Annotated in this window: 34 protein-coding genes and 1 tRNA gene (1 of these 35 running past the window's edge); 24 read left to right on the top strand and 11 right to left on the bottom strand. The window is 67.8% G+C overall.

Translation table 11 applies throughout. The features are described from left to right. Positions 1–720, top strand: partial view of a hypothetical protein gene (locus tag NV2_RS13320; protein ID WP_218018979.1) — the 3' portion only. 30 nt of this gene lie to the left of the window's left edge; 720 of the gene's 750 nt are visible here — the last part of the coding sequence; its start codon lies off the left edge, out of view; the stop codon is at positions 718–720. Between the two features lie 146 nt (positions 721–866). On the opposite strand, the gene NV2_RS13315 is transcribed toward NV2_RS13320, so the two are convergent. Beyond that, positions 867–942: transfer RNA gene (locus NV2_RS13315), tRNA-Arg, on the bottom strand. Here NV2_RS13315 and NV2_RS31420 point away from each other — a divergent pair. Beyond that, on the top strand, positions 916–1,056 hold the full coding sequence (locus NV2_RS31420) for a hypothetical protein (protein WP_157102886.1): 141 nt from the start codon (positions 916–918) through the stop codon (positions 1,054–1,056). The two genes, NV2_RS13315 and NV2_RS31420, sit on opposite strands and share 27 nt — an antisense overlap. Positions 1,057–1,349: 293 nt before the next feature. Further along, positions 1,350–2,159, top strand: coding sequence for an aquaporin (locus NV2_RS13310; protein WP_084474560.1), 810 nt, complete (start codon positions 1,350–1,352; stop codon positions 2,157–2,159). Positions 2,160–2,224: 65 nt separating this feature from the next. Here NV2_RS13310 and NV2_RS13305 read toward each other — a convergent pair whose 3' ends face one another. Further along, the gene (locus NV2_RS13305; RefSeq protein WP_067873061.1) at positions 2,225–3,196 is read right to left on the bottom strand and encodes an Acg family FMN-binding oxidoreductase; all 972 of its coding nucleotides are present in this window, start codon (positions 3,194–3,196) and stop codon (positions 2,225–2,227) included. Between the two features lie 139 nt (positions 3,197–3,335). Between NV2_RS13305 and NV2_RS13300 the strand changes: the two genes are divergently transcribed. Together NV2_RS13300 and NV2_RS13295 are read left to right on the top strand one after the other, a co-directional pair. Beyond that, positions 3,336–4,199 carry a universal stress protein gene (locus tag NV2_RS13300; RefSeq protein WP_067872785.1) on the top strand — a complete coding sequence of 288 codons (864 nt, stop codon included), beginning with the start codon at positions 3,336–3,338 and terminating at the stop codon, positions 4,197–4,199. A gap of 63 nt (positions 4,200–4,262) precedes the next feature. Next, positions 4,263–6,485, top strand: coding sequence for a M28 family peptidase (locus tag NV2_RS13295; RefSeq protein ID WP_084474557.1), 2,223 nt, complete (start codon positions 4,263–4,265; stop codon positions 6,483–6,485). A gap of 10 nt (positions 6,486–6,495) precedes the next feature. On the opposite strand, the gene NV2_RS13290 is transcribed toward NV2_RS13295, so the two are convergent. Next, complete coding sequence (locus NV2_RS13290; RefSeq protein WP_067872777.1) at positions 6,496–7,965, bottom strand: flavin-containing monooxygenase; 1,470 nt, start codon at positions 7,963–7,965, stop codon at positions 6,496–6,498. Positions 7,966–8,344: 379 nt separating this feature from the next. On the opposite strand from NV2_RS13290, the gene NV2_RS13285 reads away from it, so the two are divergent. The 3 genes from NV2_RS13285 to NV2_RS13275 all read left to right on the top strand — a co-directional run bounded on the left by NV2_RS13285 (position 8,345) and on the right by NV2_RS13275 (position 12,313). Next, positions 8,345–9,979, top strand: a complete 1,635-nt coding sequence (locus NV2_RS13285) for a long-chain fatty acid--CoA ligase (protein WP_067872774.1) — start codon at positions 8,345–8,347, stop codon at positions 9,977–9,979. 140 nt (positions 9,980–10,119) lie between these two features. Then, a complete protein-coding gene (locus NV2_RS13280) occupies positions 10,120–10,605 on the top strand; it encodes a YiiD C-terminal domain-containing protein (protein WP_067872770.1) in 486 nt (161 codons plus the stop codon). Between the two features lie 40 nt (positions 10,606–10,645). Then, entirely contained in the window at positions 10,646–12,313 is a 1,668-nt protein-coding gene (locus tag NV2_RS13275) for an AMP-binding protein (RefSeq protein ID WP_067872767.1), read from the top strand. Between the two features lie 54 nt (positions 12,314–12,367). Here the strand turns inward: NV2_RS13275 and NV2_RS13270 are convergent, their stop codons facing one another. Together NV2_RS13270 and NV2_RS13265 are read right to left on the bottom strand one after the other, a co-directional pair. Then, positions 12,368–12,760 (bottom strand): SCO5389 family protein, encoded by a 393-nt coding sequence (locus tag NV2_RS13270; RefSeq protein ID WP_067872764.1) that lies wholly within the window; start codon positions 12,758–12,760, stop codon positions 12,368–12,370. 58 nt (positions 12,761–12,818) lie between these two features. Beyond that, positions 12,819–13,862, bottom strand: a complete 1,044-nt coding sequence (locus tag NV2_RS13265; RefSeq protein WP_218018978.1) for a nitronate monooxygenase — start codon at positions 13,860–13,862, stop codon at positions 12,819–12,821. Between the two features lie 230 nt (positions 13,863–14,092). Here NV2_RS13265 and NV2_RS13260 point away from each other — a divergent pair, with 230 nt between their 5' ends. From NV2_RS13260 to NV2_RS13235, 6 genes are all read left to right on the top strand, one after another. Beyond that, positions 14,093–14,920, top strand: coding sequence for a M23 family metallopeptidase (locus NV2_RS13260; protein ID WP_245662581.1), 828 nt, complete (start codon positions 14,093–14,095; stop codon positions 14,918–14,920). Between the two features lie 53 nt (positions 14,921–14,973). Next, complete coding sequence (locus NV2_RS13255) at positions 14,974–15,951, top strand: helix-turn-helix transcriptional regulator (RefSeq protein ID WP_067873056.1); 978 nt, start codon at positions 14,974–14,976, stop codon at positions 15,949–15,951. Positions 15,952–16,157: 206 nt separating this feature from the next. Continuing rightward, positions 16,158–23,534 carry a non-ribosomal peptide synthetase gene (locus NV2_RS13250; RefSeq protein ID WP_067872758.1) on the top strand — a complete coding sequence of 2,459 codons (7,377 nt, stop codon included), beginning with the start codon at positions 16,158–16,160 and terminating at the stop codon, positions 23,532–23,534. A gap of 234 nt (positions 23,535–23,768) precedes the next feature. Continuing rightward, positions 23,769–40,547, top strand: coding sequence for a non-ribosomal peptide synthetase (locus NV2_RS13245; protein ID WP_444980692.1), 16,779 nt, complete (start codon positions 23,769–23,771; stop codon positions 40,545–40,547). Between the two features lie 230 nt (positions 40,548–40,777). Continuing rightward, entirely contained in the window at positions 40,778–41,773 is a 996-nt protein-coding gene (locus NV2_RS13240) for an alpha/beta hydrolase (protein WP_174550588.1), read from the top strand. A 112-nt stretch (positions 41,774–41,885) separates the two neighbouring features. After that, on the top strand, positions 41,886–43,130 hold the full coding sequence (locus NV2_RS13235; RefSeq protein ID WP_067872748.1) for an Nramp family divalent metal transporter: 1,245 nt from the start codon (positions 41,886–41,888) through the stop codon (positions 43,128–43,130). A gap of 19 nt (positions 43,131–43,149) precedes the next feature. Here the strand turns inward: NV2_RS13235 and NV2_RS13230 are convergent, their stop codons facing one another. The 3 genes from NV2_RS13230 to NV2_RS13220 are packed head-to-tail and all read right to left on the bottom strand — an operon-like array spanning position 43,150 to position 45,856. Beyond that, entirely contained in the window at positions 43,150–44,007 is an 858-nt protein-coding gene (locus NV2_RS13230; RefSeq protein WP_245662580.1) for an ABC transporter permease, read from the bottom strand. After that, positions 44,004–44,771: an ABC transporter permease gene (locus NV2_RS13225; RefSeq protein WP_067873052.1), complete on the bottom strand. Its 768-nt coding sequence runs from the start codon at positions 44,769–44,771 to the stop codon at positions 44,004–44,006. The genes NV2_RS13230 and NV2_RS13225 overlap by 4 nt, the downstream gene beginning before the upstream one ends. Positions 44,772–44,806: 35 nt before the next feature. Further along, positions 44,807–45,856 (bottom strand): ATP-binding cassette domain-containing protein, encoded by a 1,050-nt coding sequence (locus NV2_RS13220; RefSeq protein WP_084474554.1) that lies wholly within the window; start codon positions 45,854–45,856, stop codon positions 44,807–44,809. Between the two features lie 478 nt (positions 45,857–46,334). On the opposite strand from NV2_RS13220, the gene NV2_RS13215 reads away from it, so the two are divergent. After that, positions 46,335–47,798, top strand: a complete 1,464-nt coding sequence (locus tag NV2_RS13215) for an aldehyde dehydrogenase family protein (RefSeq protein ID WP_084474590.1) — start codon at positions 46,335–46,337, stop codon at positions 47,796–47,798. A gap of 35 nt (positions 47,799–47,833) precedes the next feature. On the opposite strand, the gene NV2_RS13210 is transcribed toward NV2_RS13215, so the two are convergent. After that, a complete protein-coding gene (locus NV2_RS13210) occupies positions 47,834–49,072 on the bottom strand; it encodes a TetR/AcrR family transcriptional regulator (RefSeq protein WP_067872741.1) in 1,239 nt (412 codons plus the stop codon). A 143-nt stretch (positions 49,073–49,215) separates the two neighbouring features. Here NV2_RS13210 and NV2_RS13205 point away from each other — a divergent pair, with 143 nt between their 5' ends. Beyond that, positions 49,216–50,004 carry an enoyl-CoA hydratase-related protein gene (locus NV2_RS13205; protein WP_067872738.1) on the top strand — a complete coding sequence of 263 codons (789 nt, stop codon included), beginning with the start codon at positions 49,216–49,218 and terminating at the stop codon, positions 50,002–50,004. A 93-nt stretch (positions 50,005–50,097) separates the two neighbouring features. Here the strand turns inward: NV2_RS13205 and NV2_RS13200 are convergent, their stop codons facing one another. Beyond that, positions 50,098–51,318, bottom strand: coding sequence for a lycopene cyclase family protein (locus NV2_RS13200; protein WP_067872735.1), 1,221 nt, complete (start codon positions 51,316–51,318; stop codon positions 50,098–50,100). Between the two features lie 241 nt (positions 51,319–51,559). On the opposite strand from NV2_RS13200, the gene NV2_RS13195 reads away from it, so the two are divergent. Together NV2_RS13195 and NV2_RS13190 are read left to right on the top strand one after the other, a co-directional pair. Next, a complete protein-coding gene (locus tag NV2_RS13195; protein WP_157102884.1) occupies positions 51,560–52,552 on the top strand; it encodes an alpha/beta hydrolase in 993 nt (330 codons plus the stop codon). Between the two features lie 152 nt (positions 52,553–52,704). Next, positions 52,705–53,637, top strand: coding sequence for an esterase/lipase family protein (locus tag NV2_RS13190; protein ID WP_067872732.1), 933 nt, complete (start codon positions 52,705–52,707; stop codon positions 53,635–53,637). Positions 53,638–53,660: 23 nt separating this feature from the next. Here NV2_RS13190 and NV2_RS13185 read toward each other — a convergent pair whose 3' ends face one another. Further along, entirely contained in the window at positions 53,661–54,137 is a 477-nt protein-coding gene (locus tag NV2_RS13185) for a hotdog fold domain-containing protein (RefSeq protein ID WP_067872729.1), read from the bottom strand. Between the two features lie 452 nt (positions 54,138–54,589). Between NV2_RS13185 and rpsJ the strand changes: the two genes are divergently transcribed. The 6 genes from rpsJ to rpsS all read left to right on the top strand — a co-directional run. Further along, positions 54,590–54,895, top strand: a complete 306-nt coding sequence (gene rpsJ / locus NV2_RS13180; RefSeq protein ID WP_003938093.1) for a 30S ribosomal protein S10 — start codon at positions 54,590–54,592, stop codon at positions 54,893–54,895. A gap of 14 nt (positions 54,896–54,909) precedes the next feature. Then, positions 54,910–55,575, top strand: coding sequence for a 50S ribosomal protein L3 (gene rplC / locus NV2_RS13175; RefSeq protein ID WP_067872726.1), 666 nt, complete (start codon positions 54,910–54,912; stop codon positions 55,573–55,575). After that, positions 55,572–56,243 carry a 50S ribosomal protein L4 gene (gene rplD / locus NV2_RS13170; protein WP_067872724.1) on the top strand — a complete coding sequence of 224 codons (672 nt, stop codon included), beginning with the start codon at positions 55,572–55,574 and terminating at the stop codon, positions 56,241–56,243. Before rplC ends, rplD begins: the two co-directional genes overlap by 4 nt. Further along, positions 56,240–56,545: a 50S ribosomal protein L23 gene (gene rplW / locus NV2_RS13165; RefSeq protein ID WP_030513360.1), complete on the top strand. Its 306-nt coding sequence runs from the start codon at positions 56,240–56,242 to the stop codon at positions 56,543–56,545. The genes rplD and rplW overlap by 4 nt, the downstream gene beginning before the upstream one ends. Before the next feature lie 32 nt (positions 56,546–56,577). Beyond that, positions 56,578–57,408, top strand: coding sequence for a 50S ribosomal protein L2 (gene rplB, locus NV2_RS13160; protein ID WP_067872721.1), 831 nt, complete (start codon positions 56,578–56,580; stop codon positions 57,406–57,408). A gap of 14 nt (positions 57,409–57,422) precedes the next feature. Beyond that, a partial coding sequence (gene rpsS, locus NV2_RS13155) for a 30S ribosomal protein S19 (RefSeq protein ID WP_067872718.1) occupies positions 57,423–57,671 on the top strand: 249 nt, incomplete at its 3' end.

The following is a 57,671-nucleotide window of genomic DNA, read 5'->3' as shown; positions in this document are numbered from 1 at the left end:
TCGGAATGGATCAAGGCTCGATCACTGCCATCGTTGAACGGCATTCTGGCGCTGTTGTTCGCGGTGACGGTCGGACTCTCACTGCTCGGCAGCGCCACGCTCGCGCACGAAGCGAAGGGCACAGCGGATTTCGATCCGGTGCTGCTGTCGTTCTTCGGCATCAATTTCGGGCAGGTCATCGCCATCGCCTTCGGTGCGGCCTGCGCTGCGGGACCCTACCGCGACAACGGCATGCGAGTATGGCTGGCGGCCGTTCCACGACGGGGCCTGCTGTACTCGGCCAATCTGACCGTGATCGGTGCACTGACTTTCGGTATCGGGCTCGTCACCGGTGCGATCTGCTTCCTGGTCGGCCGGCCACTCATCGGCGACGGCGCGATCGGGCTGGACGATCCGTTCGGCTGGCGCGCCATGCTCGGCTGCGCGGTGCACCTGACGCTGATGGCGCTGATGGCTGCAGGGGTCGCCACCCTGCTGCGCAGTTCGGCCGCCACCATGGGCGTGCTGATCCCACTCGTCCTGATGCTTTCGTTCGTGCTCGGCGATGTCACCCGAGGTGGGAGCGTCGCGGAGTTCCTTCCGGACCGTGCGGGCCGCCAGGCCCTGGTATCCGGCCCGACCGGCGTGCTCGGCCCCTGGACAGGTCTCGCGGTCACCGCCTGCTGGGCAGCGGCGGCCATCGGAGTGGGCTGGATGGCGCTGCGCCGCCGCGACTTCTAGCTGGAACCGCTCGCTGGGCAGCAGTCCCGCCGTGGTGATGCTGAGCCGGGCGTCTCCGGTGACCTCGATGGCGAGGTCCTGGTGCAGAAGCCCTGGGCGGACACAATCGTCCAAACTGTCCTGAACTGCGCAAATGATGCGCAGGTTGGTGCCCTCGGCAGGATTCGAACCTGCGACACCCGCTTTAGGAGAGCGGTGCTCTATCCCCTGAGCTACGAGGGCGCCGGACTGGGGCAGTTCGTGGAACGCCTGGTGGAGAACGGTATTCGTACGCGCTGTCCGGTTGTCCTGCGGGGTGGTGCGGCGATCTGGGTCGCCGACCTCGCGCAAGTGTAACGGTTCGGTGGGGGTGGGCGGGTAGGTACCTCGAGGGTTGGCTTCCGCGGGGACTGGATCTGGGCATATTGCTGCGGGTGAGTCCAGGCGGGAGTGGGGGTGGCGCCGGATTGTTCCGGTCGTTCGCCGGGCGGTGTTGCACCGGCAATACCATTCTGGACAACTTCTGGATACCGGTAATTTACCGGCAAAATGGGGATGCTCCGGTAACATCCCCGCTGCTCGCTACTTTTCAGCACTCTCGAATATTCGTGCGAGTCCGACCGGGCGTTGCGCGTGATCAGGAGGAGTCGATGAATGTTCGTGCACTATTCGCCGAATTTCTAGGCACGGCGATTCTGGTCTTCATCGGCGCCGGTGTGGCGCTGTTGTCGTTCGGTTACGGGATGGCCGCGGCCAGCCCTTCGGCGGGCGTCGTCGCCACGGCATTGGCCTTCGGCTTCGTGATGCTGATCCTCGCCTACGCCCTCGGCTCGATTTCCGGCGCGCATATCAATCCGGCGGTCACCATCGGATTTCTGGCGTCGGGCCGGATAACGATCACCGAAGCGGTCGGATACTGGGTCGCGCAGGTGGTCGGTGGTATTGCCGGTGCTGCGGTGTTGCGTGGCATTTTCAGTGGTGCGCAGGGGTATTCGACCTCGAAGCAGGGGCTCGGCGCCGATGGGTTCGGCGATGCCTCGATGGTTTATCTCGGCACCGGCGGCGCCTTCGCGGTCGAGGTGGTGCTGACCTTCATCTTCGTCTCGGTGGTGCTCGCGGTGACTTCGAAGATCGGCACCACCGTCGTTTCGGCGGCCTCGATCGGTTTCGCGCTGGGAACGGTGCATCTGATCGGTATTCCGCTCACCGGCACCTCGGTCAATCCGGCCCGCAGCATCGGTCCTGCCCTGTTCGTCGGTGGCGATGCGCTGAGCCAGTTGTGGTTGTTCATCATCGCCCCGCTCATCGGTGGTGTCCTTGCCGCGGTGGTCATGCTCTATCTGTATCCGCGGAAGGAAGAGATCTCCTCCACCGAACCGACCTCGACCATCCGCGAGGAGGTGGAAGCGGCGCAGCGTCCGGCCGGCACCGCCGAAGGGGAGAACCGCCACTACCGTTGAGCGAGTCCCGGAATCTTCGGGCGGTGTGCCGTGACAGGCGCACCGCCCGAATCTTTTTCGGTTCCTCAGCCGGCGAAGCTCACGAAATCTTCCACTGCCCGCCGCGGTGTCGGCGGGACGAAAGTGTCGTGGGGTGCGATTCCGACCCGCATCAGGACCTGCGGGATCCGTCCTTCGGGGAGTAGAGCACTGATAGCGCGCACGGCTGCCGCGACCTCGGTGATGTGGGTGAGCGGGCAGGTGGCCAGGTCGGCGGCGGTGGCCGACAGCAGGGCGGTGGACAGGGACTCGCCGGTGGCCAGCCAGTCGTGGTCGGCGTTCACGGTGGTGCTGAGCACCAGCAGGGTCGCGCGGTCGGGTTCTTCCGCACGACGTGGGGGCCCGGGAGGAATGGGGAAGTTGCGGCCTACGTCGACCAGCACCGCCTCGCGCGCGGTGGCCAGGGAGCTCGCCGGAATTCCTTCGGGGAGATCGAAATTACCGGTCCACCAGCGCAGTTCGCTCTGATACGGGGTGTCGAACTGTTGCAGCGCGGCGGTGTGACGCGAGGCGGCGGCCAGGCGGGGCCGCACCGAATCGTCCACCACGTCGAACTGCACGCCGGGCAGTGTCGAAACTTCACGCAGCTGATCCACCAGTTCGGGACGCTCGAGAGCCGACATCGGCAGCCGATCGGTGCGCCGCCGCCGGATGGCCGCGGCCAGGGCGCGCTCCCGGTGGGAGGGCTCGCGCCGCGGTGCGAATTCGGCGACGGCGAGCAGCTCGTGTGGTGCCTGCTCGGGGGAGTAGGACACGGTCAGCGGGTGGCCCTGGGCTGCGAAGGCGATCCGGGCGTGGTGCAGGTGGGCGCCGCAGCTGATCACTTCCTGTCGTCCGCTCGGATCGGCCACCTTCAGTTGCCGTTCGGAATCGCTGAACAGCCGTAACCGGGTGCCGTCGAAGTCCCAGCGCCAGGGCTGGGTGTTGTGCACCGAGGGAGCGCGGGCGGCGAGCTGCAGTGCCGCGCCTACGGTGGCGCGATCGGGAATGTCGTGCATGATGCCTCCCAGAGCGATGGATCGTCGGGTGCACGTGCGTCTATCCAGGTCGTTACCAGTATCGCGGTTGCCAATCAGCATAGGATCGACGAAACGTCGGCGAAGTCCTGTTCGTGAACCGCGATCGAGGAAGGTGATCATGGCCGCACATGCGCCGAAAGCGCCCGTGGTGGTGGGGGTCGACAGTTCCGAGGATGCGATGCGGGCGGTGCGGTGGGCCGCTCACGATGCTGTCCTGTACAAGGCGCCGCTCGAGGTGGTGTCGGCGGTGCCGCCGGTTCCGGAGGAGCATGCCGGCGATCCTGGCGTGCGCGAGCATCACGACCGTTTGCGCGAGCAGGCCCGGCAGGCGGTCGACGCCGCGGTCGTGGTGGCGGCCGAGGTCGCGCCGGGGATCGGCACGTCTGCCGCCGTGATCGACGGGCCCATCATTCCCGCGCTGCTGGAGCGGGCCGGCGGTGCGCGGCTGGTGGTGGTCGGAGCCCGGGGGCTCGGTGCGTATCAGCGCAGTCTGCTCGGCTCGGTGAGTACCGCGCTCGTGCGGCATGCGCAGGGCCCGATCGCCGTGGTGCCCGCGGGACCACCACCGGGGGCCGAACGGCCGGTGGTGGTCGGCTACGACGATTCCCCGTGCAGTGCGGAGGCGCTGACGATCGCGATGGGCGAAGCCCGCCGGCGTGGTACCGGTCTGGTGGTGGTGCACACCTGGCAACGATTCGGTGATTATCCCTCGCCGGCCGCGTTGGACGAGGAGGGGAATCGGCTGCTCGACACCGCGCTCGCCGCGCACGAGGATCCGGACGAGCCGGTCGAGGTGCGGCGGGTCGTGGTCGAGGACCGGCCGGTGCGGCGTCTGCTCGACGAGTCCACCGCGGCCCAGCTGGTGGTGGTCGGCAGCCACGGCAAGGGTGGATTTCCCGGGATGACGCTCGGCTCGACCAGTCAGGCGCTGGTGCACAGCGTGGAGTGCCCGATTATCGTCGCCCGCCCGCGCGCGGCCTGACGCCCGCCTGCCCCCGTTTTTGGTGGCCCGATATGTCGGGTGTTGTCGGGATACCATCGCCGGATGGGGCGTCGAGTGGCCGGTGTGTCGGCTTTCGTACTGCTGGTCTTCGTGGCGATCGCCAGTGCCTGGGAGCAACAACCGCACGGTCATCGCGACGGGTCCGCACCGGCTACCGAATTCAGCGCCGACCGCGCGATGAGCACCGTGCGTGAGATCGCGTCGACACCGCATCCGGTCGGCACCGCCGAACACGACCGGGTCCGTGACCATCTCGTCGGTCGGTTGCGAGACCTGGGACTGGACACCGAGATTCGGCACGGTGTCGGAAGGATTCCGCTGGATCGATCGGTGCCGACCCTGGGGGCGGTCGACAATATCGTCGCGCACCGGCCCGGTACCGACTCGACCGGAACGCTGTACCTGGTAGCGCATTACGACTCGACGCCCTCCGGGCCCGGCGCGAACGACGACGCCGTGGGGGTGGCGACCGTACTGGAGTCGGTGCGGGCGTTGGGCGCGACACCGCTACGCAACGATCTGGTGGTGCTGCTCACCGACGGTGAGGAGGCGGGGCTGCTGGGCGCGGAGGCGTTCGCGGCTTCCGGCGCGGTCGATCCGCGGGGCGCGGTGGCGATCAATCACGAGGCGCGCGGTGCCGGTGGACCGCCGATCCTGTGGCGGATCAGCCATCCCGACGGTGAGCTGATCCGTTCGGTCGCCACGGTTCCGCGTCCGAACACCGATTCGCTGTCGACGGCCCTGGCGGGCGACCAGACCAGCAGCCACACCGATTTCTCCGCGCTCGACCCGGCCGGGATGAAGGTGCTCGATTGGGCCTTCGCCGGTCGAAATGCTTACTACCACAATCCTTTCGATGATCCTGACCATGTCGACCCGGCGACGGTGCAGCAGTTCGGCGACAATACCCTCGCCCAGACCCGTGATTTCGGTGCTCGTGATCTCGGCGCGCTCGACGACGGCGACCGGGCCTACACCCTGCTCCCGTTCGGGGTGCTGCTGGTACTGCCGCCCTGGGTGATCGTGGTGCTCGCGGCCGCCACCGTGCTGTTGGTGGCCACAGTGACGTGGCGGATGCGCCGCAGCGGTGAGCTGACCATCGGTCGCAGTGTCGGTGCCCTGGTCACCGCCGTGCTCGCGGTCCCGCTCGCGATGGGCGCGGTCTACGGTCTGTGGCAGGGAATCCAGGCGATCCGCCCGGAGTATCGGGCGCTGTTCGTGGATCCGTATCGGCCGCAGTTCTACCAGGCCGCCGTGATCATGGCATGTGTCGCCGTGCTCGCGCTGTGGTATGCGCTGTCGCGGCGATGGTTCGGTTCGGGTGCGACCGCAGCCGGTGCACTCGGCGCGGTCGCGGTGATCGGCGCGGCGCTGACGGCGGCACTGCCCCCATCCGGGGCGATCGTGGTCGTTCCCGCATTCGTCGCCGCGGCCGGTGCGGCGGTGGCGCTCGCGCTACCGCAACGGTGGCGGCTGCCGGTGCTGACTCTCGGCGTGGTGCCGGCGGCAGTACTGCTGGGCGGTACCGCGTTCTCGGCGTTGCAGTCGGGTCTTTCCGGGGCCGCCTATCTCACCGCTCCGGTGGTGACGGTGCTCGGGGTGCTGTTCGTACTCACCCTCACCCACGCGTGGCCCGAGCGCCGGGGGGCCCTCGTGCCGGCCGTCGCGGTGCTGCTCACGGTGGTGCTGGCCGTTGCCGGCGCGGTGGTCGATCGTTTCGACGACCGGCACCCGCTGATGTCGCAACTGGTGTATGCGCTCGATGCCGAACACCATGAGGCGCAGTGGCTTTCCGAACAGCGGCCGGACCGGTGGACCGAGAAGTTCGTCGGGACCGGGCTGCCCCCGGAACAATTCGCGCAACTGTGGGACGAGACCACCGCTTCCGGGGCGGCCCCGGACCGGCAGCTGCCCGCTCCACGGATCGAGAAGCTTTCCGACACCACCGAATCCGGTCGCCGCCAGGTGCGGCTGCGCGTGTGGTCCGCGCGGGCGGCACCGTCGGTGGCCTTGCGCTACCGGGAACCGGTCGAGTCGTTGCGGGTCGCCGGGCGAGAGATCACGCCCGTCCCCTCCCAGGGATTCGAATTCGTGGCGGTGCCGCCCGAAGGGGTCGAGGTCGAACTCACTGTGGCGGCCGGTCCACTGAACCTGCGGGTGATCGACTACAGCTGGCTGCCGGACTCCGGATTCGCCGACGCACCGGCCGACATCTTCTATCGCCAGGACAGCGAGGTGGCGGTGTTCACCCGGGTGCGGTGGTGAAACCGGTAGGTCAGGCTGCGGACGCGGTGCCTTCGGCGTAGTCGGCCGGGTCGAAACGTCGTGTCTTCCAGCGGAACAGCAGTGTCGCACCGGGCCAGTTGTTGGTGATCCGCCCCGAGGCGTTGCGGTACCAGCTGGAGCAGAAATTCCACGGCGTGTTCACCAGGCGCTTCTGCAGCCAGTCGTCCCAGGCCTGTTCGGCCGCCGGCTGCGCGGACAGGAAACGGCCCGAGGTCCCGGACAGGTATTCCACCACTTGCCGGATGTAGCGGGCCTGCGATTCGAGCATGTAGATGATGGAGCCCGAACCCACGTTGGTGTTGGGTCCGTACATCATGAACAGGTTCGGGAAATCCGGCACCGACATTCCGAGGAAGGCGCGGGCCCCCTCGGGGGACCACTCGTCGGACAGTTTGCGCCCGCTCAGGCCGTAGATATTCATCGGTGCCAGAAATTCGGTGCCCTTGAATCCGGTGCCGTAGATGATGACATCGACCTCGTGTTCGACGCCGTCGGCGGTGCGTATTCCGGTTTCGGTGACCGCCTCGATCGCGGTGGTTTCCACGCTCACATTCGGCCGGGCCAGGGCGGGGAAATAATCATTGGAGAACAGACCCCGTTTACAGCCGGCCATGTAATCGGGTGTCAGTTTGGCGAGGAGCTCCGGATCGGAGATCGCCTTGGCGCGATGCCGGTCGGCGATGCCGATCACCGGGCCCTTGATCCACGGAACATCGGTCAGGGCCAGCGCCATCACCTCGAAGAAGGTCCAGATGGCGAAGCGTTCGGCCCAGCGGGTGGGCGGCAGATACTTGAACAGCGCATGATGCACGGCGTTGTATTCGGTATCGAATTTCGGCAGCACCCAGGCGGCGGAGCGCTGGAACAGGGTCAGGTGGCCGACGGTCGGCGCGATGGCCGGAATGTACTGGATGGCACTGGCGCCGGTGCCGATGCACGCCACCCGCTTACCGGTCAGATCGACGCTGTGGTCCCATTCGGCGGAATGGAATGCGGCGCCGGTGAAGGTGTCTATGCCGGGCAGATTCGGCAGGGCGGGCCGGGAGAGTTGCCCCACGGCGGGAATCAGCACATCGGCGGTGAGGGTCTGCCCGTCGGTGGTGCGCATTTCCCACCGGCCGTGGCCGGTGTCGAATTCCGCATCGGTGATCTCGGTGCCGAACCTGATCTTGCGTGGCAGATCGTGCTTTTCGGCGATCGAACGCATATAGGCGTGGATATCGCGCTGCTGGGAAAAGCGGCGGGGCCAATCCGTGCGCGGCTCGAACGACCACGAGTACAGCGGGGAGGGAACATCGCATGCCGCGCCGGGGTAGGTGTTCTCCCGCCAGACGCCACCGAGGTCCTCGGCCTTCTCGACGATGGTGAAGTTGTCGATGCCGGCGCGGTGCAATTCCAGCGCCATGCCGAGGCCGGCGAATCCGGCGCCGATGATCACGATGGATGGCGTGGCAGTCATATATGAAGCGTAGAACCGGTCGGAAGCGTTTTCGAGAGATCAGCGGCCAAACAATCAATATTTCCGGTCACCTGTTCGGGTTTTGCCGGTGTGACGTGCGCGTTCGACTGGACAGGGTGTGCGTATCGAAACTAGTATCGACGTGGTCTTTTGCTTTTCAAAAAGACTGCCCCGGTGACTATTTGGTGTTTTCGACGGCGCTGCAGGGGGTGTCGTCGCAACCGGCCGATCCGGCGGGGCGAACGCAACGGATGCGCGCGGTGATTCAATCACCGCGCGTATCCGTTTTCTCCCGATTCCGGGCTGTTCGTGCGACACGTGTGCCGCCGGTCTATCCTCGCGGCAGGTGTGACGCCATTCACTGGTGAAGGAGTCTTAGATGTTCAGCACGATGCAGGACGAACAGCTGTCCCTGGCGACACTGCTGCGGTACGCGTCGACGTTCCACGGCGACGCCACGGTGTCGACCTGGACCGGTGACGGAGTGCGCACCATGACCTACCGGGAGTTCGGTGCGGAGTCGGCACGGCTGGCCAACGCGCTGCGTGGTCTCGGTATCGGTGCGGGCGACCGGGTGGCCACGTTCATGTGGAACAACAACGAGCATATGGTCGCCTATGCGGCCATTCCCGCGATGGGTGCGGTGCTGCATGCGCTGAACCTGCGGCTGTTCCCGGATCAGATCACCTACGTGGCCAACCACGCCGAGGATCAGGTCGTGATCGTCGACGGTTCGCTGCTGCCGATGTTCTCGAAGTATCTGCCGACGCTGCGCACGGTCCGGCACGTCATCGTCGCCAACGGCGATGCCGCAGAACTGCAGGCGCCGGCCGGTGTGCAGGTGCACTCGTATACGGAACTGCTTGCGGCGCAACCCGATACCTACGACTTCCCGGTGATCGACGAACGGTCCGCCGCCGGTATGTGCTACACCTCCGGCACCACCGGCGATCCCAAGGGGGTGGTCTACTCGCACCGCTCCAACTGGCTGCACGCCATGCAGATCCTCACCAACGCGAGTATGGGCTTCACCGGTTCGGACACCGTGCTGGCCATCGTGCCGCTGTTCCACGCCAACGCCTGGGGGATGCCGTACGCGGCGATGATGGCGGGCGCCAGCGTGCTGATGCCGGACCGGTTCCTGCAGCCGCGTCCGCTGCTGGACATGATGGCCGAGGTGAAGCCGACCTTCGCCGCCGCCGTCCCCACCATCTGGGGTGGAGTACTGGCCGAACTCGACGCGAACCCGCAGGACATCCGGCATCTGCGTGAAGTCGTGGTGGGCGGTTCCGCGCTGCCGCCGTCGATGATGCACGCCTTCCAGGAGAAGCACGGTGTGCGACTGCTGCACGCCTGGGGCATGACCGAGACCTCGCCGCTGGGCAGCGTCGCGCACCCGCCCAAGGGGGCCGAGGGGGAGCAGGAGTGGGAATACCGCTATACCCAGGGGCGCTTCCCGGCCGCGGTGCAGGCACGCCTGGTGGCCGACGACGGCTCGATACTGCCCAACGACGGTGCGGCCGTCGGGGAACTCGAGGTGCGCGGGCCGTGGATCACCGGCTCGTACTACTCGCCCGACGGGGCGCAGATCGACGCGGACAAATTCGACGACGGCTGGCTGAAGACCGGTGACGTCGGCAAGATCACCTCGAACGGGTATCTGACGCTGGTCGACCGGTCCAAGGATGTGATCAAGTCCGGCGGTGAGTGGATTTCGTCGGTCGATCTGGAGAACGCGATCATGGGGCATCCCGCCGTGGCGGAGGCCTCGGTGATCGGCGTGCCGGACGAGAAGTGGGACGAACGTCCGCTGGTCGCGATCGTGCTCAAGGAGGGGACGACCGCCGAACCGGCCGAACTCCGCGACTTCCTGGCCGGCAAGTTCGCCAAATGGCAGCTGCCCGAGCACTGGACCTTCATCGACGAGGTGCCCAAGACCAGTGTCGGCAAATTCGACAAGAAGCGGCTGCGGGCCCGCTACGCCGACGGCGAGTTGACGGTGACCACGCTGTAGGACGAGCCCGTTTCGGATGGTGCCGCCGTGGTGGCCGGGATGACCGGCGCGAAGGCTGTTGACAGCCTGTCAACAACGTGTCGTAGGCTGAGGCCCGGGTACCTCGTCGGTGCCCGATGACGTGCAGGAAAGGGCTGGCGATGACCGAAACGAACGGCGCCGAGACGAATGCCGACGCTCCCGCATTCACCGATATGGTGAACGGCGCGCTGGAGTTCACGATCCCGATCGCCCACAAGATGGGCGTGCAGGCACTGGAGGTCCGGCCCGGGTTCGCTGCCACCACCGTCCCGATCGAGGGCAACGGCAATCACTTCGGTGTCATGTACGCCGGGGTGCTGTTCACCGTCGCCGAAATCCTGGGCGGAGCGATCCCGATCGCGACCTTCGACAACGCCAAGTACTACCCGCTGGTCAAGGATCTGCAGATCTTCTTCCGCAAGCCGGCCAAAACGGATGTGCGCGCGCAGGCGTCCCTGTCGGATTCGGAGATCACGCGGATCGTGGCCGATGCCGACGCCAACGGCAAGGCGGATTTCACCCTCGAAGCCACCGTGACCGATGCCGACGGCGTGGTCGTGGCCGAGACCCGCGGTCTCTACCAGCTGCGCGCACACGGCAAGTAAGGTTGCCTCGGAAAGACCCGTTTCAGCAGGGGGATCGACTATGGCGGTGAATGTGCTATGTATACACACCGCGAGCGAGTGGGTACGAGCGGAGCTGGAGTACCTGCGGCTGTGTGCCCGCAGTGGTCTGGTGGGGGTGGAATCACCGCTCAACCTGCTGTCGGCCGGTGAGTCGCTGGTGCGGTACGGGGTACTGCCCGCACTGGTCCGGCTGGCTGCCGCGCGCTACGGCGACCGCACGGCACTGGTCGACGAGCTGGGCACCCTGAGCTACCGCGATCTGGAAGATCGGTCCACCCGGCTGGCCAACGAATGGCGCAAACGCGGGCTGAAACCGGGGGAGGGTGTCGCGATCCTGGCGCGTAACCATCGCGGGCTGCTCGACGCGGTGTTCGCCGGTGCCAAGTGTGGCGCCCGGATCATCCTGCTCAACACCGATTTCGCGGGCCCGCAACTGCGTGATGTGGCCGAACGTGAGGGCGTCGACCTGCTCGTCTACGACGAGGAGTACGAACCGATCCTGGGTGATCTGAGCCCGCGTCGCGGGGCCTACCGGGCCTGGTCGGATACCCGGCACACCAGCAGCCTGGAATCGCTGATCCACGCGGGTTCGTCCGCAGCGCCGCCGATAACGTGCGCACGTGCTCGGATCGTGCTGCTCACCAGCGGAACCACCGGGGTGCCGAAGGGGGCGACACGTTCGGATCCGTGGTCGCTGGAACCGGTGGGCGCGATTCTGAGCAAGGTGCCCTTCCGTACGCGTGAGGTCACCGAATGTGCGGCGCCGATGTTTCATACCCTCGGATTCGCGATGTCGTTGCTGGCCATCGGGTTCGGCTCCACGCTGGTGATCCGGCGCCGGTTCGATCCGCAGCAGGTGCTCGACAGTATGGCCGAACATCGGGCGACGACATTGGTCGCGGTGCCGGTGATGCTGGCACGGCTGGTCGAGCCGGGACCGGTGGCGATTTCCGAGCGCGACCTGTCGGCGCTGCGCATCGTCTTCGTCGCCGGAGCGCAATTGGGCGCCGGGTTGTGCCGCCGGGTCACCGACGCGTTCGGGCCGGTCGTCTACAACTGCTACGGCTCCACCGAGGTCGCCTACGCGACCATCGCGACCCCGAGTGACCTGGCCGAGGAACCGGGATGTGTGGGCGCACCGGTGGTGGGTGCGGTGGTGCGGGTGCTGGACGCACGAGGCGCCGAGGTGCCGGCGGGGACGACGGGACGCATCTTCGTCCGCAATGCGATCCCCTTCGACGGGTATACCGGTGGCGGGGGTAAGGAACGGATCGACGGCTTGATCTCGACCGGGGATCTCGGTCATTTCGACACTGCCGGAAGGCTGTTCATCGACGGCCGCGACGACGACATGATCGTCTCCGGCGGTGAGAACGTATTTCCGGGTGAAGTGGAGGAGTTGCTCGCCGCGCACCCGGGCGTGCGCGAGGTTGCGGTACTCGGGATGCCCGACGACGAGTTCGGTGCGCGGCTGGTCGCCTTCGTGGTGCGCGCCGACGAATTGGGTGCCGAGGCGCCCGCCGGCGAGGCGGCGGAGCTCGAAGGTGCGTTGGCGGACGAGCTGGGGGCCTACGTGAAGGCGAATCTCGCCCGCTACAAGGTGCCGCGCGACATCGTCTTCCTCGACGAACTACCGCGGAATCCGACGGGCAAGGTGCTGCGGCGTCGGCTGCGTGAGTTGTGGTAGCCCCGCACGAAACGGTTCCGGCGCCGAAATGCTCGGCACCGGAACCGTGTTCGCTCAGCAGTTACGCAATTCCGGGCTCTGGTTGAGCAGCTGGGCCCGGGTCGAGATGAAGGTGGAGTAGGTGTCACCACCGACGGATGCCAGCGGGAAGGCCGCTACCCGGTGGCAGTTCTGGAAGGCGAGCTTGATCCCGAAATGCCGTTCCAGGCTGCCGCGGATCGAATCGGATGCCATGGCGCGCAACAGCTGACCGCGGGCCGTCTCGTCCGGTGGGGCGACATCGTTGTCTGCGAATTCTGCTGTGCCCGTGCGCAGATCGGAAGCAACCCGACTGACCACGTCATAGGCGTAGGGGAGAGAGGTACGGACGCATTCGACGAATTCCTCGTCGCTGACCGGACCGCTTTCGGCGCGTTCGAGCAGGGCGGCTGGGACATCCAATGACATGACGCTCTCCTGGAGGGTATGGCGGACGATGCCCCTCGAGTCTAAACGAAAAACGTTGTCAACAAGGCCGGTTTAGGCGCGAAAGTGCCGATTCCGATGCGGTTTTCGCATCCTCGTGCAGCTTGCGTACCAGGTCGGCGGCCGGAATCTCCTCGGTCAGCGGATGTGCCTGGCCGGCCCAGAGATTCACCGCGTCCGCGTTGTCGTCAGCGCGGGCCTGCGCTCGTAACGGTCCGGTGGCGTAATGGATTTCGGGGTAGGCCGCCGGGGCATCGGTGTTGTCCAGAATGAACTGATTGCGCAGCCCGCGGGCTCGGCGGCCGCTGAACGCGCGGGTGAGCATTGTGGGGGTGTCGATCTCGAGGGCGTCGCGATGTAGCGCGGAGGTGCCCGTTTCCGGGCATCGCAGAAAGGCAGTGCCCAGCTGTGTGGCCGCGGCACCCGCCGCCAGCGCCGCCGCGATGCCCGCACCCGTCGCGATACCGCCGGCGGCCACGACCGGCGCATCGACCGTGGCACGCAGCAGTTGAATCAGGACCAGGGTGCCGAGCGGGTCGATCCCGTCGTCGTCCGGATGGTCGGTGAATCCACCCCGGTGCCCGCCCGCCTCCGCACCCTGGGCGACGAGGACGTCGGCGCCGGCGGCCACGGCGATCCGAGCCTCGGCTACCGAGGTGACGGTGACCCATACTTCGGACCCGGCGCGGTGCAGGCGCTCGATGCGTTCCTGGGACGGGCAGCCGAACGTGCACGAGACCACCGGCACCGGGTCCGTGGTGAGCAGCTCGAGCTTCTCGTCCCAGCCGTCGGCGTCGAAACGTGCCGCACCGAGTGGGTAGTGGCGGCCGAGGCGATCGAGATACCCCGCGAAATGCTCGGCCGGGGTCGGTGCGCCCGGGACGAAGAGGTTGACGCCGAACGCGGCACCGGTCAGCTCGCGTAGCGCAGCGATCCGTGCGGCGGTGTCGGCGGCGGTGAGGTAACCGGCCGCGAGGAAGCCGAGCCCGCCCGCGGTGCAGACCGCGCCGGCCAGTTCCGGTGTGGACGGCCCGCCGGCCATCGGTGCCAGCACGATCGGTGTAGGCAGCTCGTCGAGGATCACCCTTCCAGTCTGAACCGCGCGAGACGGCTGGGTTACGGGCGGTATCGGCGGCGAATTCGCCCCGGGCCAGCACCTTTCCCGGAAGGTTGCGAAAAGATCACGACGGAGTACAGTTTCCGTCACAACAGATGCCGAATCGTTACCCAAGGTGAGGTTTCGACCAGGCGTCGCCGCCGAGTTGATCGACGCTAGGAACGAATTTGTCGCAGCACCGTGAGACATCCAGCTCAGTGTCCGTGCAGGACCTACTCGGTAATACCGGCGCTGCCGGCCGCACCAGCCATCGCGCGCAGCCGCGTACTGCCGACCGGGTGAAACTCGCCGCGAGCGCGGCCGTCGCCACCGGCGCCCTGATCGGCACCGCCACTCAGATGGCGCACGCCGCGCCGCTGCTGCCCGGCGGGCATGCCGACGACCCCGATACGGTCACCCTGAAGGCCGCCTCCGTGCCGGAACCGCAGGCCGAACAGGCCGCGCCCGCACCGGAGCCCGTCGCCGCCGAAACCCCCGCCGCCCCGCAGGCCCAGCCGATCGCGGCACCGGCGCCCGCGCCGTTCGGTCTGCAGAATCTGCCGCCGGAGGTCTCCGGCCCCCTCTCACAGGCCGAGGACGTACTCAAGAACATTCAGCAGCAGCTGGCCCCCGCTCAGGCGGTGCGCCCGGTGGCCGGTGTGGTCAGCTCCGGTTTCGGGTCACGCTGGGGCGCGATGCACAACGGTGTCGACTTCGCCGACTCGATCGGTGCCCCGATCCATTCGGTGGAGAACGGCACGGTCATCGATGCCGGCCCGGCGTCGGGCTTCGGACAGTGGGTCCGGGTCAAGAACGACGACGGCACCACCGCGGTGTACGGACACGTCAACGAGATCCTGAGCAGTGTCGGCCAGCGAGTGAACGCCGGTGACGTGATCGCCACCGTCGGTAACCGGGGCAACTCCACCGGTCCGCACCTGCATCTGGAGATCTGGGACCCCAACGACGTCAAGATCGACCCGGCGCCGTATCTGGCGAGTAAGGGCGTCGTCCTGTCCCAGCAGGGCTGGGGAGCGGGCGAATAGGGCCCGCGGGACCGGCCGCCGCCTTGCTCGAGCGGCTCCGGGGGAATGACGAATTGACTGGTTTCTACGAGCTGTTCGACGACGGATCGCAGCACGGCCGCATCTATACGGCCCTGGTGCAGCATCCGCGGTCCACTGCGTCCGAACTGGCTCAGCAGCTGCACTGTGCCCAGGCCGAAGTGCTGGCCGCGCTGGAGGAACTCGGCGATCTACAGGCCGTGGTCCGCATCGACACCGATGGCGACGTGCGGTGGGACGCGCACGCGCCCGAGGCGCTGTCGGAGGCCGAGTCCCGGCGCCGGCAGGCCGAAACGGCACGTATGCACACCGTGGCGGCCCAACTGGGCGAGACCTTCCGCTCGGTACGCCGCACCTCCCGCGGTGACGGCAGCGTCGTACCGATGTACGAAGCGCGTGAGGTCCTCGCGGAGTTCGAGGATCTGCAGCGCGCCGCCCGCAGTAGGGTCCGCATGATCGATCGCGGGCCGTATCTGTGTGAGGGCGAGCGCGCCGAGTCGCTGTTCGAGCTGCGCTCGGCTCGGATGTCGGCCGGCGTGCGGTATCAGACGCTGTATCACGACACGGTGTATCAGGATCCGGATCGGCTGCACTTCGCGCTGACGGCCAACGCCGCCGGTGCGCAGGCCCGCACGCTCCCGGATCCGCCGTTGAAGGTGATCATCGCCGACGACGATCGCGCAGCGCTGATGCTCCATCACGACGAACGCCGCGGCGACCCGATGGGCCTGCGGATCGCGGCATGCCCGACGCTGGACACCATCGTGCACGTCTTCGACGTGCTGTGGGCGCTGGCCGCGCCGATCTCGGTCAACCCGGCCCAGCCTCTGGACGAGCGCGACCGCGCGATCCTCACGCTGATGGGGCTGGGCGCCACCGACGACACCATCGCGCGGCGGCTGGGAATGTCACGGCGAACCGTGGTGCGCCGCACCGCGAGCCTGCTGGAACGACTCGGTGCCAGCACCCGTTTCCAGGCCGGAGTGCAGGCGATCCGCCGCGGCTGGTTGTGACATCCTGTGACGAGAACCACGGAACCCGGTTCGACGCGCAACACTCACCCACCTCGGCGGCGATGAATATCAGGAGTACCGACGGGTCACCCCGGATCAGTCCGGCCCGGCACGTCGTGCTCGCCATCCTTATATGATTGCTCGGACCGCGTGAGGGGGTGCATGACCGCGCGGACCAGCTGGACGTGAGAGGTGAAGACGCTCGAATGGATACTGCCCGCCGTTCCGCTCGTGGAGGCCGACGCCGCCGGTCGGGCAGCCCGCTCTTCGGTCAGCTGCTGACCGCTGCGGTGGAGTCCGCCGCCGATACGGTGGCCATCCGGTTCGATCCGACCGGTGTGCCCGCCGATGCGCGCCAGCTCACCTACCGTGAGCTGGACGAGGCTTCCTCACGGTTGGCTCGTGAGCTCATCGCGCGCGGTATCGGTGCCGGCGATGTGGTGGCCGTCGGGATCGCCCGCTCGATCGAATCGGTGCTCTCGGTGTGGGCGATCGCCAAGACCGGCGCCGCCTACGTTCCGGTCGACCCGTCGTATCCGCCCGAACGCATCGCGCACATCGTCTCCGACTCCGGTGCGGTCCTCGGCCTGACCACGCGTGCGCATCGCGACGCGCTGGGCGAGGGGGTGGACTGGTTGCCGATCGATGATCCGGCCGTCTCCGATCGGCTGGCCGCGCTGCCCGCGCACCCGATCTCCTATACCGATCGGGTCCGCACCCTCACCGAGGAGCATCCGGCCTACGTCATCTACACCTCCGGTTCGACCGGACGTCCCAAGGGCGTGGTGGTCACCCACGGCGGCCTGGGGAGTCTGGTCGCGGCCGAGCGTGAGCATTACGACGTCGGCGAGGATTCTCGTGTCCTGCACGTGTGTTCGCCGAATTTCGATGTCTCGGTGCTGGAGTTGCTGCTCGCCTTCTCCTCCGGCGCCACGCTGGTGGTAGCACCGCCGGAGGTCTTCGGCGGTTTCGAATTGGCCGATCTGCTGCGCCGCGAGCAGGTCACCCACATGCTCATCACCCCGGGCGCCCTGGAATCGGTGGACCCGGCCGGACTGCCCGACCTCGAGGTGGTCGTGGTGGCCGGCGATAAGTTCGGCCCGGAACTGGTGGGGCGCTGGGCGCGCGACGGGCGGCGTTTCCACAACGGGTACGGTCCCACCGAGGCGACGATTCTCGCGACGTCGAGTGCGGAAATGGTGCCGGGACAACCGATCACGATCGGCACCCCGATCGCCGGGGTCGGCGCGTTCGTGCTGGACTCCCGGTTGCGGCCGGTTCCGGCCGGCGTGGTCGGCGAGCTGTATCTGTCGGGTCCGGCGCTGGCTCGGGGGTATCTGGGCCGGCCGGGGCTCACCGCGGAACGGTTCGTCGCCAGCCCGTTCGGCGCCGAGACCGGGCGTCCGGGCGCACGGTTGTACCGGACCGGTGACCTGGTGCGGCGCGGCGAATCCGACGGTGCCATCGAATATCTCGGCCGCTCGGACTTCCAGGTCAAGATCCGCGGATTCCGCATCGAACTGGGGGAGATCGACAACGCGCTGACGGCCCATCCCGATATCGATTTCGCCGCCACCCTGGGCCGCACCCTGCCCTCGGGTGCCACGGCGCTGGTGTCGTATGTGCTGCCCCGGCCCGAGGCCACCCTCGACACCGCCTCGCTCGACGACTTCCTGGCGGAATCGCTACCCGGATACATGATTCCGGCGTCGATCATGACTCTCGACGAGATCCCGCTGACTCCGGTCGGCAAGCTGGATCGTGCCCGGCTGCCCGAACCTACCTTCGCCGCACGCGAGTTCCGTGCCCCCTCCACCCCGGTCGAGGAGATCGTCGCTGAGGTATTCGCGGCACTGCTGGTGCCCGGCGACGACGACAACCCGGGCCGGGTCGGTGCCGACGACGACTTCTTCGAACTCGGTGGCAACTCGCTGTTGGCCGCGCAGGCCGCCGCCCGCATCGGCTCGGCGCTCGACGCGCGAGTGCCGGTGCAGTTGCTGTTCGAGGCGTCCACCGTCGCGGCGCTGGCCGAGCAGGTCGAACGGCACGCCGGAACCGGCACCGCGGAGCGACTGCGGCCGATGCCGCGGCCCGAGCGGATTCCACTGTCCTACGCCCAGCAGCGGATGTGGTTCCTCAACCGCTTCGATCCCGCCGCGGCCGTGAACAACATTCCGGTCGCGGTACGCCTGACCGGCCGCCTGGACGTCGAAGCCTTGCGCATCGCCGTCCGGGATCTCGTGGAGCGGCACGAGGTACTGCGCACCGTCTATCCCGAACTCGACGGTGAGGGGTATCAGCGAGTACTGCCGCTGTCGGATCCGCGTGCGGTGCCGGAGATTCCGCTGGTCGAGGCCGCCGCTGACGAGGTGCCCGGGCTGGTCGCCGACACGGTGTCCGGAGGGTTCGACGTCACGTCCGCGCCGCCGGTGCGCCTGCGTGTGCTGCGCCTGAGCCCCGACGAGCATGTGCTGGTGTGCGTGATCCACCACATCGCCGGTGACGGCTTCTCGATGGGGCCGCTCACCCGCGACCTGATGACCGCGTATCTGGACCGGGTGCACGGTGACCATCCCGAGTGGCCCCCGCTGGCGGTGCAGTACGCGGACTACGCACTCTGGCAGCGGGAAACGCTCGGCAACGAGGACGATCCGGATTCCGTGCTCGCCGCGCAGATCGACTACTGGCGCCGTGAACTGGCGGCGCTGCCCGAACAGCTGGAGTTGCCGGCCGACCGGCCCCGCCCGGCCACGGCGTCCTATCACGGCGCGAACCTGGATTTCGAGATCGCGCCGGACGTGCACGCCGCGTTGAATCGGCTTGCGCACGATAATCATTCGACGCTGTTCATGGTCGTACACGCCGCGCTCGCGGTGCTGCTGTCCCGGCTGTCGGGTAGTCGTGACATCGCGATCGGGACCCCGGTGGCCGGTCGTGGCGAGGCCGCGCTCGACGAGCTGATCGGCATGTTCGTCAACACCCTGGTGCTACGTTCCGACATCGATTCCGCGCACAGCTTCGAGCAGGTTCTCGAACAGGTTCGCGGCACCGATGTCGCGGCATTCGGGCACGCCGACGTGCCGTTCGAACGGCTGGTGGAGATTCTGGATCCGGCGCGGTCGGCGGGGCGGCACCCGCTGTTCCAGGTCATGCTGACCTTCCAGAACTTGGCCCACACCGAGCTGGAGCTGCCGGGGCTGGCGGTCTCGGGGGTGGATCTCGACATCGAGCTGGCGAAATTCGATCTGCAGCTGGCTGTCGCGGAGAAGGTCGACGAACGCGGTGTGCCGCAGGGGATCTCGGCGTCGTTCAGCTATGCGACCGATCTGTTCGACGCGGCGACGGTGCAGGATTTCACCGACCGATTCATTCGCATCCTCGCCGCGGTGGCGGCCGATGCCGGCGCGGTGGTCGGCGATATCGACGTGCTCGCCCCCGGAGAGCGTGAACTCGTTCTGCACGAATGGAATTCAGCCGGAGCGCCGGTGCCGCCGGTGACTCTGGTGGATCTGATCTCGACCCAGGCGCGCCGCCGCCCGAACGCGACGGCCATCCGCTACGGCGACCACACCCTGACCTTCGGTGCGCTGCAGCAGCGTGCCGACCAGGTGGCCCGGGCGCTGATCGCGCAGGGCGTGGGCCCGGAATCGCTGGTGGCAGTGGCGGTGCCGCGCACCGAGGAGCTGCCGGTAGCGCTGCTGGGTGTACTGATCGCCGGAGGCGCCTACCTCCCGATCGATACCGGATATCCGGCGCAGCGGCTGGAGTTCATGCTCACCGACGCCGCACCGGCCTGTGTGCTCACCACCGCCGAGCTGCGCGACGAGCTGCCCGGCACCGAACCGGCGATCGTGCTGCTGGAGGAGGCCGGGGCCTTCCCCGACACCCCCGTCACCGACGCCGAGCGAATCGCGCCGCTGCGCCCGGCGGATCTGGCCTACGTCATCTACACCTCCGGTTCCACCGGTGTGCCCAAGGGTGTCGGCGTCACGCACCGCAACGTGCTGGAACTGTTCGCCAACACCCAGTTGCTGTTCGACTTCGACGAGACCGACGTGTGGACGCTGTTCCACTCGTTCGCCTTCGATTTCTCGGTGTGGGAACTGTGGTGTTCGCTGGCCACCGGTGGCGCGGTCGTGGTGGTCGACCACCTCACCTCGCGGTCGCCGGAACTGTTCCGCGAGTTGTTGATTCGCGAGCAGGTCACGGTGCTCAACCAGACGCCGTCGGCCTTCTATCAGCTCGCCGAGGCCGACCGTGCCGCACACAGCGGCGGCGGTACCGACGCCGGCAAGTTCGCACTGCGTTACATCGTCTTCGGCGGTGAGGCACTGGATCTGCGCCAGCTCGCCCGCTGGTACGAGCGACACGCCTCGACCGCTCCGCAGCTGGTGAACATGTACGGCATCACCGAGACGACCGTGCACGTGTCGTTCCTGGCGGTCGACGAGGGACTGGCCGACCATCCGGCCAGTGTCATCGGCCGCGCCCTGCCCGGACTCGAGGCCTACGTACTCGGTGACCGACTGCATCCGGCGCCGGTCGGCGTGGCCGGTGAGATGTACATCGCCGGACGTCAGCTCTCGCGTGGATATCTCGGGCGGCCCGGACTGACCGCCACCCGCTTCGTCGCCAACCCGTACGGTGCGCCCGGCACCCGGATGTATCGCACCGGCGACGTCGGCCGGTGGGCCGGATTCGACGGCGAGGCCGCCCTCGAATACGCCGGCCGCAGCGACCAGCAGGTGCAGCTGCGCGGCTTCCGCATCGAACTCGGCGAGATCGAGGCCGCGCTGCTGCGCTGCACCGGGGTGGCCCAGGCAGTGGCACTGGTCCGCACCGGCGCGCACGGCGGTGAGCAGCTGGTGGGTTATCTGGTGCCCGAAGCCGGTTCGTCCGTGGATCCGATGCAGGTGCGCACCCAGGTGGGCGAATTCCTCACCGGGTACATGGTTCCCGACGCGATGGTGGTGCTGGACGCGCTGCCGCTCACGCCGAACGGCAAGCTCGACCGTCGTGCCCTGCCGGAACCCGCGATCCTGAGTACCACGGCCTTCCGCGCACCGCGTACCCCGATCGAGCAGACGGTTGCCGACGTCTTCGCCGAGCTGCTCGCGGTCACCGCGTCCGATACCGGCGTGGGCCTGGACGACGACTTCTTCGCACTCGGCGGCAACTCGCTGCTCGCCACCCGCGCGGTGGCCCGGATCAACGATGCGCTGGACGCGAATCTCGTGGTCCGGGAACTGTTCGAGGCCTCGACCGTCGGCGCGCTGGCAGCCCGGATCGTGCCCGGTGCCGAGACCGGTACGGCGCGCCCGCGGCCGGTCCCGGTCGACCGCGGTGAGCGGATTCCGCTGTCGCTCGCCCAGCAGCGGATGTGGGTGATCAATCAGCTCGACCCGGAGTCGCCGTCCTACAACATCCCGCTGGCGATCCGGCTCACCGGTGCGCTGGATGTGCCGGCGCTACGCCGAGCGGTCGCCGATGTGGTCGAACGGCACGAGGTACTGCGCACCCGCTATCCGGCCGGCGGCCAGGGTGGAATGCCGTATCAGGAGATCCTGTCGGTGCGTGAGGTGCTGCCGGAGGGATTGCCGGTCGAGGACACCGGCGACCCGGTCGGACGCATCGCGGCCCTGATGTCGACCGGATTCGATGTCACTGCGGAGGTCCCGGTCCGCGCGCTGCTGTTGCGCAACGGGGACGATCAGGTACTCGCGCTGGTGATCCATCACATCGCGGGGGACGGGTCGTCGATGGCCCCGCTGGCCCGCGACCTGATGACGGCCTACCTGGCGCGTACCGGCGGAGACGAACCCGGGTGGGCACCGCTGGAGGTGCAGTACGCCGATTTCGCCGTCTGGCAGCGACAGGTGATCGGTACCGACGACGATCCGGAATCGGTGGCGGCCAAGCAGCTGGACTACTGGCGCGGCCGGTTGTCCGGGGTCTCCTCGGCCCCGGCGCTGGTGCCGGACCACCCGCGCCCGGCCACCCCGTCCATGCGCGGCGAATCGATCGGATTCGCGGTCCCGCCGGAGGTGCACGAGGGGCTGGCTCGCATCGCCCGTGAACACAATTCGTCGCTGTTCATGGTGGTGCACGCCGCCCTGGCGGTACTGCTGGCCCGCCAGACCGGTACCGCCGACGTCGTCGTGGGCACCCCGATCGCCGGTCGCGGTGAGCGCGTGCTCGACGACCTGGTCGGCATGTTCGTCAATACCCTGACGCTGCGCACCGGAGTCGATACCACCGATACGTTCGACGCCCTGGTCGAGACCGCGCGCGATACCGATCTGGCGGCCTTCGCCCACTCCGATATTCCGTTCGAGCGGGTGGCCGAGGTCGTCGCACCGGGTCGCAACGGTGCTCAGAGCCTGTTCACGGTGGTGTTGTCGTTCCAGAACACCCAGCAGCCCGCCCTCGAACTCCCCGGCCTGACGGTGGCGGCCCTCGACACCGATGCGGTGGCGGCGAAGTTCGATCTGCAGGTGACTGTGGAGCCGCGCCACAACTCCGACGGTGGGCCGGCCGAGTTGATCACGGTCTTCACCTACGCCCAGGAGCTGTTCGAGCCGGATACCGTGCGCGCCCTCGGCGATCGCTTCGAACGCATCCTGGCCGCAGTGGCCGCCGATCCGCAGGTCGTGCTGGGCGGTATCGACCTGCACGATGCGGCCGAACCGGTCGAGGCGGTAGCGACAACCCAGCCGGTCGCGGCCACACCGGTCGTTCCCGCTCCCGTCAACACCGCTGCCGCGGTCGGCACCGCACTGGCGCAGGTGCTGGCGGGTGCGGTCGAGGACGACCCGGAGGGGCCGGCGCTGACATGGGGTGAGGAGGTCGTGACCTACCAGGACCTCGACGCGCGCTCTTCACGACTCGCCCGTGCGCTCATCGCGCGCGGGTGCGGCCCGGAGACGGGTGTCGCGGTGCGGCTCGATCGCGGTGTCGACTGGGCGGTCTCCGCATGGGCGGTGCTCAAGGCCGGTGCCGCACTGGTCCCCGTCGTCGACGGCGGTGCGCTGCCGAGCGGGCCGGAAATCAAGATCGGGATCACCGTGCTGGCGTCCCGTCCGGCCGCCGGACCCACCGGTATCGACTGGCTGGTGCTCGACGAGGTCGCGACCGGCGCCGAGATTGCCGGCGAATCGGCCCGGCCGGTGACCTACGCGAACCGCACCCGGGCGCTGCGCGGTGCCGACCCGGCCTTCGTCGGCGCCGCAGCTGTCTACAGCTATGACGCACTGGCCGGTGCCGTCGACCGGCTGCGGGCCCGCACCGAGCTCACCTTCGAGTCGCGGACTTTCCATCAGGGCAGTCCCGACGGTCCGGCGGCGCTGCTCGAGGTGGTCGGAGCGGGCACGACGGGCGCCTCGATGGTGTTGCCGGCCGAGGTGAGCACCGACGGACTCGCCGACGAGTGGGTGACCCACCTGTTCACCGACCGTGCCGGTCTGGACCGGCTGGATCCGGAGCCACTGGAGGATCTGCAGGCGGTAGTGCTCGAGGCCGGCCCCGCACCCGCCGGTTTCGGATCTGCCGAGGTGGTCGTGCTGCCCGATGATGTGCTTCGCTGAACACCAGGTGGCACGATCGCGGGACAGTAACACCCGCCGCGATCGAAATCGATGGACAAGGGTGGCGCGCGTGCATACGCATGCGGCGACGACAGGCAGGACGAGATAGGTGGTACGGGTGGTCAGCGGACAGTATGTGCTGGGAGTGACGGCATGACGCGGCCCGCTCGGGTCCGGCCCACCCGTACTCGGCGTGCCCGTGTCGCCACCTTGCCGCAACTGATGGCCACCGCGGTGGAAGTCGATCCCACCGCTACCGCGCTGGTCTTCGCCGGCGCGGACTCGACGCTGGCCGAACTCGGTTATGCCGAACTGGACGAGCGGTCCACCCGGCTGGCCCGGCTGCTGATCGCCCGCGGGATCGGACCGGAGGACCTGGTCGCGGTCGGCATTCCGCGCTCGGTGGAATCGGTGGTCGCGGTCTGGGCCGTCGCCAAGACCGGTGCCGGATTCGTGCCCGTCGATCCGAACTACCCCGCCGACCGGGTCGCGCACATGGTGTCGGACTCGGGCGCCGTGCTCGGCCTCACCGTGTCCTCGGTGCGTGCGGACCTGCCGGACACGGTGCAGTGGCTCGGTGTGGACAGTCCCGAGTTCACCGACGGGCTCGAGGAGTTCTCCGGCGACCCGGTGACCTACGCCGATCGGCTGCGGCCGCTGCGGGCCGAACATCCCGCCTACGTGATCTACACCTCCGGTTCCACCGGGAAGCCCAAGGGAGTGGTGGTCACCCAGGCCGGGCTGGCCAGCTTCTGTGAGGAGCAGCGGGACCGCTATCGAGTCGGAAACGATTCGCGCACACTGCACTTCGCCTCACCGTCCTTCGATGCCTCGGTACTGGAACTGTTGCTGGCGATCGGAGGCGCCGCCACCATGGTGGTGGCCTCGCCGGCCGTGCTCGGCGGCGACGAACTGGCGAATCTGCTGCTCCGGGAACGGGTCACCCACGCCTTCATCACCCCCGCGGCACTGGCCTCGGTGGATCCGGCCGGGCTGGACGAGCTGCGCGTCGTGGTCGCCGGAGGTGAGGCGTGCCCACCGGAACTGGTGCGGCGCTGGGCCATCGAAATCGCCGAGGGCACCCGCGAGTTCTACAACGGCTACGGCCCGACCGAGACCACGATCATGACCAATATCAGCGCGCCGCTGGTACCGGGGGAGACGGTCACGATCGGGGCGCCGGTGCGCGGCATCACCGAGTACGTGCTCGACGAGCAGCTCGCACAGGTGCCCCGGGGCGCGGTCGGTGAGCTGTACATCAGCGGAGCGCAGGTGGCGCGGGGCTATCACCGTCGCCCGGGTCTCACCGCCGCCCGCTTCGTCCCCAACCTGGTCGACGGTAACGGCTCCCGGCTGTACCGCACCGGCGATCTGGTGCGCTGGACCGCCGGTGGTGAGCTGGAGTATCTGGGCCGCAACGATTTCCAGGTGAAGATCCGCGGTTTCCGGATCGAACTCGGTGAGATCGACGCGGTGCTGGCCGCCCACGACACGGTCGACTTCGCTGTCACGGTGGGCCACAAGCTGCCCGGCGGCGCGACCATCCTGGTGTCCTACGTGCACGCCGCCGACGGTGCCGCCGTCGACACCGATGTGCTCGGTTCCCATGCGGGACAAAGCCTTCCCGCACATATGGTGCCGACGACGATCATGGTGCTCGACGCCATTCCGTTGACCCCGGTGGGCAAGTTGGACCGGGCGGCGCTGCCCGAACCGACGCTGGCCGCGCGCGCCTTCCGGTCGCCCTCGGGTGCGCTCGAGGAGTTGGTCGCGGGCGTGTTCACCGAGTTGCTGGATCCGCCGGCCGCAGTGGGCGCCGACGACGACTTCTTCGAGTTGGGCGGCAACTCGCTGATCGCCACCCAGGTCGCGGCGCGCCTGGGCGCGCAGATCTCGGCGCGGGTGCCGGCCCGGTTGCTGTTCGAGGCGGCAACCGTGGCGGAGCTGGCCGAACGGCTCGAACCGATCAAGGGAGAGGGCGATCGGCTGCCGCTGGCACCGATGGAACGCCCGCAGCGCATCCCGCTGTCGCTGGCACAGCAGCGCATGTGGTTCCTCAATCAATTCGATCCGGAATCGGCGGCCAACAACATTCCGTTCGCGATCCGGCTCACCGGTGCGCTGAACGTGACCGCGCTGCAGGCGGCCATCGGTGATGTCATCGAGCGCCACGAAACCCTGCGCACCATGTACCCGTCCGCCGACGGCACCGGCCACCAGGTGATTCTGCCCGCGGAACAGTCGGTTCCGGAACTGACCACCGAGCCGGTGTCGCAGGACGAGCTACCACAGTGGCTGGCCGGTCGCCTGCTGGCCGGATTCGATGTCGCGGCGCAGGTACCGCTGCGGATCGCGGTGGCCGAACTGGCACCCGACGATCACGTCGTCGCGGTCGTGGTGCACCACATCGCCGCCGACGGCGCCTCGGTTGCCCCCTTCACCCGAGACCTGTTGGCGGCCTTCCTCGCCCGGCGTAACCGGTCCCGGCCCAGCTGGCCCCCGTTGCCGGTACAGTACGCCGATTACGCGCTGTGGCAGCGGGCGTTGCTCGGCGACGAGAACGATCCGGATTCGCTCGCGGCCCGGCAGATCGAGTACTGGCGCACGACGCTCGACGGCATTCCCGACCGGCTGGATCTGCCGGCCGATCGGCCCCGTCCGCAGGTGGCCTCGGGGCGTGGCGCGGAATACAGCTTCGAGATCGCGCCGGAGTTGCACCAGCGGCTCGAGGACCTGGCGCAGCGCACCGGCGCCTCGCTGTTCATGGTCGTGCACGCGGCATTCGCGATCGTGCTTGCCCGCTCCAGCGGCACCGACGACATCACGATCGGCACTCCGGTGGCCGGTCGCGGCGAGGCCGAACTCGACGCGCTGGTCGGCATGTTCGTCAACACCCTGGTGCTGCGCACGCGGGTGGACGGCGCGGCGACGGTGGAGGCGCTGCTGGGGGCGGTGAAGGACACCGATCTGGGGGCTTTCTCCCACGCCGAGCTGCCGTTCGAGCGCCTGGTGGAGGTGCTCGATCCGGTGCGGTCGCAGGCACACCACCCGCTGTTCCAGGCGGCACTGTTCTTCCAGAACATGGCCAGACCGCAGTTGCGGCTGCCCGGCTTGGCGGCCGAGGCCGTCGAATTCGACGGCGCGGTAGCGAAATTCGACCTGCAGCTGACGACGGTGCCGCGCACGGAATCGGGTGCGCCCGCCGGAATGTCGTCGATGTTCACCTATGCGCTGGATCTGTTCGACGAGCGCACTGTCGCCGGATATGCCGCCCGCCTGATTCGGGTGCTGGACGGTATCGCCGCGAATCCCTCGCGCCCGGTCGGCGATCTCGAACTGCTCGACCCGGCCGAGCGGACCCGGATCCTGCGGGAGTGGAACGACACCGGCCATCCGGTCGCACCGGAACTGCTGCTGGACGGTTACCGACGTACCGCGGCACGTAATCCCGGTGCGGTGGCCGTCGTCCACGAGGGGGAGCGCCTCACCTACGCCGAATTCGACGCCGAGGTCAATCAGCTTGCCCGCCTGCTGATTTCGCGGGGTGTCCGACCCGAGTCGATGGTCGGCCTGGCGGTGCGCCGGTCGCTGGATCTGGTCGTCGGCATGTACGCCATCGTCGCCGCGGGCGGCGCCTACGTGCCGCTGGACCCCGACCATCCGGCCGACCGGATCGCGCACATCCTCGACACCGCCAAACCCGTCTGCGTCGTGACCACGGTCGCCGATTCGATCGATGTGCCCTCCCGGATACCGGTGCTTCGCCTGGACACCATGGATCTGAGCAGATTCGATCCGAGCCCGATCCGGCCCGCGGAACTGTTGTCGCCGCTGCGTCCCGACCATCCGGCGTACGTGATCTTCACCTCCGGTTCGACCGGCCGCCCCAAGGGCGTCGCGATCTCGCACGCCGCGATCCACAATCAGATCGAATGGATGCTGGCGGCCTACCCGCTGGGCAGCGGCGATGTGTATCTGCAGAAGACCGCGACCACCTTCGATGTGTCGCTGTGGGGCTACTTCATGCCGCTGCGGGCCGGTGCGGAACTGGTCGTCGCGACCCACGACGGCCATCGGGACCCGATCTACGTCGCGGAAACTATTGCGGCGCATAGAGTTACGGTAACAGACTTCGTGCCGTCGATGCTCACCGTGTTCGCCGCGCACGTCACGGCCGGTAGTTGCCCGACGCTGCAGGACATCTTCGTGATCGGCGAGGCGCTGCCGCCGGAAACCGCCGACGCCGTGCATGCGGTCTCCGATGCCCGCATCCACAACCTGTACGGACCCACCGAGGCCGCGGTGTCGGTCACCTACTGGCCGGTCGCCGACACCGATCGTCCGAGCGTTCCGATCGGCTTGCCACAGTGGAACACTCGGGTCTATGTGCTCGATTCGCGGCTGCGCCCGGTACCTGCCGGCGTGCCCGGCGAGCTCTATCTTGCCGGTGACCAACTGGCCCGCGGATATGTGCGTCGCCCCGATCTGACCTCGGACCGCTTCGTGGCCAGTCCCTTCGGGAACGGGGAACGGATGTACCGCACCGGCGATCTGGTGCTGTGGCGTCCCGCCGACGACACCAGACCGGCACGCCTGGACTACATCGGCCGCACCGATTTCCAGGTGAAGTTCCGCGGCCAGCGCATCGAGCTCGGCGAGATCGAGACGGCGTTGCTGGCGCTGCCGGGCGTGAGCCAGGCGGTGGCGCTGGTGATGGGTTCGACACTGGGGGATCAGCTGGTCGCCTATGTGGTGGCCCAGCCGAACACCGCCCTCGATCCGGAACGGCTGCGCCGCGGCGTCACGGATTCGCTTCCGGCCTACATGATTCCGTCGGTGGTGACGGTACTCGACGCGTTCCCGCTCAACGCCAGCGGCAAACTCGACCGCAAGGCCCTGCCGGAACCCACGTTCAGCAGCAGTACATTCCGGGCGCCCCGCACACCGGTCGAGGAGATCGTCGCCGAGGTGTTCGGGTCCGTGCTCGGGCTGGAGCGCGTCGGTGCCGACGACGACTTCTTCGCTCTGGGCGGCAACTCACTGGTCGCCACGCAGGTGGTGGCTCGCCTCGGTGCCGCGGTCGGCGGCCGGGTACCGGTGCGGGCACTGTTCGAAACCCCCACGGTCACCGCGCTGGCCGCCACACTGGAATCGCAGACCCACACCCGGCGCGGTGTCGAACTCGGTTCGATCCAACGCCCGGACGTGCTGCCGCTGTCGCTGGCACAGCAACGCATGTGGTTCCTCAACCGATTCGACCAATACGAGGATGCCGACGCCGCCGCGTCCGAGGAGCAGACCGGTGCGGCCGCCTACAACCTGCCGTTCGCGCTGCGGCTGACCGGCAGCCTGGATGTGGCAGCGCTGGCCGCAGCGCTCGACGACGTACTCGCCCGGCACGAGGTGCTGCGCACCGTCTACCCGGAGACCCCGCAGGGACCGGTGCAGGTGATCCTGCCCGCCGACACCCGGCTGGGCCTGGATCCGGAGCGCAGTGCCGCAGCCGATGTGGCACAGGCCGTGTACGACCTGGCCGCAACGCCTTTCGATGTCACCGCGGAAGTCCCGCTGCGGGTGCGCCTGCTCGAGGTGACCGATCCGGCACCGGGCTCACGCCGCGAATACGTCCTCGCCGTGGTGGTGCACCACATCGCCGCCGACGCGTCCTCGATGGGACCGCTGGTCCGCGACGTCATGACCGCCTACGCCGCCCGCACCGTCGGCGCGGCACCGGAATGGACACCGCTACGGGTGCAGTACGCCGACTACGCGCTCTGGCAGCGCGCCGTGCTCGGCTCCGAGTCCGAACCGGGCTCCATTGCGGCCCAGCAGATCTCCTACTGGCAGCGCGAGCTCGCCGGTTTGCCCGATGTGCTGGAACTACCGACCGACCGGCCGCGGCCGCCGGTAGCGACCCTGGCCGGGGCCCGGGTCGATGTGCGCATCGCGCCCGAGGTGCACGCCGGCCTGCTGGAGCTGGCGCATGCGCACGGGGCGACCCTGTTCATGGTGGTGCATTCGGCATTCGCGGTGCTGCTCTCACGCCTGTCCGGCGGTGACGATATCGCCGTCGGTAGTCCGGTGGCCGGTCGCGGCGAGGCCGAACTGGACGATCTGATCGGCATGTTCGTCAACACCGTGGTGTTCCGCACCCGCGTCGACCGCGGCGAGTCGTTCACCGATCTGCTGGCCCGCCAGCGCGAAACCGACCTGCAGGCGTTCGCGCATGCCGATATTCCGTTCGAGCGGCTGGTCGAGGTACTGAACCCGCCCCGATCGACCGCACACCATCCGCTGTTCCAGGTCGGGCTGTCGTTCCAGAACGTGGCGCAGACGGCGTTGGAGCTGCCCGGCCTGAGTGTGGCCGGAGTCGACGCCGACCTCGACGTCTCGCAATTCGACCTGCACCTGATCGTCGCCGACTCCTACACCGAGGACGGGGACCCGGCCGGTATCGGCGGGTTCCTCACCTACGCCACGGATCTGTTCGATGCGGCGAATGCCGCCGCGATCGCCGAGCGGCTGTCGCTGTTGCTGGCGGGTGTGGTGGCCGACGCCACCGCACCGGTCGGCGACCTCGACATCCTCACCGGCTCCGAACGCGCGGACCTGGAGCGGGCCGCGGTGGGGACGGTGCGCCCGGTGGCCGCGGCCACCCTGCCGGATCTGCTGGCGACGACAGTGGCCGCGCACCCGGGATCGGTGGCGCTGGTCGCCGACGCCGGCGGACGCGTCCAACTGTCCTACAGCGAGCTCGGCAAACGAGTCAATCGCCTGGCCCGTCATCTGATCTCGCTCGGGGTCGGCCCGGAGTCCCGGGTCGCGCTGGCGCTCCCGCGTGGCATCGATCTGGTCGTCGCGATGTACGCGGTATCGGCGGCCGGTGGCGCCTATGTGCCGGTCGATCCGGATCAACCCGCCGAACGCACCGGGTACATCCTCGATTCCGCGGCACCGGTGTGTGTGCTGTCCACCTCCGCCGTTCCGCCGCTACCGGGCCGGGCGCTGGCGACGGAATCGACCGCGGTGGCCCGCGATTGGCGCGGGCGCTCGCAGTCCATGCCGGACCTGGCCGATGCCGGTCGCGACAGCGCTCGCGACGATGTGGTGCTGCTGGACGAACTCGATCTCGGCGGGCTGTCCGGACGGCCGGTGACCGACGCCGATCGCCTCGCGCCGCTCCTGCCACAGCACACCGCCTACATCATCTTCACCTCCGGCTCGACCGGGCGCCCCAAGGGAGTCGCGGTCGCGCACGCCGCGATCGTGAATCAGCTGGTCTGGAAGACCGCCGAATTCGGCCTCGGCGCAGGCGATGTGGTGCTGCTGAAGACTGCGGCCACCTTCGACCTGTCGGTATGGGAGTTCTGGTCCGCGGCGGTGTCGGGAGCTCGCCTGGTGGTAGCCACCGCCGACGGGCATCGCGATCCGGCCTATCTCAACGAACTGATCCGGCGCGAGGGCGTCACCACACTGCACGTGGTGCCGTCGATGCTGGACGCGTTGCTGGTGGAATCGCGTTCGGGCGTACGGACACCCACCCCGCTGCGACGGGTACTCGCCATCGGTGAGGCGCTGCCGGCCGCGCTCGCGCAGCGCTTCCGCAAGGACCGCCCCGAGGTGCGGCTGTACAACCTGTACGGGCCCACCGAGGCCGCCGTCTCGATCACCGCCCACCGGGTCGTCGCGGCGGACCAGCTGTCGGTGCCGATCGGGGTGCCCGAGTGGAACAGCCGTGTGCACGTCCTGGATTCGCGGCTGCGGCCGGTGCCGCCGGGTGTCCCGGGTGAGCTGTATCTGGCCGGCGCCCAGCTGGCACGCGGCTACTTCGGTCGCGCCGATCTGACCGCCGACCGCTTCGTGGCCGACCCGTCCGGTGCCGGCACCCGGATGTACCGCACCGGCGATCTGGTGGCCTGGACCCGAACCGGCGAACTGGAATACCGCGGCCGCACCGACTTCCAGGTGAAGGTGCGCGGTTTCCGGATCGAGCTCGGTGAGATCGAGGCCGCACTGCTGCGCATGCCGCAATTGGCGCAGGCCGCGGTGGTGGCGAAGTCCGATCCGCGTACCGGTGACCGGCTGGTGGCCTATCTGGTGTCCGCCGATCGCGAACTCGATGTGGCACAGGTGAAGTCGGCGGTCGGTGCCACACTGCCGAACTACATGGTGCCGGCCGCGTTCGTGGTGCTCGACGCCCTGCCGCTGTCGGTGAACGGCAAACTCGACCGCAAGGCACTGCCGGACCCGGAGTTCGAGAGCACCGCCTACCGCGCGCCCGCGACTCCGGCCGAGGAGATCGTGGCGGCAACCTTCGCGGAGGTGCTCGGTGCCGGCCGGGTCGGACTCGACGACGACTTCTTCGCGCTGGGCGGCAACTCGCTGCTCGCCACTCAGGTCGCCGCCCGGATCGGCGCCGCGCTGGACCTTCGGGTTCCGGTGCGGGCACTGTTCGAGGCATCGACCGTGGGCGCACTCGCGGCCCGGGTGGAACGGGGCGGGTCCGAACGGTCGCGCACTCCGCTGAGCGCGGGACCGCGTCCCGAGTCGGTTCCACTGTCCTATGCGCAGCAGCGAATGTGGTTCCTCAACCAATTCGACACCACGGCAACGGTATACAACATTCCGGTGGCGATCCGGCTGTCCGGTGCGCTGGATGTCGCCGCGCTGCGCCACGCCGTGGCGGATCTGGTGACTCGGCACGAGGTACTGCGCACCGTCTACCCCGAGACCGAATCCGGGGGTGTGCGCCAGCGGATCCTCGCGGCCGCCGACGTCGAACTCGATCTGGAGCCGATCCGGATCGGTGAGGAACGGGTCGCACACGAGGTGGGCCGGCAGGTCGCGGCCGGCTTCGACGTGACCACCGAGGTTCCGTTCCGAATCCAGCTGTTCCAGTTGTCCGCCGGGGAATACGTGCTGGTCTTCGTGGCCCACCACATCGCCGCCGACGGCTGGTCGATGGGGCCGCTGACCCGGGATCTGATGACGGCCTACCTGGCACGGTCCGAAGGTTCGGCGCCGTCGTGGTCACCGTTGCCGATCCAGTATGCGGACTTCGCGTTGTGGCAGCGTGCGGCGCTCGGCTCCGAGGACGATCCGGAATCGGCGGCCGCGACGCAATTGGCCTACTGGACTGCCGAACTCGCCGAGGTTCCGGACGAGCTGACGTTGCCCACCGACCGCCCACGCCCACCGGTGCAGAGCTTCGCCGGCGGTAAGGTCGACTTCACCGTTGAACCGGATGTGCACGCCGGGCTCACCGCCCTGGCACAGCAGCACAATGCGACGCTGTTCATGGTGGTCCACACCGCCCTGGCAGTGTTTCTGGCCCGCATGTCGGGCACCGAGGACATCGCCATCGGCGCACCCATCGCAGGCCGCGGCGAACCCGAACTCGACGATCTGATCGGCATGTTCGTCAATACGCTGGTGCTGCGGAGCCGGGTCACCCCCGGCGCCACCTTCACCGAACTGCTGAACGCCAACCGCGACACCGATCTTCGTGCCTTCGCCCATGCCGATATCCCGTTCGAGCGGCTGGTCGAGGCGCTGGCTCCGGAACGTTCCACCGCCCGGCATCCGTTGTTCCAGGTGGCGCTGTCGTTCGAGAACTTGCCGGAGACCACCTTCGAACTGCCCGAGGTGCGGTTCTCGGCGCTGAATCCGGCCGCCACCACGGAGAAATTCGACCTGTCGCTGACGATCCGGGAAGCGATCGGTGGCCGGGGCGGTATGGGAGGCGAATTCTCCTATGCCGAGGATCTTTTCGACGAGGCGACGGTGCGGGTCTTCGCGCAGCGGTTCACTCGTATGCTGGCGGCGATCGCGGCCGACCCGGAGCGTGCGGTTGGTGCGCTGCCGTTGCTCGGTGACGAGGAATACCACGTCCTCACCCGGGTGCACGACGACGACGTGATGGCCACCGCGCTACTGCCGGACCTGCTGACTCGCGGTATCCAGTGGGGACGGCAGCGCACCGCGGTGCGGTATCACGGGCGCTCGATCAGCTACGGCGACCTCGACGACGCGTCCTCGAAGCTCGCCCGGGCCCTGATCGGTCAGGGGGTGGGACCGGAGCAGTTGGTCGCGGTCGCGCTGCCGCGGTCGTTCGAGATGGTGCTGGCCGTGCTGGCGATCAGCAAGGCCGGTGGTGCGCACGTCCCCGTGGATCCGAGCTATCCGCAGGACCGGGTGCGCCATATGCTCACCGACTCCGGTGCGGTGATCGGCGTGACGACCTCGCAGTTCGCCGGCGATCTGCCCGCGGACGTGGACTGGCTGGTCCTCGATGCCGCCTCCACCGGACGACTGGTCGCGCCCCAATCGCCGCTGCCGGTGACCGATGCGGACCGGATCTCCCCGCTGCACATGGCGCATCCGGCCTATGTCATCTACACCTCGGGATCGACCGGTAAACCCAAGGGCGTCACGGTCACCCATGCCGGCCTGGGCGGTCTGGCCGAGGTGGCGACGAGCCTGTACGAGCTGGAGCCGCAGCATCGGTTCCTGCACATCTGCTCGCCGAGTTTCGATCCGTCGGTGCTGGAATGGATCTGCGCGTTCGCCACCGGTGCCACCCTGGTGATCACTCCCGCCGAGATCGTCGGTGGCCCGGATCTGGCGGAGTTGGTGCGTAGTGAGGGTGTGACGCACACGATCATCACGCCGGCGGTGCTGGGCACGATGGATCCGGCTGATCAGGAGCAGTTGCTGGTGGCGTCGGTGGGTGGTGATGTGACCACGCCGGAGCTGCTCGCCAAATGGCAGCCCGGGCGGACCTACCTCAACGGTTACGGTCCGACCGAAACCACCATCATCTCCTCGTTCGCACACCTTGATCCGCAGCGGCACATCACCATCGGTGCCCCGGTGCACGGCATGTCGGCGCTGGTGCTCGACAGCGCGCTGAATCCGGTACCCCCGGGGGTGGCGGGCGAGCTGTACCTGGCCGGTGGTGGTGTGGCGCGCGGTTACCGGCATCGGCCCGGTCTCACGGCCGAGCGTTTCGTGCCCAACCCGTGGGGTGCGCCGGGAGCGCGGATGTACCGCACGGGTGATGTGGTGCGCTGGTGGGCCGAGCCGGAGCAGCGTGCGGGCAATGTCGCTCGGGCGGAGGTGCCGTGGGAGCTGGATTATGTGGGCCGTACCGATTTCCAGGTGAAGATTCGTGGTTTCCGGATCGAGCTCGGTGAGATCGATGCGGTGCTGGGCCGGCATCCGGATGTGGAATTCGCGATCACCATGGGGCAACGAACCGATGCGGGCGCAACAATTCTCATTGCGTACGTGCTCGTCGTGCCCGGACACGGCATCGACTCCGCGGCGCTGACCGAGTACGCCGCGGCGGAACTGCCACCGCATATGGTGCCCTCGGCGATCACCGTGCTGAACGAGCTGCCACTGACTCCGGTGGGCAAGCTCGATCGCAAGGCGTTGCCCGAGCCGGTACTCGAGGCCACGCGCTATCGCGCGCCGCGCACTCCCGCCGAAAACGTCATCGCCGAGGTGATCGGCGAGGTCCTCGGTATCGCGCGGGTCGGCGCCGACGACGACTTCTTCGCCCTCGGTGGCGACAGCATCGTCTCCATTCAGGTGGTGTCGCGAGCGCGGGCCCGGGGAGTCCACTTCTCCCCGCGGGACGTTTTCGCCGCGCGGACGGTCGAAGCGCTCGCGCGCACGGCGACCACGCAGACCGCCGCCCCCGCCGCGGTACGGACCGGCCCGATGCCGTTGCCGCCCGCCGCGATCCGCTTGCTCCGCGCCGATCCGTCCGGTCAGGCCTTCCGGGCGATCACGCTCGCCGTCCCGGCCGGTTGCACTGCGGACCGGCTTCAGGCCGCGGCGACCGGAGTGCTCGAGCGGCATCCGATCCTCTCGGCCCGGCTCGACAAAGCGGACCGGACACTGGTGATCCCCGATGCGCCCGCCGCGGCCGCACTCCGCCGGTTCGCCCCCGGTCCGGAAGCGGTGGACCTCGCGGTGCGGTCGCTCGGCGCGAATCTGGATCCGGCCACCGGCCGCAACATCGCCTTCGCGCTGATCGCGCCGACCGACCCGGCCGACCGGACTCCTGCCGAGAGCCGGCTGGTGGTGGCGGCCGGCCGGCTGGTCGTCGACGACACCTCCTGGCGCATCCTGATCGATGAACTGACCGCCGCCTGGACCGCGGACCGCCCCGTGGTGACCGCACCCCGATCCGGTCCGATCGACCTCGCACACACCCTGGCGGCGGAGGTGGCCGCGGCCGACACCGCGGCCGAACTCGATTGGTGGCGGCGCCGACTCGCCTCGGCACCCGCCGATGCACCCGTCGCCGGGCTCGATCTGTCGAACCGTGGCCGTGTTTCCCTGGTCATCACAGCCGAAGGCGCCGCCGCCGTCGCGGCTGTCGCCCGCGCCTACCACGCCGAGGTGGACGATGTGCTGCTCACCGCGTTCGCCCTGGCGCAACAGCCGGGCGCCCGGGGCAGCGCCTCCGACCTGATCGGGAGCGTGGTGCAGGTACCGGCCGACGAGCGGATCCCGGCCGGCGCCGATGCCGCCGGAGTCGTCGGTGGTTTCACCGCCGCCTATCCGCTCCCGGTCGCGCTGGACGGCCTGGACCTCGACGACGCACTGGTCGGTGGACCCGCTGCCGGGGACGCCCTCGTCCAGATCAAGGAATTGCGGCGCGCGGTGCCACGCGCGGGCACCGGATATGCGCTGCTGCGCTATCTCGATGCCGCAGTCGGCCCGGTGCTCGAGTCGATGCCGCAGGGCCGCACCGCGTTCCGGTATCGCGACCTGCGTCCGGCACAACCTCATTCTCGCCTGCGCGCCGCCGACGTGTTGCTCGATATCACCGTCGAGGCGACCGACGACGGGCTCATGGCCCGCTTCGACTACGCGGCAGTGGTCTTCTCCGCCGAACAGATCAAGGAGTTCGCGGGGCAGTGGGTCCGGGCACTGGGTGGTCTGGCCGAGCACGGCACCCATCCGGATGCCGGTGGCTACACCGCCTCCGATTTCGCGCTGGTGCACCTGGACACCGCGGACGTAGCGAAGCTGTCCGACGAGTATCCGAACCTGACCGATATCTGGCCGGTCACTCCGCTGCAGTCGGGAATGTTGTTCCACGCGTTGCTCGCCGACACTTCGACCGATGTGTACATCACCCAGTTCACCGTCGACCTGGCCGGCGCCGTGGACCAGTACCGGTTGCAGGCCGCGGCACAGACGGTGCTGGACCGGCACGACAATCTGCGCGTCGCCTTCGCCGCCGACACCGCCGGAGATGCGGTGCAGGTCGTCGTCGGGCACGAAGACGTGCCGTGGCGGACCGTAGACCTCACCGGCCTGGACCCCGACGCCGCCGAGGCGGAGGCGCGACGGCTGGCCGGTATCGACTGTGGGGTGCGGTTCCGGATGGATCGGGCGCCGCTGCTGCGCTTCACGCTGTTCCGGTTGGCCCCGGACGCGTATCGGATGCTGGTGACCAGTCACCACATTCTGCTCGACGGCTGGTCGACGCCGCTGCTCATGCAGGAGCTGCTGACCGCGTATGCGGTCGGGGCGGATCCGGCGCACCTGCCGCCGGTGCGTTCCTACGGTGACTACCTGCGCTGGCTCGTGGCCCAGGATCCCGCGGCGGCGCGCACCGAGTGGCGGCACGCGCTGGCGGGGATCACCGAGCCCACGCCGCTGGCGCCGGTGGATCCGGGCCGCGAGATCTCCGCCGGGACGGGTGAGGTCGGTTTCGAGCTGTCGGTGGCCGAGACGACCGAGCTGACCAGGCTCGCAGCGCATTTGGGTGTCACCGTGAACACGGTGGTGCAGGCGGCATGGGGGCTGCTGATCGGTCGCAGCACCGATCGTGACGATGTCGTCTTCGGTGCCACCGTCTCCGGCCGTCCACCGGCGCTGCCGGGCGTGGAGAGCATGGTCGGTCTGTTCCTCAACGCGATCCCGGTACGGGTCCGCTTGGATGCCGGTGACACCCTGGCCGGTCTGCTGGGACAGCTGCAGGCCGAACAGGCCGCACTGCTGGACTACCACTACCTCGGACTCAGTGATATCCAGCAGGCCGTCGGCGTGGACGGGCTGTTCGATTCGCTGGTGGTGTTCGAATCCTTCCCGATCGATCGGGAAGGGCTGGACCGGGTCGGTTCGATCGACGGCATGCACGTCACCGGGATCGGCGCCGTCAACGGCACCCACTACCCGGTGACCGTGATCGTGGTGCTGGACAACCAGTTGCGTATCTCGCTGAAGTATTTGCGCGATGTGTTCGAACCCGATGTGGCCCAAGCGCTGTCGCAACGGCTGGCCGCGCTCCTCGGGAGTTTTACTCGGACGCCGCAGGCCCGGGTGGCCGAGGTGGACGCACTGCTCGACGGTGAGCGGGCCGCGCTGGCGGCCCGTAACGCCACCGACCTGCCGCGCCTGCGCGACGACGCCACGTTGCTGAGCTTGTTCGACGCGCAGGTGGACCGGACGCCGGACGCGCCGGCCGTGTATTTCGGCGATACCGTCCTGACCTACCGTGAACTCGACCTGCGGTCACGGTCGCTGGCCGCGGAACTGATGGGCCGCGGAGTGGAGCCGAACGCACTGGTCGCCGTGGCCATGCGCCGGTCGGTGGACCTGGTGGTGGGCATCTATGCGGTGCTGCGCGCGGGCGCGGGGTACGTCCCCGTCGATCCGGATCACCCGGCCGATCGCAACGAATTCGTTCTCGGCAACGCACGGCCGGTCTGCGTACTGACCACCGAACGAGACGGCTTCCGCACCGGCAGCGGGATTCCGATCGTCGATATCACCGGTCTCGGCACCGAGACGGAATCGCTTGCCACGATGGAGTTCCCGGTGGTCCACTCCGACGCGGTGGCCTACGTGATGCACACGTCGGGGTCGACCGGGCGCCCCAAGGGGGTGGTGATCACCCATCGGCAGATGACCAACCAGTTCCGCTGGGCGCAGCGCACCTATCCGCACGACACCACCGATGTGGTGTTGCACAAGACGCCGATCACCTTCGACATCTCGACATGGGAGTTGTTCTGGCCGTTGCAGACCGGTGCCGCGATCGTGGTCGCCGAACCCGACGGGCACCGTGACCCGGCATATCTGTCCCGGGTCGTCACCCAGCGCTCGGTCACCTCGGTGCATTTCGTGCCGTCGATGCTGGACGCCTTCCTGGACCCGGCCGCAAACCCGTCGGTGGCCCAGGGATATCCGTCGCTGCGACGGGTCTTCGCGGCGGGTGAGGCGCTCTCCGGTGAGACCGCGCAGCGGTTCCGGTCCACGCTCTCCGGCACGCAGCTGGTGAACTGGTACGGACCTGCCGAGGCCACGGTGGTCACCGCCTGGCCGGTCGGCGAATCCGGTGCCGCGGCGGTGCCGATCGGTACACCGGTCGCCAACACCCGGGTGCACGTGCTGGATCGGCAGTTGCGTCCGGTGCCGCTCGGATCGCCCGGTGAGCTCTATGTGGCAGGCGTGCAGCTGGCCCGCGGCTACCTGGGGTCGGCGGCGCTGACCGCCGAGCGCTTCGTGGCGGACGCGGGTGGCGAGCGGCTCTACCGCACCGGCGATATCGTGCGCTGGCGCGAGAGCACCGGCGGGCCCGCCCTGGAGTATCTGGGTCGCAGCGACTTCCAGATCAAGCTGCGCGGGCAACGCATCGAACTCGGTGAGATCGAGTCGGTGCTGGCCGGATTCGCGCCGGTACGGCACGCGGTGGTGTCGCTGGTGCGACAGCAGTCCGGTGATCGGCTGGTCGCCTACGTGGTGCCGGTCGGCGACGACATCGACGAGGAACAACTGCTGGCCTACGCGCGGGAATCGCTGCCCGCCTACATGGTTCCGGCGGCGGTCGTGGTGCTCGCGGAACTGCCGCTGGGCAGCACCGGCAAACTCGACCGCAAGGCGTTGCCGGTACCGCAGTTCACCGGTCGTCCCTACCGGGCCCCGTCCACTCCGCTGGAGCAGACGATCGCGGATGTGTTCGCCGAGGTGCTGGAGGTCGAGCGGGTCGGTCTGGACGACGATTTCTTCGACCTGGGTGGTAATTCGCTGGTGGCCACCCGCGCGGTGAGCCGGCTGCGTACGCTCACCGGCGTCGAGGTCCGGGTGCAGTGGTTCTTCCTGGGCTCGACCGTCGCGGCATTGACCGGGCGGGTGCTCACCGCGATGAGCGACGAGCACGACTACGACGGGGAATCGGATGCGGCGCTGGGTGTGCTGTTGCCGATCCGGGCCGAGGGCGAGGCCGAACCGCTGTTCTGTATCCACCCGATGTACGGCCTGTCCTGGTGCTACGCCGGGCTGAACCGCTATGTGGAGGATCGGCCGGTACTGGGCATCCAGTCGCCGGCGCTGTCGGAGGACGGATATCTGCCGCGCTCGCTGCAGGAGATGGCCGATCGCTATGTGGCCGAGATCAAGGCGGTGCAGCCGCACGGGCCGTATCACCTGCTCGGCTGGTCGCTGGGCGGTGTGCTCGCGCATGCGATCGCGACGACCCTGCAGGCGGCGGGGGAGCAGGTGGCGAGTGTGGTCATGCTGGACTCGCACGCCGAGATCGACGTCGCCGATTTCCGCACCGCCATCCGGGAGGCGCTGGCCGAGATCGGCATCGGGGCCGAATCCCTGGTCGGCGACGGTGATATCCATGATCTCAGCGAGGAAGCGGTAGCGGCGCTGCACGCGACCATCCCGGCGGATATGGCCGTGTTGACTCCCGAACGGGTGCGTCGCATTTATCGCAGTGCGGTCCGGTCCGCGGAATTGATCGCCGAGCATCGGCCGGATGTATATCGCGGCCGATTGGATTATTTCAGTGCCGCCGGACACGACACCGCGGCGCAGAACTGGCGCGATTACATCGAGGGTGAGATCGTGGATCGTCGCATCGACGTCGATCACGACCAGATGACCTCACCGCCCGCGCTGGCCGCACTCGGTCCGCAGCTGGCACGAGTGCTGACCGGCGCGAACGGCGATCGAACCGAGCGATCGGGCCGGTCGTGATGCGATCACCAGATATGTAACGGATCGGTCTCGTCCAACGACTAGACGAACCGTAGGGTCGAATATGATCTCGGCCCGCCGGAGCGCCTCGCCGGGCGTAATTCCGGAATAGAGCTGAACTGAATGTCGAGCAGATAGCGAAGGTGTGAACATTGATTCGTCGACACTTCCGGCGTAGCGGGCTCAGGGCCGCTGCCGTGCTCGCGGCCACGGGCGTCCTCACGGGCGTGGTGGCCGGAGTCGGCGCAACCAGCGCCTCGGCGGAGGACCCGGTCATCTCGTCGAAGTCCCTGTTGGCCGACCCGAAGTCGCCCGACGGATCACACATCCAGAAGGCCACCTACAAGGACGACCGCAACATCCGGCTCTACGTCTACTCGGCCGCGATGAACCAGACCTTCCCGGTCGATGTGCAGCGCCCCGCGGACGCGTCGGTCCCGCGCCCGACCCTGTATCTGCTCAACGGCGCCGGTGGCGGCGAGGACAGTGCCTCCTGGGACAAGAAGACCGATATCGTCAACGGCTTCCTGTCGGACAAGAACGTCAACGTGGTGCAGCCCATCGGTGGCAAGTGGAGCTACTACACCGACTGGTTGAAGGACGACCCCAACCTGGGCCGCAACAAGTGGAAGACCTTCTTCACCGAGGAACTGCCCCCGCTGATCGACGGTGCCCTGGGTACCAACGGCACCAATGCCATCGCGGGTCTGTCGACCTCCGGTACCTCGGTGCTGAATCTGGCGATCGCCAAGCCGGGCCTGTACAAGTCGGTGGCCGCGTACTCCGGGTGCGCCGAGTCCAGCACGCCGGTGGGTCGGGAAGCCGTGAAGCTGACCGTCAACACCTGGGGCGGCGGCGATGTCCGCAATATGTACGGCGAGGACGACAACCCCGCCTGGGTGCAGAACGATCCGGTCGTGAACGCCGAGGGGCTGCGTGGGCAGAACCTCTACATCTCCTCCGGTAACGGTCTGCCCGGCCAGTGGGACACCCTCGACGGCCCCTACACCATCCCCGGCCCGTACGGCCTCGGTAACCAGCTGGTCGTCGGCGGCATCATCGAGTCGGCCACCAACTACTGCAGCCACAACCTGCAGACCCGGCTGAACTCGCTGGATATCCCGGCTACCTACAACTTCCGTGATTCGGGCACCCACTCGTGGGGCTACTGGCACGACGACTTCATCGATTCGTGGCCGGTGCTGGCCCGCGGTCTGGGCGTCTGACCGGACCCGAAGATTCACCGAATCCGCCCCGCTCGCCTGCGCGAACGGGGCGGATTCGTCGTTTCATCTGGCACCCTCATCAAAAAGTTCGGGTACCCGTAAACTATTTTTCATGGATGCGGTAACTACTGCGGCACGACCGGGGCGATCCCGGCCGAGGGCTGTCGCGGCACTACTGGGCCCGGCGTTCGTGGCCGCGATCGCCTATGTCGATCCCGGCAATGTGGCATCGAATATCAGTGCCGGCGCGGAGTACGGCTACCTGCTGGTGTGGGTGATCGTCGCGGCGAACGTGATGGCGGCGCTGGTGCAGTACCTGTCGGCCAAACTCGGCGTCGTGACGGGTCGATCGCTGCCGCAGATCGTGCGCGAGCGGGCGGGACGGCCGGTGCGGCTGGCCTATTGGGGGCAGGCCGAACTGGCGGCCATGGCCACCGATCTCGCCGAGGTCGTAGGTGGTGCGATCGCCCTGCACCTGTTGTTCGGGCTCCCGCTGCTCCTCGGCGGGGTGATCACCGGTGTGGTCTCGATGGCTCTGCTGGCGGTGCAGAACCGACGCGGACAGCAACCGTTCGAGCGGGTCATCATCGGCCTGCTCGCGATCATCGCGATCGGTTTCCTCGCCGGTGTGGTGATCGCACCGCCGTCCCCGTCGGGTGTGGTGAGTGGTCTGGTGCCGCGTTTCGAGGGCTCGCAGAGCGTGCTGCTGGCCGCTGCCATGATCGGTGCGACCGTGATGCCGCATGCCATCTATCTGCATTCCGGCCTCACCAGGGATCGGCACGGTCGTACCGAACCGGGGCCGGCGCGCAAGCGACTGCTCGGCGCCACCCGGGTGGATGTCGGCCTGGCGATGGTGATCGCCGGTGCGGTGAATCTCGCCATGCTGCTGATGGCGGCCGCCACACTCGCCGGCAGTGATATCGACTCGCTGGAATCCGCGCACGCCGCGGTGCGCGATGCCCTGGGCTCGTGGGCCGCACTGCTGCTGGCCGTGGGCCTGCTCGCCTCCGGCCTGGCATCGACCTCGGTCGGCGCCTACGCCGGCGCGATGATCATGGAAGGGCTGCTGAGCCGCACCGTCCCGCTGCTGCTCCGTCGCGTCGTCACCCTGATCCCGGCCCTGATCATCCTCGCGGTCGGGGTAGACCCCACCCGGGCACTCATCGTGTCCCAGGTGGTGCTGTCGTTCGGGATTCCCTTCGCGCTGATCCCGCTGGTTCGATTCACCGCCGACCGCGCGCTGATGGGCGGCGATGTCAATCACCGCGCCACCACCTGGGCGGCCTGGATCATCGCCGTGGTGATCAGCGCACTGAACCTGCTGCTGATCTACCTCACGGTGACCGGCGCGTGAGCGCGCGGCCGGGATCCGATCAGCTACTCGTTTCGGCGGCCTTGCGGTATCCGCGGATCGCGGGGTAGCCGAAGACGACGATCATGCCGAGGACCCAGGCCAGAGTTTTCAGCAGTGGTTCGGCCACCGGGCCGTCCCAGGCCAGGCCGCGCATGGCATCGATCGAGGTGCTCATCGGCTGGTTCTCGACGATCGCCTGCAGCCAGGTGGGGTAGGCGAAGACGGGGACGAAACCGGAGTTGAAGAACATCAGCAACGTATTGAAGATGCTGATGATATTCACGAGCACCACGCCCTCGGAGACCGTGGCCAGCGCGGTCACCATGACCGCGAACCCCACGCCGAACAGCACCGGAATGCCGACCATGGCGATCGAGGCCAGCGGCCCGTTCCAGAAGCGGAAGCCGATACACACGCCGACCACGATCACGAACAGGGTTGTGACCAGGACGCGGATGGCCTCGGCCAGCAGTCGCCCGGTGAGTCCGGCGGCGCGGTGAATGGGCATGGTCCAGAACCGGCCCAGCAGGCCGGAGCTCTTCTCGGACTTGAATCCCAGCGCGCTGACCACGGCGCCGGACATCGCGGCCACCAGCGTGATCATCGGGACGGTGCCGTAGACGCTCGGCATCCCGGTGGCGGTGGTGATGGAATCGCCGAGCACGATGCGGAACATCAGCAGCGTCAGCGCGGGATAGATCATGGTCTGGATGGTGGTCACGGGGTCGCGCGTCCAGACCATCAACAGCCGCTTGCACTGAATCAGGCTGTGCTGAACCCAGGTCGACGGTGCGTGCTCCGATTGCGGTGCTACGACAGGCAGCGGAGTCTCCCAGCCGGGAGTGCTCGCCGCGCGCGTTTCGATGGCCGTACTCACGATCGCCTCACACTCGCCCAGACCGCCAGCGGCACGAAAGCCACTGCCAGACAGATCAACCACACCAGCGGCACCCACAACACCTGCCAGCTCACTCCGTCGGCCGCCATATCCCGCAGTGCATAGGAGAACTGGGATACCGGCTGATTGCGCGCGAACGGCCGAATCCAGGACGGGAAGCCGGTCTCCGGGACGAAGCCGGTCGACAGCATGCCCAGAATCAGCGTCGGCAGGGTCAGGGCCTGACTCAGCGACTGCGGGTTCTTGGTCAGCGAGCCGAGCGCGTCGGCGCCGATGGCCAGCACCGTGCCGATCGCGAGGGAGAACGCGCAGAACAACACGGCCTGCCCGATACCGGCGGTGAAGCGGAATCCGATCACGTGCCCGAACACCAGCGCCGCCGCCAATGATGTCACCGAGCGCACCATGCCCGCGCAGATCCGGGAGGTCAGCGGCACCATCATCCCGATCGGCATGGTCTGCATCCGGGTGTGCAGGCCGGTCATCGACTCGAACGCCGCGATCTGCGCATTCGACATCATGGTGAACGACATCGTCTGCAGCACGATGATCGGCATCACGAACTGCGCGTAGTCGATGCCCTGGAACTGCATGATGTAGCGCAACGGCAGATAGAAACCGAGGGTGAACACCAGCGGGGTGATGATCGCGACGACCAGCTCACCCTTGGTCGCCATCGTGTAGACGATCCGGCCGGTCAGGGCGCGCCACTGCGCGAAACTCGAGATTCGCGCCTCGGGCATCTGCGCGAACAGTTGTGGTTCGGCCACCGGCGCGCTCACTGGGGGCCGCCCGAATGTCCGGTGATGGACAGGAACACGTCGTCGAGCGAGGGCCGGCGCAGTGCGATATCGGCCAGTTCCAGGCCCGCGCCGTCGAGCCGGCGTACGGCCTCGGCGAGTGTGCTGGGACCGTCGGGTGCGGGAATGGAGAGGCGATCGCCGGTCGATTCCTGGCGCAGCGCGTCGGGGACCAGATCGCCCAGCGCGGTGATCGCCTCCGACAGCCGGGTCGGATCCAGCGGTACCACCTCGCAGTAGCTGCCGCCGGTCTTCTCCTTGAGCTCGTCGGCGGTGCCCTCCGCGATCACGGTGCCCTTGTCGATGACGATGATGTTGTCGCTGAGTACGTCGGCCTCTTCCAGATACTGCGTGGTCAGCAACACTGTGATGCCCTGCGCCTTGAGGGCCTCGACCAGATCCCACACTCCCTGGCGGCTGCGGGGGTCCAGCCCGGTGGTGGGCTCGTCGAGGAACACCACCTCGGGGCGCACCACCAGCCCGCAGGCGATGTCGACGCGGCGCCGCATACCGCCGGAATAGTTGCGCACGGCGCGCTTACCGGCGCTCACCAAGTCGAATTCTTCGAGCAGGGCGTCGGCACGGCGCCGCGCGTCCTTCTTGGGCAGACCCATCAGGCGGCCGAACAGTTCCAGGTTCTCGCGGCCGGACAGGTTCTCGTCCAGGGCCGCGTACTGCCCGGTCATCATGATCGACCGGCGGACACCGGCGGCGTCGGTGAGTACGTCGTGTCCGGCGACCGACGCGCGCCCGGAGTCGGGGCGCAGCAGTGTCGACAGGACCTTCACCATGGTGGTCTTGCCCGCGCCGTTGGGACCGAGGATGCCGAGGACCGATGCTCGGGCGGCGGTGAAGCTGATGCCCTGCAGCGCGTGTACGTCGCCGAAGGACTTACGCACGTCGTCGACCACGACCGTAGGTTCGGTGCCGGTCTCCGCCGCGGAAGTGCCCGCCTCAGCCGCGGGGGTGTCCGTGGAGTCGGAATCCTCACTCGGTGTGTGCGATTCTGCGCTGTCCAAACTCGGCATCAACTCTCCACTATCGGCCGGGCCGCGACCGGATTGTCCGGAACGCTGATTGCTGCCCCGGATGATGGATACCTTCCACCGCGCGCGATGTTACTTCGTGGGACGACACCGCAGGCCGGGGCGCCACCGGGCTGTCGGCTCCTACCGTGCCCGCATCGGGGCTGATGTGAAACGTGATGTTGTCGATTGGTCGGGCGCGCCCGGCGATGCGGGGAGCACAGTCGGCGAATTGTGGTATTCCTCACATCTGCCTGAATGAACCCGGTTCGCGTCCTCGTTGCTGCTGGTCTCGACGTGGACCGGCCGGTTCGTGGGGGATCAGGTCTCCTTGTCGCCCGGCCCGGCGGCGTCATAATCTGACTGCTGGGGGAGCGGCATTCATTCGGTCGCCCCCGTCCGCGGCACCGTCGCCCGCTGTCCGAGCGTGCGTCGGCGATTGTCGAGGGGCTCCGCCGGCGAGAGGGTGGTCATGGCCGAGATGCTGCAGTCGCACGATCCGCGCACCGGCGAGTTCATCGCGGAATATCCGATGATGGACGCCGCCGCCGTCACCGATGTCGTCCGCACCGCGCGTGGTGCCGAGAACTGGTGGGGTGCAATAGGCTTCAGTGGGCGCAAACGGTGGTTACAGTCCTGGAAACGCGCCATCACCCGCAACGCGGGTGAGCTGTCCGAACTGATCTGCACCGAAAGCGGTAAGCCGCAAGTCGACGCCGCCATCGAGATCATGCTGGCCGTGGAACACCTGTCCTGGGCCGCGGTCAACGCCGAAAAGATCTTGGGGCGAACCACACTCGCGTCCACCTGGCTGACCCGCAACCAACGCGCTTCGGTGGGGCATCTGCCGCTGGGTGTGGTCGGTGTGCTCGGCTCACCGAACAACCCGGTCTTCACACCGATGGTTTCCATCGCCTATGCCATGGCTGCGGGTAACGCCGTGGTGTTCAAGCCCAGTGAGCTGACGCCCGGGGTCGGAACGTGGCTCGCCGACAGCTGGGCCGAGCTGGCGCCGAACCGGCCGGTGCTGCAGGTGATCACGGGTAGGACACCCACCAGCGCCGCCCTGTGCGGCGCCCGGGTGGACAAGGTGGCCTACGCCGGATCGGAGGACGGCGCCCGGCAGGTGATCGAGTTGTGCGCGCCGACCCTGACCCCCGTGGTGGTCGAGAAGGCCGGTAAGGGCACCATGATCGTGCACGTCGATGCCAAACTCGATACCGCCGCCGAGGCAGCGGTTTTCGGCGCCATGTCCAACGCCGGCCAGAGTCCGGCCGGAATCCAGCGCGCCTACGTCGCCGATTCGGTGTACGAGTCGTTCCTGGAAAAGGTTGTCGCACAGGCGCGGGCCCTGCGTCCCGGCGGAGATCGCAAGGCGTCCTACGGTCCGATGATCATGGACTCTCAGGTCGACGTGGTGCGACGGCAGGTCAAGGATGCGATCGCTCGTGGCGGCCGGGCGGTGGTGGGCGGCCTGGAATCGATCCGGGAACCCTATATCGAACCGATCGTGCTCACCGATGTTCCCGAGGATTCACAGGCCATCACCGCGGAGGCGGTCGGCCCGGTCCTGATCGTGAATCGGGTCGACAGCATCAACGACGCCATCGATCGCATCAACGCCGCCGACCAGGGGCTCGCGGTCTCGGTCTTCACCCGCGATGTGCGGGGCGTCGCCGAATTCGCCGAGCGGGTCAGAACGGGTGTGGTGACGGTGAACTCGACGATGGCCTATGCCGCCAATCCCGCACTGCCGTTCGGCGGCGTCGGCGAATACGGGCAGGGACACACGCACGGGGCAGCGGGGCTGCGAGAATTCAGCCGCACCCTGGCGATCGCGGAGAAGCGCTATCGGGCGCCGGTCGACCTGTCCAGTTTCGACCGGCATCCGCGCCATCTGCGGGTGACCCGCGCGATCTTCCGGATGCGACACGGGCGGATGTGACGGGACGTCGTGGGCCGAGCGCGGTGCCGAGGTGGTTACGCGGGCTGCGCCGGCTCGGTGTGGCCCAGTAACACCGCTTCCATGAGTGCGCACACTCGTGCGACAACTTCGGGCCGGTTCTCGAACCGCACCCGCCGGCCGACATCGACGACCTGAGCGATGGCGGCGTGCACCCGGCAGCGGGCCTCGGCCGAGTCGTCGTCGAGCAGATGCGCCCATTCCAGCACGTTCTGCCGCTGCACCGAGCGCAGCTTCTGCTGTTCGGACGCGGGCAGATTGGAGAATTCGGCGAAGTAGACGGGCAGGATCTCCGGTGTGGAGAAGGTCAGCCGGGCGAACCGGTTCGCGATGCGCATCGCCGCATCGGCACGGCTGGTCGCCTCGGCCAGCGCCTCGGCGTTGGCGATCGCCACCCGTTCGCCGGTGCGATGGAACGCCGCGGCCAGTAGATCGGATTTGCTGGCGAAGTAGCGGTACACACTCGACGCGTTGATCCCCACCGCGGCGCCGATCTCCTCGATGCTCGCCTCGTGATAGCCCTGACGGCCGAAGATACGAATCGACTCGGTGAGCAGCTGCTCCCGTTTCGAACTCAGCGGCAGGCCCCGCACGGGCGTGTTGGCCGCGGTCGCGTCGGGCAGTGGAGGCAGCTCGGTATGCAGCAGTGACCAGCACATATCGAGGATCAGATCGGTGAGCCGGGTATTCGACAGCGCGGTGCGATGAGCGGTGATGCTACCGATGACGCCGAGCATGCCGGTGGCGATCAGTTCCACATCCGCCGGCGAGGACTCCGGCCGCAGGGCGGCGACCGCCGATTCGACGAGATCCTGCAGTTCGTCGTAGTACACCCGGATGCGGGCGCGGTCGGCGCGTTCCAGGTAGCGGCGCTCCCAGCGGTACAGACCGCCCTCACGTCGCACATCGATGGTGTGCTCGGCCAGGGCGCGGATCACAGCGGTGAGCCGCGATTCCGGGTCGAGTCCCGGTACGTCGGCGCCCTTCGCCGCGTCGAGCAGTTGCTGTGCGCCCACCTCGGCGGCGGCGACGAGCAGGGCGTACTTGTTGGCGAAGTGGCGGTAGAGCGCCGGCCCGGAGATTCCGACCTCGGCGGCGATCTCGTCGACCCCTACCGGGTGGTAGCCACGTTCGCTGAAAGCTCGTGCGGCGACCCGCACGATCTGTGCCTTGCGATTCTTCGGCCGACGACGGGTGGTCGTGGCGTTACCCGGTCGTGCGGATGCGAGCCCGGCATCGCTGCGATCCGCGACCATACACCTCTCCTTCTGCGTCTCGGCTCATCGGCGGCGGTCTGGTTGACAGCGCCGGACAAGTCAACATAAGTTAACCACAATTCGCAAAGTTAACCATCATTCTTGTCTCGTCGCCAGTGTCGGCGGCCCACCCGGGAGTAACCATGAGTGATCACGACCACACGCCAGGCCTCACCATCGTGCGCGACGATCGCGTCCTGCGGGTGACCATCGACAATCCCGGTCGGAAGAACGCCATCGGGTACGACGCCATGATCGCCCTCGGGGATACCTTCGAGAAGCTCGACCCCGCGGTGCGGGTCGTCGTACTCACCGGTGCGGGCGGGGATTTCAGCACCGGTGCCGATCTATTCGCGGCCGCGGCCGAGAAGGATCGGGGTATCACTCCGGAAATGACCATGGACGGCGCAAACCGGATGGTGCGCTCGATCATCGAGGCGCCGGTACCGGTGCTCTCCAGGATTCGCGGCGCGACAGCGGGAATCGGTGTGGCACTGGCACTGTCGGCCGACCTGACCTATGCCGGCGAGGACGCGTACCTCTTGCAGGCCTTCATCAACATCGGCCTGATGCCCGACGGTGGCGCATCGGCGCTGATCGCCGCTGCCGCGGGGCGTTCGCTGGCCGCGGAGTTGGCCCTGCTGGGTGAGCGGTTGCCGGCCACCGAGGCATACCGGCGCGGGCTGCTGACCGGGGTGCTGCCGGTCGACGAGCTCGACGCCAAGGTGGAGGCCGTCGCCGCCAAACTCGCGCACGGCCCACGGCGTGCGCTGGAGCTCACCAAGAGCACCCTCAACCGCGCCGCGCTCAGCTCGCTGGACGAGGCGCTGGCGGCGGAGAAGACCGGCCAGTCCGAGCTGCTCGGCTCCGCCGACTTCGCCGAAGGCGCGGCCGCCATGCTGGGCAAACGCAAGGCGGTGTTCGCCGACTAGGAGAGCCACGGGCGAGGCGGCCCACTCGGCTTTTCGGCGCAGGGGGCCGAACAGCGGAGTGGGAGCCGGCAACTCGCCATCGGGTACAGCCCGCTACATCTCCTCCGGCCGCGCGATATCCAACTCCTGAGCGCCGGCGGGCAGGTAGTCGTAGCCGACCCAGCGGTTGCGGTTGGTCCAGCCGACCAGGTCGTAGCGCCAATGGAACGGCCAGGTCCGTGACACCGTCATGAACAGCACCGACCCCAGGGCCGCGTAGTCCTCGTGCGCGGACAGCAGTGCACGCTGCTGGCGCGGGGACGAGGTGAAGAAGGCCTCGAACATCGAGATCGATTGCGCGGTGGTCAATCGGCCCAAACCGTAGAGGCCGCGCATCCGCATCCAGTAGACCAGTCGTGCCTGCCACGGCCACAGTGCCTCGACCGGATCGGCACCGGTACGCAGGGCGTCGACCAGAGTGTCCACCAGTGCCATCGAATCGGCCACGCTGTAGCCGGTACACGGATGCATCATGCCGCCGCGTGAGCCGAACGGGACCGGTTCGCCCGCCCGTGCGCCGGTCCGCAGCGGCGGCGGCGACTGATCCAGCGGGTAGTGCGCAGCCTCCGACGGTTCGTCGCCGCGCAGCCGGATCCCGTGGGCGGCCAGCCGGGTCAGGGTGCGCCGGCGCAATTCGTGTTGCGGCATACCACCGCGCAGCCCCAGGCTGGTCTCTTCGAAGATCACAGTGCCGTCGCCGAGCGGTACCGAGTACAGGAACGACGGCGGTTCCTCGGGTCCGGCGCCGTTCTCGTCGCGCCAATCCAGCAGCAGCCCCTCACCCTCTGCGACCATCGGCGCCGCGAGCTCGGCATCGACGAAGATGCCGTGCGCACTGGCGGTGCGCCGCGCCCCGGGGGAGGGTAGGCCGCGGGTATCGACCACCGTGGCTGCCGTGATGGTGGTGCCGTCGCGCAGTTCGACGTGGTGGGCGCCTACGGTGACGGCGCGACCGGTCAGCACGGTGGCACCGTCGAGCGGAAGCGCTTCGCGCAGGCCGGTTTTGGACAGCACGCAGTACGGTCGCTCGATCCGGTGGCGCGACCGGGTCCATACGGTGGGTGCCTCGATGCGCGCAGCGATAACGCTGTGCGGCAGCCACGCCGGCAGCTCGTCTATCCAGCAGGAGAAGGTCGGCGGCCACAGCCGTTCCGGTCGCGGATCCACGGCCACGACGTCGAATCCGGCGTCCATCGCGCGGTGCGCGAGGGCCCGGCCGGTCGGCCCGAGTCCCACCACGCAGATATCGGCACGGTGAACATGCTGCGCACTCATGGCGTCATTCTCGCAGCCGTGTCCGGCATCGTTTCTCCGGCCACATGTGTTACGCCCCGAAAACTCGTGGCGTAGCAATTCGCGTCGTGAATTACGTTGAGCCGGTTCATAACCTGGTGACGCGGGCGCCGTCGGGGGGTGCTCGGAAACTACTGGGCAGCCTCTGGAGAACGTTATGCGAAAGTTTCGGTGCGCGGGCTGGAATTCGGGACACGGATCCGTAGCCACGCTGACGAGAATCATGGCGGTGGCAGCCCTGGCCGCCGGTCTGTTCTCGGTATCCCCGGCCGCGGGTGGGGCCGATCCCATATCACCGGCCGCCGATCGGGAGTCGTCGATCGTCGCGGTACGCACCGACGATTCCACGCATCAGAGCCTGACCGTCTATTCGGCGTCCATGGGCCACGATATCGAGGTTCAGGTGCAACGCCCGGCCGATCGGAGCGTGCCGCGGCCGGTGCTGTACCTACTGCTCGGTGCGGGCGGCGGGGAAGACGGTGCCACCTGGGCGAGCAAAACCGATGCGCTGAATTTTCTCGCCGACAAGAACGTGAACGTGGTGACACCCATCGGCGGCATGTTCAGCTATTACACCGATTGGGAGCGTGACGATCCGCGGTACGGCCGTTACCAGTGGCGAACATTCCTTACCGAGGAACTGCCACCGCTGCTCGATCGATTCCTGGACGCCAACGGCCGCAACGGTATCGCCGGCTACTCGATGTCGGCCACCACTTCGCTGGCACTGGCGGCCACCACGCCCGGGCTCTACTCCGCGGTCGGCTCCTACAGCGGTTGTGCGCAGACGAGCGATCCGATCGGCCGCCAGTACATCAAGGCCACCGTCGAAACGTGGGGGTTGTCGGATGTGGAGAACATGTGGGGTCCACCGGACGATCCGAATTGGGAGCTCAATGATCCCTATCTGCATGCGGAAGGTCTTCGCGGAAAGGCGATTTACATTGCCAACGGCACCGGCCTGCCCGGCCCCTACGACACGTTGAACGGTGAGTACTCGTTGCCCGGCGAGTGGGGCTTCGCGAATCAACTCGTATTGGGTGGCGTGATCGAGGCGGCGACCAATTACTGCTCGCACAACATGCGAGATCGCTTGAATTCCTTGAATATTCCGGCCACCTACAATTTCCGTCCGAGCGGAACCCATTCGTGGGGGTATTGGCGTGATGATCTGATTCGGTCGTGGCCGATTCTCGCCGCCGGACTCGGACTGTGACATATATCGCCCGAGTGCGCCAAGGTGTCGTAAATCGCAAACGACCGCACTTCACGGATGCGAAATTGCCACATAATCGCAGTTCATTCGTCACAAAGACGCCGGTGCCGGGAGCAAAGTTTTACGGAATTGTTCCACTACCATCGGCTGCCATGAAAACGGTGCGCTTGGTGGCAGTCGCCGTGCTTCTGGGCGGCCTGATGGCGATAATGGGCGGCCGTGCGGCCGAAGTATCGGCATTTCCGACGGAAGTGCCACCGGTGCCCGGCGCCAATGATTTCAGCTGCGCACCCACTCCGGATAAACCGTATCCGGTAGTGCTGGCCCACGGTGCGGCCACCGACGCCCAACGCAGTTTTCGTGAACTGGCGCCCGCATTGCATCGGCAGGGCTACTGCGTATTCGTGGCGAACGTGGGGCGGGTGCCGCTGCCCGGTGTCGGTCTCAACGGGGTGTCGAGCCCCGGATGGCCGGGCCTCGGTCCGGTCGCGGCGGCATTGCAGGGCGATGCGGTCTACGGCGTGGCCGATATCTCCGCGCAGGCATCGGAGCTCGGCGCCTTCGTGACCGCGGTGCGCGCCGTCACGGGTGCGCCGCGAGTGATCATGGTCGGCCATTCCACCGGTGGCACCGAGATCCGGGAGTTGGTGCGACGCCATCCGGAGGAGATCGACAGTGTCGTGACCGTGGGCACGCCCTACCGGGGCTCGACCTTCGACGGGCTGCCGACGATGTTCCCGTTCTACGGCGCGCTCGGCCTGGACGGAGAACAGACCGCGGCGCAGGTCTTCGGGCCGGCGGGTGCCGAACAGATTCCGGGTGCGCCCATCCTGGCCCAGCTCAACGCCGACGGGGAAACGCAGCCGGGAATCCGCTACACCGCCATCGCCAGCCGCACCGACGAGGTGATCACCCCGCCGGACACGGCCCTGCTGGCCGATCCCCGGGGCGGCAACCGCAACATGTGGGTGCAGGACGGGTGCCCGAACCTGGCGATCAGCCACAATCAACTGCTGTCGGATCCTCGCTCGATAGCCGTGATCGTGGCCGCGGTGGCCGGTACGCCACCACCGCCGCCGTGCTGAGGACCGCGGCGGGCCGGTTCCGGCTACTTCGGGGTGACCCAGGTGGTGATGTCCGCGTGGACGACCTCGGTTCCCGACTTGTCGTAGATCGCGATCGGGACAACCACCTCGGTGCCGGTGGTGACGGTGTCGAAGTCCGGGATCGGGTCGAGCGTCGCCACCGCGCGCAAGCCGGACTCGGCCTTGGTCAGGTACTGCACGTTCATCCCCTTGGGGATCCAGCGGTGGGTGGTCGGCACGGTGGCCTCGCTGAGCATTCCCATCGCCACCTCGGCGAGATTGCAGGCGGCGATCGCGTGGAAGGTGCCGAGGTGGTTGTGGATGCCGAACCATTTCGGTGCGGTGACCTCGCACAACCCCGGCTCGAGGCGTACCACGCTCGGCGCGATGGTGCCGAAGTAGGGAACGCGGGCGATCATCCCGAGGGAGAACAGTGCGTGGCCGAGCCGGTTGTCGGGCAGCTTCTGCCAACCGCGGTAGGTGGCGGTCTCATTGCTCATGCGGATTATCTTACTCTGGAGTAAGGTAATCCGATCGGGTAGGGTTCTACCTGGTCCATCGGGGTGTGAGCGGGCGACTCGACCCCCGATTTGGAGGTGCCCGGGGGGCTCGGGCATACTGTTCGGGTTGCCTGCAGCGGTGGTGCGTGTACGTCCATCGGGAGCAGGGGAGCAAAACCCATCGAGTATCGGCGTCGACTGCGGCGCGGATACGTCCGGGACGAAGTTCCGAGACCCTAGGTGAAGTGTGCCCGGGTCGGAGAATAAGCGGAAGGGCGACACGCCCGACCGCGTGGACCGGAAGAACCATGACAGATGAACAGCGGCGAGGACTGGGCAGGGCCCGGTTGCGGTCTCGACTGATTCGGGCGTGTGTTCGGGAAGTGCAAATAGGGTGCTCCGGGAGCGAAAACTCCTGGCGCACAACGTAAGCGGAGAAAAGGACACTTAGCGTGGCGGGACAAAAGATCCGCATCAGGCTCAAGGCCTATGACCATGAGGCGATCGACGCGTCTGCGCGCAAGATCGTGGAGACAGTGACCCGCACCGGTGCCCGCGTCGTCGGGCCGGTGCCGTTGCCGACCGAGAAGAACGTGTACTGCGTTATCCGCTCGCCGCACAAGTACAAGGACTCGCGCGAGCACTTCGAGATGCGTACGCACAAGCGGTTGATCGACATCCTCGACCCGACGCCGAAGACGGTCGACGCGCTCATGCGCATCGATCTGCCGGCCAGCGTCGACGTCAACATTCAGTGACGGGGATTGCAGACATGACTGACAACAAGAACCGGCCTGCGGCCGGCATCCTGGGCACCAAACTCGGTATGACCCAGGTCTTCGACGAGAAGAACCGCGTCGTTCCGGTGACCGTCATCAAGGCCGGACCGAACGTCGTGACCCAGATCCGCACCGAGGAGCGCGACGGCTACTCCGCCGTACAGCTGGCCTTCGGCGCCATCGACCCGCGCAAGGTGATCAAGCCCGTCGCCGGGCAGTACGCCAAGGCCGGGGTCACCCCGCGTCGCCACATCGCCGAGATCCGCGTCGCCGACGCCGCCTCGTTCGAGGTGGGCCAGGAGCTGTCGGCCGAGGTCTTCGAAGAGGGCACCTACGTCGACGTGACCGGCACCAGCAAGGGCAAGGGCTACGCCGGTGTCATGAAGCGTCACGGCTTCAAGGGCCAGGGCGCCGCGCACGGCGCGCAGGCCGTGCACCGCCGGCCGGGTTCCATCGGTGGCTGCGCCACCCCCGGTCGCGTGTTCAAAGGCATGCGGATGGCCGGCCGGATGGGTAACGACCGCGTGACCACGCAGAACCTCTCGGTCCACAAGGTGGATGCCGAGAACGGGCTGCTCCTGATCAAGGGCGCGATCCCGGGTCGCAAGGGCGGCGTCGTGATCGTCAAGAGCGCTGCGAAGGGTGGTGCCCGGGCATGAGCACCGACACTAAAACCAACCTGACGCTGCCGGTGAAAGAACCGGGCGGCAAGACCAACGGCACCGTCGACCTCCCCGCGGAGATCTTCGACGCGACCGCCAACATCTCGCTGATGCACCAGGTCGTCGTGGCCCAGCAGGCCGCGGCTCGCCAGGGCACGCACGCCACCAAGACCCGCGGTGACGTCCGCGGCGGTGGTAAGAAGCCGTACCGCCAGAAGGGCACCGGCCGCGCCCGCCAGGGTTCGACCCGCGCGCCGCAGTTCGTCGGTGGTGGCACCGTGCACGGCCCGCAGCCGCGCGACTACTCGCAGCGTCTGCCCAAGAAGATGAAGGCCGCTGCCCTGCGTGGCGCCCTGTCCGACCGGGCCCGCAACGAGCGCATCCACGTCGTGACCGAACTGGTCGCCGGCCAGACGCCGTCCACCAAGTCGGCCAAGAACTTCCTGGCCGAGCTCTCGGACCGCAAGAAGGTCCTGGTCGTGGTCGGTCGCGAAGATGTCACCGCGTGGAAGAGCGTGGCGAACCTGCAGGGTGTGCACCCGATCGCTCCGGACCAGCTGAACACCTACGACGTGCTGTACAGCGACGAGGTCGTGTTCAGCGTCGAGGCGCTCAACGCGTTCGTGCACGGCCCGGCCGAGTCTGCACAGGAGGAAAGCAAGTGACCACCATCGCAGATCCGCGCGACATCCTGCTCGCGCCGGTGATCTCCGAGAAGTCCTATGGACTGATCGAGGAAGGCACCTACACCTTCCTGGTGCACCCGGACTCGAACAAGACGCAGATCAAAATTGCCGTCGAGAAGGTTTTCGGCGTCAAGGTGACCAGTGTCAACACTGCCAACCGTCAGGGCAAGCGCAAGCGGACCCGCTTCGGTTACGGCCAGCGCAAGAGCACCAAGCGCGCGCTCGTGACCATCTCGGCCGATAGCAAGCCCATCGAGATCTTCGGAGGCCCGGTCGCGTAGGCGCCCGGGAATCCAGAAAGCAGAGAAGACTCATGGCAATCCGTAAGTACAAGCCGACTACGCCGGGTAGGCGCGGGTCGTCCGTTTCGGACTTCGCCGAGATCACCCGGTCCACCCCCGAGAAGTCGCTGCTGCGTCCGCTGAGCAAGTCCGGCGGTCGTAACGCGCACGGCCGGATCACCACCCGTCATCGCGGTGGCGGTCATAAGCGGGCCTATCGCCTGATCGACTTCCGTCGGTTGGACAAGGACGGCATCCCGGCCAAGGTCGCTCACATCGAGTACGACCCCAACCGCACCGCCAACATCGCCCTGCTGCACTACGCCGACGGCGAGAAGCGCTACATCATCGCGCCGAAGGGTGTCACTCAGGGCACCCGGATCGAGTCCGGCACCGGTGCCGACATCAAGCCCGGCAACAATCTGCCGCTGCGCTCGATCCCGACCGGTACCACCATCCACGCGGTGGAGCTGCGTCCGGGCGGCGGCGCCAAGATGGCTCGTGCCGCCGGCATGAGCATCCAGCTGCTGGGTAAGGAAGGCACCTACGCCGTGCTGCGTATGCCTTCCGGTGAAATCCGCCGCGTCGACGTGCGCTGCCGCGCCACCGTCGGCGAGGTCGGCAACGCCGAGCAGTCGAACATCAACTGGGGCAAGGCCGGCCGCATGCGCTGGAAGGGCAAGCGTCCGCACGTCCGCGGTGTCGTGATGAACCCGGTCGACCACCCGCACGGCGGTGGTGAGGGCAAGACCTCCGGTGGTCGCCACCCGGTCTCGCCTTGGGGCCAGCCCGAGGGCCGTACCCGTAAGCCCAACCGTCCGAGCGACAAGCTCATCGTCCGCCGCCGCGGCAAGAAGCGTTAAGGAGGAGGTTAGACATGCCACGCAGCCTGAAGAAGGGCCCGTTCGTCGACGAACACCTCCTCAAGAAGGTGGACGTCCAGAACGAGAAGAACACGAAGCAGGTCATCAAGACCTGGTCGCGTCGTTCGACCATCATCCCCGATTTCATCGGCCACACGTTCTCGGTCCACGACGGCCGCAAGCACGTGCCGGTGTTCGTGTCGGAGAACATGGTTGGGCACAAGCTCGGTGAGTTTGCGCCGACCAGGACTTTCCGGAGCCAC

Source organism: Nocardia vermiculata NBRC 100427 (assembly GCF_001613265.1).
In the GTDB taxonomy this organism is placed as follows: Bacteria; Actinomycetota; Actinomycetes; order Mycobacteriales; family Mycobacteriaceae; genus Nocardia; species Nocardia vermiculata.
This window is presented reverse-complemented; position numbering and strand designations above follow the sequence as displayed.

Excerpts from the sequence above, each read along its gene's own strand:
- NV2_RS13310 (WP_084474560.1), top strand. The coding sequence starts at position 1,350 with ATGAATGTTCGTGCACTATTCGCCGAATTTCTAGGCACGGCGATTCTG.
- NV2_RS13305 (WP_067873061.1), bottom strand. The coding sequence starts at position 3,196 with ATGCACGACATTCCCGATCGCGCCACCGTAGGCGCGGCACTGCAGCTC.
- NV2_RS13300 (WP_067872785.1), top strand. The coding sequence starts at position 3,336 with ATGGCCGCACATGCGCCGAAAGCGCCCGTGGTGGTGGGGGTCGACAGT.
- NV2_RS13295 (WP_084474557.1), top strand. The coding sequence starts at position 4,263 with ATGGGGCGTCGAGTGGCCGGTGTGTCGGCTTTCGTACTGCTGGTCTTC.
- NV2_RS13290 (WP_067872777.1), bottom strand. The coding sequence starts at position 7,965 with ATGACTGCCACGCCATCCATCGTGATCATCGGCGCCGGATTCGCCGGC.
- NV2_RS13285 (WP_067872774.1), top strand. The coding sequence starts at position 8,345 with ATGTTCAGCACGATGCAGGACGAACAGCTGTCCCTGGCGACACTGCTG.
- NV2_RS13280 (WP_067872770.1), top strand. The coding sequence starts at position 10,120 with ATGACCGAAACGAACGGCGCCGAGACGAATGCCGACGCTCCCGCATTC.
- NV2_RS13275 (WP_067872767.1), top strand. The coding sequence starts at position 10,646 with ATGGCGGTGAATGTGCTATGTATACACACCGCGAGCGAGTGGGTACGA.
- NV2_RS13270 (WP_067872764.1), bottom strand. The coding sequence starts at position 12,760 with ATGTCATTGGATGTCCCAGCCGCCCTGCTCGAACGCGCCGAAAGCGGT.
- NV2_RS13250 (WP_067872758.1), top strand. The coding sequence starts at position 16,158 with ATGGATACTGCCCGCCGTTCCGCTCGTGGAGGCCGACGCCGCCGGTCG.
- NV2_RS13235 (WP_067872748.1), top strand. The coding sequence starts at position 41,886 with ATGGATGCGGTAACTACTGCGGCACGACCGGGGCGATCCCGGCCGAGG.
- NV2_RS13225 (WP_067873052.1), bottom strand. The coding sequence starts at position 44,771 with ATGCCCGAGGCGCGAATCTCGAGTTTCGCGCAGTGGCGCGCCCTGACC.
- NV2_RS13220 (WP_084474554.1), bottom strand. The coding sequence starts at position 45,856 with ATGCCGAGTTTGGACAGCGCAGAATCGCACACACCGAGTGAGGATTCC.
- NV2_RS13215 (WP_084474590.1), top strand. The coding sequence starts at position 46,335 with ATGCTGCAGTCGCACGATCCGCGCACCGGCGAGTTCATCGCGGAATAT.
- NV2_RS13210 (WP_067872741.1), bottom strand. The coding sequence starts at position 49,072 with ATGGTCGCGGATCGCAGCGATGCCGGGCTCGCATCCGCACGACCGGGT.
- NV2_RS13205 (WP_067872738.1), top strand. The coding sequence starts at position 49,216 with ATGAGTGATCACGACCACACGCCAGGCCTCACCATCGTGCGCGACGAT.
- NV2_RS13200 (WP_067872735.1), bottom strand. The coding sequence starts at position 51,318 with ATGAGTGCGCAGCATGTTCACCGTGCCGATATCTGCGTGGTGGGACTC.
- NV2_RS13195 (WP_157102884.1), top strand. The coding sequence starts at position 51,560 with ATGGCGGTGGCAGCCCTGGCCGCCGGTCTGTTCTCGGTATCCCCGGCC.
- NV2_RS13190 (WP_067872732.1), top strand. The coding sequence starts at position 52,705 with ATGAAAACGGTGCGCTTGGTGGCAGTCGCCGTGCTTCTGGGCGGCCTG.
- NV2_RS13185 (WP_067872729.1), bottom strand. The coding sequence starts at position 54,137 with ATGAGCAATGAGACCGCCACCTACCGCGGTTGGCAGAAGCTGCCCGAC.
- rplC (WP_067872726.1), top strand. The coding sequence starts at position 54,910 with ATGACTGACAACAAGAACCGGCCTGCGGCCGGCATCCTGGGCACCAAA.
- rplD (WP_067872724.1), top strand. The coding sequence starts at position 55,572 with ATGAGCACCGACACTAAAACCAACCTGACGCTGCCGGTGAAAGAACCG.
- rplB (WP_067872721.1), top strand. The coding sequence starts at position 56,578 with ATGGCAATCCGTAAGTACAAGCCGACTACGCCGGGTAGGCGCGGGTCG.